Genomic DNA, 56,135 nt, shown 5'->3' with positions numbered 1-56,135 from the left:
TGGCAGGTGTGCTGATGGGGCGTTCTAAGCTCGCCCGGTCCCTGATCTATCCGTATATCGAGGTCCTGCGACCAATCCCGGCAGTTGCCTGGATCCCGCTGGCTATCTTGATGTGGCCGACGGAAGAAGCCTCGATCATCTACATCACCCTGTTGGGCGCGCTCTTTCCGATTGTGCTCAACACGCTGCATGGCGTCGAACAGACGCCGGAGGTGCTTGTGCGCGCAGCAAAGTCGCTCGGTGCATCAAGACTGCAGATCTTCTGGCATGTGATCCTGCCTGCGGCTCTGCCCAGCATTGCGGCGGGCCTTGCCATCGGCATGGGCGTAAGCTGGTTCTCGCTCCTCGCCGGTGAAATCATCTCCGGCCAGTACGGCATCGGCTATTTCACCTGGAACGCCTATTCGCTGATCAACTATCCCGACATCGTCGTCGGAATGCTTGTGATCGGCGGGCTCGGAACATTGTCCACCTATGCGGTGCGGCTGGTCATGCAGCCTCTGCTTGCCTGGCAGAAGAGAGCGAAATGATGGCTCTGTTGCCTGTCTTGCGGCTGAGGACGGCTGTCAGCACTGTCCGCTCCCGGTTCGGCCTTTGGCTGACGCTTACGGCTGTCTTCGCAGCCAGCTATTACGCGTTGCTGTTGGCGGCGCTGATCGTCCGCTTCGGTGCCTTGCCGAACTACGTGACCTTCTACAACTGGCCGGCAAGCGTCTGGAAGATCTACCGCTCGACACCCTCGTTTTCAGATGTGCCGCCGATCGTCGCCCAGGAGTACCTGCTGGAGATCGGCTACATGAACTACGACTTCGGTCACGGCATTTCCGAGTGGGCGCTGAATATCCTTCCTTACAAGGTTTTCCTGGTTCTGGTGCTGACTGCGCTTCTTTCGGCCAACATCCTGCTGCTTCGGTCAAGGCGGAGCTGTTCCAGCGGCAAGCGCCTGCAGGCGAGTGCCGCGTCCGGGCTGGGCGCCGGGTTCGTCGCCTTCACGTCAGCAACCATGAGCTGGGTCGTCTGCTGCGCCACGCCGAGCTGGATCGTCGGACTGTCGATGCTTGGCTTGAGCGTGCCGGCGTCCTTCTGGATCGAACCGCTTGGACCATACCTGTCGGCCGCCGGCTATCTGATGCTGGCGGTGACGATGCTCGTTCTCGCCGAACCGGTTCCAGGTCACCCGACAGACCAACAGACAGCGGGTCGTGAGCGAAAGATTTCCTCCACAAAAGGAGTGCATGCATGAACACTCAGGTTGTTTCCCTGAAGGAACATATTCCGCACCGGTCGCAAGCTTTGGCCCAAAAGGACTGTGGCCACATCGTTATCGAGGATGTCGAGATCGTCTTCGGCAAGGGCGCTTCGGCCAATCAGGCGGTCACCAGAACATCACTCGATATCAAGCCGGGTGAATTCGTCTGTATCCTCGGTCCGTCCGGATGCGGCAAGTCCACCCTCCTGAACTCCATTGCCGGCTATGTAGCACCGTCCAGCGGAAGGGTGCTGGTCGACAGCGAGCCGATCACGGAACCGGGGCCGGACCGGGGCATGGTGTTCCAGCAGTATTCGCTGTTTCCCTGGAAAACCATTCGCGACAACATCGCCTTCGGCCCCAAGGTTGCCGGGCGGAGCAACGTCGAGTGCAGTTCCATTGCCAACACTTTTCTGGAAATGGTCGGACTGTCGAAGTTTGCGGACAAATACCCCGCGGAACTTTCCGGTGGCATGCAGCAACGCGTGGGCATTGCCCGCGCCCTGGCGAACTACCCTTCCGTCCTCCTGATGGACGAACCTTTCGGCGCACTCGACGCACAGACCCGGCTGATGATGCAGGAGAACCTGTTGTCGATCTGGAGCGAATTCGGCATCACCGTTGTGTTCGTCACCCACGATGTGGACGAGGCGATCTTCCTGGCCGACCGGGTACTCATCATGAGCGCCAGCCCCGGCTCCGTCATTGACGACCTGCATGTCACGCTGCCGCGTCCGCGCGACCCGGCCATGGCCACGGGTTCGGAATTCATGGCGCTGAAGAAGATCTGCCTTGAGCAGATCCGCGCAGAAAGCCTCAGAGCCTTCGAACAGCAGAACAGGTGAAGTCATGTCTCGGTTGTTACTTGGCCTTGTGCTGATCTGTCTTTCGTTCACCGCCTCCGCGCAGGGGGTCAAGGGCGTTGTGCTCGACGAGCCGGTACAAGTCGCCGGTTTTTCCCTCGCAGCGCAGGACGGGACTCCTTTCACTCAGGAGCAATTGAAGGGGCGGTGGACGCTCCTGTTTTTGGGCTTCACCAATTGCCCGGACGTCTGTCCCTTCACGCTTGCCAACCTGGAGGCCGTGCGCACCGAACTGTCGCAGCTCGTTACGCCGGACAATCTGCCCGAGGTAGTGTTCCTGGCCGTCGACCCGGAGCGGGATCGAGACGTGCTGGCGGATTACGTCAAGCATTTCGGCATTTCCTTTACCGGCATCACCGGAGAACGGACGGAAGTCGACAAGCTGGTGGAGAGCATCGACGGGTTCTACCGGCTGGAGAAATCCGGGCCCGAAGACAATGCATACGACGTCACCCACAGCGCCGCAGTCACCGTGATCAATCCAAACGGCCAGGTCTCAGCCAAGATCAGCCCGCCGTTTCATCCGACGAATACCGCAACCTACCTGTTCCGCCATATGCGCGGACTGGAAACTCTGAACTGAGAGGAGGCCGATATGACCGCATGGAACAAACGCCGCATCCGAATTTCCTGTCTTGCAACCGTTTTCACTGTCTGGTGGCTGGGGCTTGCAGTGTCCTTTGCGGAAGACCGCCATGACCACATGCCTGCAGAGGTTGACGGGCTTGTCGTCTCGCACGCGATGTCACCAGCCGCAGCGCCGGGCATCAAGACGTCGGCAGTCTATTTCACCCTGAAAAACGACAGCAGCACCGACTGTGATCTCGTTGCTGTCGAAAGCCCGGCCTTCGCGATGGCCCATATTCACAAGACTGCCATGGCGGACGGACTGATGACGATGGAACCGGTCGCGCAGCTTACGATCCCGCATGGGGAGCACGTGACGTTCGCACCCGGCAGCCTGCACGTCATGCTGATGGGGGCCAAGGCAACCTTCAAGCCCGGTGATCGGTTCATGCTGACCCTTCGGTTCGGCTCGGGAACGGAGCTCGAGGTCCCGGTCGATGTCGTCACGCCAGGGGAAGTATCGGGAGACACTCACGATCACGGCCACATGAAGATGAATTGAAGTCGATGGTGCATGACGGTTCAAAGATTGTGAGACGGTCGACAGTCATTGCCAGGCTTGGTCTGGCCTTGACCATGGCGACAGGGACGCTCCCTGTTGAGGCGGACATGATCGATACGACCGGCATGCAGCCCTGGGAGACCTGCGGCTTGTGCCACTCGCTTGACGGCATCAGTGCGATGGCGAGGTTTCCGAAACTGGCCGGCCAAAGAAAGGCCTATATCGAAAAGCAGTTCAGGGACTTCCACGACGCACGGCGGGAGAATGACCGCGGCCAGATGCAGACGATCACGAGCGAGGTCGAGCTGGCGGACCTGCCGGCTATCGCGGCCTATTTCTCGGCGCTGCCACCGCCGCCGCCAGAACCGGCAGAAGACGCAAACGATACCGGCGACGCACAAGCGTTTTTCCAGGCCGGGCGCGGCACGGTTCCGGCGTGCCTGTCGTGCCACGGAACGATCGATCCCGCAATGCCGCTGGCCCCCTGGCTCGAAGCGCAGCATGAGGACTATCTGATCAAGCAGCTTTCGGATTTCAGGGAGGGCAACCGCACCAACGATCCGGAAGGTGTGATGCGTGCAATCGCGTCACAGCTTTCCGACAAGGACATATCAGACCTTGCGGCCTATATCGCCGCCCAGGAGAGACCGGAGAGGACACCGTGAACAAGATGCTGCGTGACCCGAACACTATGAAGGAACAGGCGGTCGAGGCTCCGGATCGGGTCTCTGCCGTTTATCTGAGCGAAGTCCTGTCGGATCTGGATGAAGGAGCCGATTTTCTCAGCCGTCTGAGCGATGCGGATCTTTCCGTGGTCAGGTCAGCAGGCTCCGTGGTCCGGTTGGCGAAAGGCGAAGGCGTGTTCTTTCAGGGTGATCGGCACAGCGGTATCTGGTTGATCGAAAAAGGCACCGTGCGGACCTTCTATGCCGGCCCGTCAGGCCGGGAGATCACCCTGGCCCTTTGGACCGAAGGTCATTTCGTGGGTGGCCCGGAAATCTTCGGCGGCGGCACACACATGTGGTCGGCTGATGCGCAGGAAGACGTGGAGCTTCTTTATCTGACCGGTGCACGCATCCGCCAGTTGATTGACACGATGCCGTCCTTCGCGATCTGCATCATCAACGGTCTCGTCGCCAAGGGAAAATGCTATTCCGCTCTTGTCCAGATGCTTGGAACGCGCTCGGTCACGGAGCGCCTTGCGCAATTGTTGATCATTCTTGCCGACACGCATGGCCGCCCGGAAGGCAATCGGCTGGTGATAGAGAAAAAGATCACCCACGAACATCTTGCCGCCATCGTCGGCTCAACGCGGCAATGGGTTACGATGACATTGGACAAGTTTCAGAAGAAGGGGCTGATATCTGTTGGCAGAAACAGGCTTACGGTCGAAAACTACGCTATTCTGCACAGCCTGGCGTCCTGATCATCCCGTGCCCACGCAAAGTTGGTGTTGAAGGTTGCGGGCGGTGTGCTTCGATCAGCCGTTCGCCGCCTAACACGCGAATTCTCACCATGTCGACCTTTCGCAGATTTGCCGATCAAATCTGGCACCTCACCGTTTGTTGCATTGAAAGATCAATCACGGCTTCCTTTGATGGACCCCTTGGCAAGGAAATCAAATGCTGAACCTCCTTTCCTGGCCAATGAAATGAATGTCCGCCATAGCGAACTTGACGAAGCGCATTGTGAGGCGCCTCAGTCTGATCGGCATGGCGATTTTGCGGGTGGGAGAGCGTCTTGTGCCGTTTTGCGACAGCTGTATTGCTTTTTACGGGCCTTTTCCTGTTCGCAATCACGAACCCAACATCAGCCCAGACGAATTCGCATCTCAATCTGGTGCTGGCTGTTGATGCTTCAGCAAGTGTCAATGACGCTGAATTCGAGTTGCAGCGAACGGGAATGTCAGTCGCTCTGAGGGACAGAGATGTGCAGGCGGCCATCACCCGGGCACCGGGCGGCATCAATATTGCCATCGTGCAGTGGGCAAGCATCAGGCACCAGGCCATAGCGCTGGAGTGGACACACCTGCGCGACAAACGCGACATTGATGCCTTGGCAGAAAAAGTCGTGGCAATGCCTCGCAAGCTCGCCGGCGGCAACACCATGATACACGCAGGTGTCGAATTTGCCGGGACGATGCTTGAACAAGCCCCCATTCCTGCGGTGCGTCAGGTGATTGACGTTTCCGGCAATGGTCATGCTGACGACGTGCCGATGCTCGAGCAAACGCGCGACAGGATGATCGCCAAAGGTATCGTCATAAATGGGCTGGCCATTGAGGAAGATCCGGTCAACATCACGCGCCATTTTCGTCGACATCTCATTGGCGGTCCCGGTGCCTTCGTCATTACAGCCCAGGACTTCCCAGATTTTGCGCGGGCAATGCGGCTCAAGTTTCTTCGAGAGATTGGTGCGCCCGTCGCCGGACTTGGCTGTACATTCGAGACATGTCCATATCTGACGAGGCTCTACAGCTCCAGCCCGTAAACCGACCTGCGAGAATATAGCGTTCAGAGCTTTGAGTCCTGGCGGCGCGTTTCCCGGAACGAACCATCACCACGAGCCGCCCCTTCGAAAGACGTCTATAATTTTCAACAGTTTCAATGCGCATGAATCATGCGCATTGAAACTGCGTAATAACGTGCCTACAATTACTTCCAGCAACTTGACTGGTTTGGAAACAGCATGGCACGCGTTCACGCTCGCAAGGCGACAAATTTGACGATTGATATGTCCCTTGTCGGTTCCGCAAAGGAACTGGGCGTCAATATTTCCCAGGCGGCGGAAGAAGGGATCCGGCGCGCGGTATCACAAGCCCGTGCGGAACGCTGGAAACTGGAAAACCGGGCGGCCTTGAACAGCTCGAACGACTTTGTCGAGGAACACGGGCTGCCGCTTGAGACAAGCCGCCTGTTTTAATGGCCAGAAATCTGCTCTACCGGCTGAAACCGGATCACGTTCTGGTGCTGGATGTTCAGGCAGACCTTCTGGAAAGCCTGAACACACGCGTCGTCGTGCCGCTTTTGCCAAAATCACGAGCCCCGACACCCGCAGCCTACCTGAACCCGATATTCGGCTGGAAGGGTGAGCAATACGTGATGGCAACCCAATTCCTCGCCGCCGTGTCCATTTCCCAGCTGGGTGACCCGCTCGGCAGCCTGGACGAGCATTTTGCCGAAATCACCCGTGCTCTGGACACCCTGTTCCAGGGGTTCTGATTGCCGTCGACGCGGCTTCGGCCGTCTCAGGTCTTTCGCTGCAGTTTGAACCGTGAAACGAAATCCGCAGCAAGGGAAACGTCTCCAGCGACATCAACGACCCCTTTGGCGATCAGATCCGCGAGCGGTACGGAACCATAGACGGCCGAGGCCATCTGGTTGCCATTGCCGGACAGGACAAAGGGTGCATCGGGACGGGAAATTGCCTTGGTGAGAACCTTGCCGGAGATCACCTGCATTTCGAATGCCTCGCCATTGAAATCGAACCCGGCAAGGGCGTCCTTTTGCGCCGCGGCCTCCGGAACGACGTTGACACCCATGGATATCATCAAGGCAGACGGGCTGATGAAACGCGTCGGGTCATGACCGGGCACCAGCAACGCCCAACGGCAGAGCGCCTCCAGCACGGGCAACAGGGCATGGCCCGCCTCCGTCAGGGAATACACCCCCAGCCGATCATCGTGATCAACAACATCCACTTCAACGAGTTGTGCCAGACGGCCGGTCAGAACACTGGCGGTTATGCCTGGCAATCCGGCGCGGATCATCTGAAAGCGTTTTGCTGAAAACATAAGCTCGCGCACAACGAGCAGAGCCCACCTGTCGCCTATTAGGTTCAGGGCGTGGGCGGCCAGGCACCCCTCGTCATAACGAAGGCGCGTTGCTGTTTTTGTCTCTTTGGTCATTTTTTCATACTGGCAGTTGTTTTTTCATACTAACGCTGTCACGATATTGCTGCAACCGGGATGTTCCCATCATCCCGACAAAAAGGAGGAAATGATCGCCATGTCCTATTTCACAGGTGCGGTAGCGGCTGTTCCGGCCGCAAACAAGCAGAAATATGCCGACCACATCGCCGCTGCCTGGCCGCTGTTCAAGTCCTATGGCGCCACCCGCATGGTCGAGACCTGGGGAGTTGACGTCCCGAAGGGCAAGGTCACGGACTTCTATGGCGCCGTCGACGCGAAGGAAGACGAGGCAATCGTGTTTTCCTGGATCGAATGGCCGGACAAGGCTGCGGCCGACGCTTCCTGGGAAAAGATGCAGAACGATCCCGCCATGAAGGAAATTCCGGAAATGCCGTTCGACGGCAGCCGGATGATCTTCGGCGGGTTTTCCCCCGTCTATGAGGCAGGCAGGCACAGCGATGCTGGCTATTATCAGGGGTTTCTTCTGGCAGTGCCCGAGACGAACAAGCAGGCCTATACCGAGATGGCGGACGAAGGCTGGAAAATGTTCGAGAAATTCGGGGCCCTGGGAATGATCGAAAACTGGGGTACGGATGTTCCGCGCGGCCAGAAGACCGACTTCTATCGCGCCTCAAAGGTGGAAGAAACGGAAGTTCCCGTCTTCAGTTGGGTCGCATGGCCGGACCGGGCCACATGTGATGCCGCCGCCAAAGAAATGGAAGCGGGCATGGCGGACATGGATTTGTCGGCAATGCCTTTCGACGGCATGCGAATGATGTGGGCCGGCTTCGATCCGCTGTTCGACTCGGAGAAAGCGGCATGACACTGACACTCTATACCTACGACTGGCTGCCGGAGTTTCCACGCGGGTTCGTGCGAGACCTGCGGGTCCGTTGGGGCCTGGAGGAAATCGGCTGCAGCTACGAGGTGGCAACGGTGCCCGCACATCCCAAGAGCGCGGACCACCGCAAAATGCAGCCATTTGCGCAAGTGCCGGTGATCAAGGACGACGAACAGACGCTTTTCGAAAGCGGGGCGATCCTTGTCTATCTTTGCGAAGGCACTCCATTGCTGCCGGAGGAACGAAAGACCGAGATCTGGCAATGGCTGTTTGCCGCGCTGAACACGGTTGAATTGTCGGTGATGCACTGGGTCAGCATGATCCTCGCCGAGCGGGTGCCGGAATTTTTCGGCCCTCCCCCGGCAGCCGACGTCACGGCCCATGCCAAGGCCAACGTTGATGCCAAACTGGCAGCGCTCCAGCAGGCTCTTGGCGACAGCGAGTGGCTCGCGGGTGACTTCAGCATCGCCGACATCACCATGGTGGAAGTGTTGCGCGTGGTCGCGGCAGAAGACGCTCTGGGCGGTTATCCGCGCCTTGCAGCCTATGTCGAGCGGGCAACCTCCCGGCCTGCGTTCCAGAAGGCCATGGCGGATCACATGCAGCATTGGCAGGCGGCAGACGTCGCCCAAGCACAACGCAGCACCGGCTGACACGACATCGAAACAATAGCCAATATTCCGTCGTTCCGGGTTTCCATAGCCTTATCGGATCGACACCAGAACTGCTGGACTGAAAACAATGTCGATTGCAAAGAACACGATTTGCCTCTGGTACGTAAAAGACGCCGAGGCCGCGGCACGATTTTACGCTGAAACCTTTCCAGACAGTGCCCTGAAAGCCGTCCACCACGCTCCCGGCGACTACCCGTCCGGGAAAGAGGGCGACGTTCTGACGGTGGAATTTACCGTGCTGGGCATTCCTTGTCTCGGCTTGAACGGAGGACCCACATTCAAGCACAGCGAAGCGTTCTCTTTCCAGGTCTCGACCGAAGATCAGGAAGAAACCGACCGTTACTGGAACGCCATTGTCGACAACGGCGGCGAGGAAAGCGCCTGCGGGTGGTGCAAGGACAAATGGGGCATTTCCTGGCAGATCACCCCGCGCACGCTGATGGAAGCCCTGGCTGCCGGCGGCAGCGAAGCAAAGCGCGCCTTTGGCGCAATGATGGAGATGAAGAAAATCGACGTAGCTGCCATCGAAGCGGCCCGCCGGGGCGGCTGACCCTCACGGGAACGGGTCTACTCTCCTGAAAACAGCTGCGTCAGCTCAAACCACCGGAAGGCGGTTCGGCAAGTGACAATTGTATCCCGGCTTCCTCGAGCATGGCTTCGGACACCTCGAAACTGTGGTCGAACTTGCCGTCATGTGATGGCCTGGGCGGGCATTCCACGCAGGAAAGCCCGCTTTGAATGATCGCGCGGGCACAGTCGGCGCACGGAAACCGGTTGACGTAAATGGTGCAGCCGGAAAGGGCAACGCCGGCACGGGCTGCATTGTAGATCGCGTTGCGTTCTGCGTGTTCCACCCAGAAGAACTTCTCGCCGCTCGGTCGGTCGAGACGGGTCTCGTCATTGCCTGAGATACCGCGCGGCAGGCCGTTGTAGCCTGTCGCGCGGATTTCCTGGCCAGGTCCGACAATGACCGCGCCCACCTTGAAGTCGCGATCTTCAGACCACTGCGCGATGTGATCGCACAGGCCGAGAAACCGGTCACGCCATTTGCCGGAATTGCTGTTCACCATGCTTCTCCTAGCCTGCAAACAGGTAGCTGGTCTTGACCGTGGTGAAGAACTCCACTGCATAACGGCCCTGCTCGCGCGGACCGAAAGACGACCCCTTGGTGCCTCCGAAGGGAACGTGAAAATCAACACCGGCGGTTGGCAGGTTCACCATCACCATACCAGCCCTGACACGCCGCCTGAAGTCGCGGGCATGTTTCAGGCTCGTGGTGCAGATACCCGCCGACAGGCCGAATTCGGTATCATTGGCGACGGCAATGGCTTCCTCGAAATCGGCCACCTTGATGACGGATCCGCATGGGCCGAAAATCTCTTCCCGGTTGATACGCATGGAATTGGTTGTCTCGAGAAACAGGGCAGGAGCCTGAAAAAAGCCGGGCAATTCAAGTTCGAGCCGCTCTCCGCCAATCACCTGCGCACCTTCTTTCCGGGCAAGGTCCACATAGGCTAGGTTGGAGGTGAGCTGTTTTTCGTCGACCACCGGACCAATCTGGGTAGCGGGATCAAGCGCATCCCCGACCTTCAAGGCAAGCATCGCTGCTTGCAGCTTTTCAACGAAAGCGTCGTGAATGCCCGCCTGCACGATCATCCGCGAGGACGCGGTACAGCGCTGACCCGTGGAAAAGAATGTCCCGTTAAGACACGCGGAAACGGCGACATCCAGATCGGCATCATCCAGCACCACCATCGGGTTCTTGCCGCCCATCTCAAGCTGGCACTTGCGTTTCAGTCGTCCGCAGACCTCTGCGATATGGCTGCCCGTGGCGACGGACCCGGTGAAGGAAATCGCATCTATATCCGGGTGGGTGACAATGGCCTCGCCAACGACAGAGCCGCGGCCCATGACAAGATTGAAGACACCGGGCGGGCAGCCGCATTCATCCAGAAGCGTTGTGATGACATGTGCACAGCCGGGCGTCAGATCCGCCGGTTTCAGGACGACGCAATTACCATATGCCAGCGCCGGAGCCGCCTTCCAGGCGGGAATGGCGATGGGAAAATTCCAGGGGGTGATCAGGCCGATGACACCGACCGGCTCGCGCGTGACCTCAACGTCGATATCCGGCCGCACGGAGGCCTGCAGGTCGCCGCTCACGCGCAGGGCTTCCCCGGCAAAAAACTTGAACACCTGGGCGGCCCGCATTGTTTCCCCAATGCCTTCTGCCAGTGTCTTGCCTTCCTCGCGCGACAGCAGGCGGCCGAATTCCTCCGCCCGTTCCGCCAGCTTGCGCCCGACCGCTTCCAGAAGATCGTGACGGGCCTGCGGCGTCGCCGCCGCCCAGCCTGGCGCCGCCTTGCGCGCTGCGGTGACAGCGGCGTCGACATCGTCAACGCTGCCCTGTGCAAACAGGCCGACGACATCATCGGTATTCGAAGGATTGCGGTTTTCGGAATAGTTTTCGGAAGGCAGCCATTTGCCGCCGATCAGATTGTCATGTTTCGTCATTGGGAGTTCCGATTTCAAAGGGTTTCGGCGATGCGGTCGAGAGACCCGCATGCGGCAGCATCCAGATGTTGAAAGGGAGGCAGGACACGTTTCCAGACACTTTCATCTGCGCGACGGCCAACAAGATATTTGACCGCCGGAACCAACGGATGGGCAGCGATGTTCGCCCGGATACCGGCAATCCGGCTAGCCAGTCCCGCGTCTGTGTGGTCCTGCAGGAGCTGGGCGCAAAGGGGCGCGCTGATGTTCACGGTGGCGGAAATACAGCCTGCGAACCCGGAGCCAGGACCTTCCGCCAGCACCGTTTCCGAACTCGGGAACACCTTCAAATCTGGCAGCCGGCGGACAAGCTCCCGACAATAGTCGAGATCGCCGGAGGAATCCTTGATGCCCGTGAACCGTTTCGGATGGGCATTTGCCAGACGTTCAACAACATCTGCGGGTATCTTCAGCCCGGTCATCTGCGGGAAATTGTAGAAATAGATCTCGATCGGCGTGTCGCCGAGTGCCCGGTCCAGAGCTTCGTACCAGGCAACCAACCCGTCCTCGCTGACAGGCTTATAGTAGAAAGGTGGCAGGACCAGCGCGACGCCGTAACCCATGTCGGCGGCGGCGCGCGTGAGGTCCAGCGTGTCGTCAAGTGACGTCAGCCCCGTGCCAACCATCAGCCGACTTGTGTCAAAGGCTTCCGCTGCCCAGGCCATCACCTGCTTGCGATGGGCCAGGCCCAGAGAATTCGCCTCGCCGGTCGTGCCCAGGATATTCAGGGCATCGCACCCGTTGGCCAACGCCCAGGTACAATGTTCCAGAAAGGCATCTTTCACCGGCGCGCCATGCGCATCGAGCGGTGTCGGCACCGCCGCAACTATCCCCTTCATGTCGTCTGTTCCTCAAAATCTTGTTTGAAAAAATTTCGCACCGCAGGGTGGTCCCGGAAAGGCGCATCGCCCCGGGTCCAGCCGCCCGGCGAGACCAGTCCTCCGTCCGGGGCCTGGAAAACATCCTTGTTGATCTCGATGAACGCCCGGTCCGCGCCGGTTACCTCGTCGTCGTAGCGGATCGCGTCGACCGGGCAGATGCTCTCGCACATGCCGCATTCGATGCATTCTTCGGGGTGGATGTAGAACATCCGCTCGCCTTCATAGATGCAGTCGACCGGACAGGACGTGGTGCAGATCCCGTCCTTCACATCAATGCATTCGCTCTTGATGATCAGCGCCATCTTGATCTCTCAACTCATTTGCCTTGCCAGACCGGCGCGCGCTTTTCACGGAACGCTCGAACCCCTTCGAGGGAATCCTCGGATGTGAGCGCAGCGATCAGTTCGGGAGACCGCACGGCCTGAGCCTGGTCGGGCGGCATTTCTGCGGTCTCGCGCACGGTGGCCTTGATCGCCTTAACGCACAGCGGTGCACTTGCCAGAATGTCGGCAATCCAGCGGTCCACCTCTGCGTCGAGTTCTTCCTGCGGGACGACCGAGTTGATAAGCCCGTAGCGCTCCATTTCCGCCGCGCTCGCCATCCGTCCGGTCATCATCAGGCCGACGGCAATGTTGCGGGGGACGAGACGCTGAAGCAGCGTCATCCCGCCTGCCAGCGGAAGGTTGCCGACCTTTGCTTCGGGCAGGCCGAACCTGGCCGCCTCGCTTGCAATCACGATGTCGCAGCCAAGGACCATTTCCATGCCGCCACCGAGCGCCAGACCGTTGACGCGGGCGATCACCGGCACCCTCAAGGAGCGCCTCAGGGCAATTCCGCCGAACCCCAGCGGATTGGCCGACGCCCAGTATTCCAGCCCGCTCAGCCCGTTATTATCCTTCAGGTCCGCACCGGCGGAAAAGGCGCGTTCCCCCGAACCCGTCAACACCACGCAGCGCACGGTGGGATCGGCTTCGATCTTGCGCCAGATGGTTTCCAGTTCGTCCGAGGTTGCCCTGTCGACCGCGTTCATGCGCTCCGGGCGGTCAATGACGACCCGGGCAACATGATCTTCAATGGTGAAGAGGACACTCATTCCGCCGCTCCAGCCACCTGTTGCAAGCCGAACTCCGCAATGACGTCGTCGGTGTGTTCGCCCAGACGCGGCGGGGCATGACGCAGTTTAAGTGGTGCTTCACTCAAGTGAACCGGAGACCCAACCACCCTCAAGGGCCCCAGGACCGGGTGCTCGAAATCCAGCAGCATGCCGTTGATGGCGGTTTGCGGGTCGTCAAGCGCCTCTCCCAACGCACGGACGGGTGCGCAAAGCAGGTCCTGCTCCTCCAGCCTGGCGATCCAGTGCGCTGTGGTGTCCGTTGCGAAGACTGCCCGAAACCGGTCCTGCAGGTAGGGTTTGTTGGCGCGCTGGCTGGCGAGATCCGGATAGGTGGGCGAGAGATCCTCAATGCCGAGCGCGGTGCAGATGTCACGCAGCGGGTTCGCCTTGAAGGCCCCAACCACGACCAGAGCACCGTCGGTGGTGTCGAAGACACCGGTCAGCGGCATGGCGGCCCAGTTCAGCACCTCGCGATGTTTGGTCCACTGGGCTGCTTCCTGCATCTGCATGGCAATCATGGAATCGTACAGCGAAACGGAGACCTTCTGGCCACGTCCGGTCTTTGTTCGCGCCAGCAAGGCCGCCAGGATGCCCTGTACCAGGTGCATGCCTGCCGTGTAGTCACACAAGGTGGTGGGATAGATGGACCGCTCGATGGACGGGTCGGCGGTCTTTTCCATGACACCGCTCATCGCCTGGGCCAGAACGTCCTGCCCGCCCTTGTGGGCATAGGGTCCCTTTTCGCCGAACCCTGTCCCGGACGCGCAAATGATGCGGGGATTGATGGCCTTCAGCGCATCATACCCGAAGCCCAACCGGTCCATGACACCAGCGCGGAAATTGTCGACGACCACGTCCGACTGACGCACCAGATCGTAGACCATCTGCTTGCCCTCATCGGACTTGGTGTCGATTTCAACGGACCGCTTGTTGCGGTTCAGCGACGAGAAGACGGCGTTGTTCATGCCCTCTTCGGACCGCATGTCGAAGAAGTGCCGCGACAGGTCGCCCGCACCAGGCCGCTCGATCTTGATGACGTCCGCACCGAAGTCGGCCAGCATCTGGGTTGCACAGGGACCCAGCATGACCTGGGTAAAGTCCAGAATGCGGACGCCGGAAAGTGGGAAAGATTGGGTATTCACGTTTTTTATCCTTTTTATTCTGCGGCGACGGTGTCTTCGATGAGAGCGTTTGCTGATGGGATATCACCGGGGTCGGCGCCCTGGGCGCGCATGCGTTTCTGGATCGTTGCAACGTCGGCATCGCGCAGCGCACAGTTCTGCTCGAGCGCGACCGACACGGCGACGCCGGCCGCTTCGCCCTGCGCCATGCACGGCGGAATTTCGCGCGAAAGCTTCTGGGCTTCGCTCTCCACCGAGTAGTGGCGGCCGGCAACGATCATGTTGTCGATGCCCTTGGGCAGGAGAGCCCTGTAAGGCGTGTAATAGTCCCTGCCCCGGCAGACGCTGTCGGAGAAATGGCGGCGGGAGCGCACGTCATCCCGCGTAACCACATATTCGCCCTGCAACAGGCGGGTCTGGCGAATGCCGAGCTGTTCAGCGGCGCCCAGCATCTTGGCGTTCTCGAAACCGGGCAGATTGGCGCGCACGAAGGCGAGCAGCTTCATCATGCGCTCGCGGCCTTCAATTTCCGCCCCCAGCATGTCTTCCGGCGACAACCCGTCATAACCCGGCATGTGCGGGCAGTTGCACCAGACGATGCCGGGCAGCGGCGTCTTCAGCCACCACATGCCCCAGGCGCCACCGATCACCCGGCGCACCTGACGGTCCAGGGCCTTGTATTCTTCCGGATTTTCGAACTCGAAGGCTTCCGCCTTGTCGGTATCTACGTCGCACAGGCGGAACACCGTCGTGACAATGTACTGTCCGGTCTGGAAAGACGCGCCTGCCGAGGAGGCGACATCAAGATCACCGCTGGCATCGATCACCATCTTGGCCTTGATGGCCTGGCGGCCGAGCTTGGTCTGGCAGATCACTCCGGTGACACGACCATCTTCCACAAGCGCTTCGGAAAACCAGGAATGCAGACGCAGATTGACACCTGCCTCACGCACCAGGTCGAGACTTACCCGTTTCCAACAGTCGGGATCGAATGCCACTGCGTGAATGATCGGCTGCGGCATGCCGGTCTTGTGAAAGTCTATGCAGCCCCAACGGGACCATTTCTTCCACATGTCCCAATTCGTCAGGCAGTCTGCCGGCGGTGGAAACACCGCGCCGTCCTGGGCCGACATCCGGTCGACGAATTCGTTGACGATGCCCGTCGTGACGATTTCATTGCCTTCGTTGACCATGTCGTCAAGCACCAGAACCATTCCGCCGGAAGCCATGCCGCCAAGGTGGTGATAGCGCTCAAGCAAGGTGACCGAGCAGCCGTTTCTGGCAGCCGAAACGGCTGCGCTCAGTCCGGCGGGCCCTCCGCCGATGACGACCACGTCGCAGTCTGCGACGACCGGAACCTGCTCATTGCGGTTCATGGATATCTGCGTTGTGTTGGTGCTCATTTCGGCGCACTCCTCCCGTTGGGCCGCCAAGCGACGGCCCGGTTTCAGTTCGAATTTTTCGTGTGTTTCAGACCCGGCTCACCACCGCACGATCATGCGTTCGGCAAGGGAAACGGCGGCAAACATCAGCACCGACAGGCCCGACGACAGGAAGACCGTCGCGTAGAGCAAGGCGGAGCGGAAATTGAAGGTCGCATCGATGATCAACGCGCCGAGCCCGACATCCGCCCCGACCCATTCCCCGACAATAGCGCCGATGACACAGGTGGTTGCCGCGATTTTCAACGCCGAAAACAGGAACGGCAACGAAGACGGCAGACGGATTTTCCAGAACACTTCCGACTTGGTGGCGGACAGGATCCGTGCCAGCTCCAAAGCTTGCGGACTGACGGACTGAAGCCCGCGCACCATGTTGACCAGCGTCGGGAAGAAACAGATCAAGGCGGCTATGACGACCTTGGCGGTCAGGCCTGCCCCGAAGATCAGAACCAGGATCGGCGCGATTGCCAGGATCGGAATGGTGTTGATGAACACGGCAATCGGAAAGAACGCCCGCTCGACCATACGGCTGTGCACGAAAGCGATCGCGATCAACACAGCCGCCACATTGCCCACGACAAAGCCGAGCACGCTCTCGAACAGCGTCGGCCAGAAGTTCCGCATCAGCTGCGGGAATTCGGATACCAGCGTCGTTGCGACTTCGCTCGGGGCCGGGGCGATGTAACTCGGGACACCGAAGGCGCGGACACCTATCTCCCAGGTGGCGATCACACCGACCGCCGTGAGCAACGGCGTTGCAACGGCAGTCAGCCTTGCCCTGCGCGCGATCGCCTTTTCGGCTGCATCATCGTCCACCGGCATGCCAATTGTTTCGTCGACGGCAGTCATCAGCACGCCTCCAGAAGTTTGCGCAGATGCGCGGAATATCGGGTGAACTCGGCCGTATCCCGCAACTCGGTGGTGCGTGGATAAGGCAGGTCGATATCTACGATCTCATGCAGCCGGCCCGGATGCGCCTTCAGCATCAGTACCTTCTGACCGAGGAACACCGCTTCCGGGATCGAGTGGGTTACGAACAGGATCGTCACACCGGTCTCTTCCCACACCTTCAGAAGCTGAAGGTTCAGGTGATCACGCGTCATCTCGTCGAGTGCACCGAAGGGTTCGTCCATCAGCAGCAGCTTCGGCTTGCAGACCAGCGCGCGGGCGATCGCCACGCGCTGGCGCATGCCACCGGAAAGCTCGTGCGGCAATGCGTGTTCGCGCCCCTTGAGGCCGACCAGCTCAAGCAGCTCCATCGGCGACTTGTCGCTGACCGGGATCTGGATCCCACGGCTCCGCCCCATTTCCAGCGGCAGCTCGACATTCTCCAGCGCCGTGCGCCAGGGCAGCAACGTTGCGTCCTGAAACACGAAGGCGAATTCCCGGGCGAGGCGGGCAGCCTCGGTCGTCTTGCCAAAGATCGAGACGTCGCCCGATGCAGGCGGAATGAGATCTGACACCAGCCGGAGCAAGGTCGACTTGCCGCAGCCCGACGGCCCAAGGATGGAATAGAAAGCTCCGGCCTCGATTTCCAGACTGATATCCTGGATCGCGGTGAACTGACCGAACTTGACCCAGGCATTGCGCAGGCTGGCAGCAGGCACCATCGTGCCTGCGTCCAGATTTTCCAATACCGCATCCATGGCCTCAACCGACCTTCGGGCGGGTGTCTGCGGTGCTTTCCAGAACCGACAGCGTCATGACGTCGTCGACTGCAGGTGCGCCATTCGCGAATTGCTCCAGGCTTTCGTATGTCTTGATCTGTGCCTGCCAGTTTTCGCGGGTCATGGTGCCCCAGCCATTCTCGGCGGTTTTCTCGTTGAAAGAGTATCCGACAACGAGTGGCACTGCCTTCAGTTCGCTTTCCCTGTCGAGGTTCGGAAGGCGTTCGACCAGATAGTTGACCGCTTCTTCCTGGTTCTCACGAACCCAGCCCCAGCCACGCGAGACGGCCCGGATCATGGCCTGCACCTTGTCGCCATGCTCGTTCAGCACCGTATCGGTGGTGTAGAAGGGGTTGGCATAGAGCTGGATGCCGGCATCCCAGAGAGACATGTCGACTCGCTGATCACCAAGGATCGAAAGCGCGTTGACGTTGGTCTTCCAGCCGGTAATCGCGTCCACCTGTCCGGTCAGCAACGGCGCCATGTCGCTGCCGATGACCTTCAATTCCACCTGATCTTCCGAAATGCCGTTCTTCGCAAGAAGGGCACGGAACAGGATCCGGCCAGTCGCCTGCGTACCAATCGTCTTGCCGATCATGTCCTGCGGTGTCTTGATCGGGTTCTTTTTCAATGAAAAATACGTGTAGGGATGCTGCTGGTATCCAGCGGCAATACATTTTATGGGAATGCCCGCCGAACGCGCCAGCATGAGCGAGGGGCTGGAGGACACCTGGCCGAGATTGGACCGCCCTGAGGCGACGGACGCAACACCATCGACATTCGGCCCCCCCGGCACGATTTCGAATTCCAGTCCTTCCTCGGCGAAATAACCCAGCTTGTCGGCCGCGATTTCTCCCAGGTTGCCGTTACCGGCCAGCCAGCCGAGCTGCATCGAGACCTTGAAGGTGTCCTGAGCAAAGCCTGGCACGATATTCACAAGTGTTCCGGCACCCGCCAGACCAGCACCTGCGGCCATGGTCTTGAGCATCGAGCGGCGGTTCAATCCATTCGAGAATAGGTATGACATACTGTTGGTCCCCCTCATTTGAGATTGGGCGGTTTGTGGCCGACTGTTCCCCTTGCCGACTTCACAGTGAACTCTAACGGGAAGAGTCACGGTGCAAAAAGTGCAAAAACATGCTAACGGTGATGCATTAAATGCACCACACTTTGTGATGCGCTGTTTGCCACACTGTCCGGGGGGACATCGTGCATTCAAATTTTCTGCGTTATTTCGACGAAGTTGCCCGTCAGGGCTCCATCCGCAAGGCATCCGCGGTTCTGAACGTGTCTTCGACCACGGTGAACCGTAAGATCATCAGCACGGAGAACGAGATGGGCGTTCGCCTGTTCGAGCGCACGCCCGAAGGTGTGACGCTGACCGATGCGGGGGCCATCGTTTTGGAACACTGCCGCAAGACGCTACAGGACTATGAGCGCACCCGCACGTTGCTGGACGATATCCGCGATCTGCGCTCTGGGCATCTCAACATCTCGGCCATCGATTCCGTAACCTACGGCCTGTTGCCCCGCATCCTGCTCGATTTCAACCGGATCTACCCGCAAGTCACCTATTCGATCACCACGGCACAGCCGGACGAGATCATGACCGCCGTCGCAGGCGGCATCGCCGATATCGGCATCACGTTCACCTTCGACCTGCACCCGAATGTGCGGGTGATCTCCGACAAGACCGCGCCGATCGGCATCATCATGCGCTCGGATCATCCTTTCGCGGAACGCACGAACCTTGCCATCGAGGAACTGGCCGGGCAGAAGATGGTACGCACCGTGGATGCACGCGGCCGCAATTCCATCATCGATCAGGCGATATCGGGAATGTCCTCCGCCCTGTCGACCAACTGCTTCACCGACACCTTGCATGTGGCCAAACAGATGATCCTGGCCGGCCGGGGACTTGGTCTTTACACCAAGATCGGCTTCATCGATGAAATCGACCAGGGCATCCTCCGGTTTGTCCCGCTCATGCACGACATCCTGTCCAATCTGCGCATTGGTGTCGTCATGTCCGCGTCCTCCGGCATCTCTCCGCCCGAACGGCTGCTCGGCAACGAAATCAAACGCGCCCTCACCCAGCTTCGTCTGGATTCGTGAGATTGAAAGACGATCCGCCCTCGCCTGAAGGCCGGTCGTCTTCTGTCTGAACTCCCGTCGGCTGCTTCGCTCCGATCCGGTTTAAAACGGGTTTGGTGAAACAACAATTGTAATTATCGAAAAAACCGATACAAATAGCTGTTCCAGATTTACAGCCGGGAACGTTCCATGCGCGCAAATTTTCTGATTGTGGACCCAGTCAAGGACAAGATCGCCATGAAGGCGATCGCTTCCCAGCCGCGTCTCCACCTTCTGCAAGAGCTGGTGCGTACGCCCGGGATGAACATCAACGCACTTTCAGAAGCCTCCGGCATGCCGCAATCCTCCGTCTCCACCCACATCCAGGTTCTGGAAGAAGCCGGACTGGTGCGAACGGAAGTGCAGCGGGCAAAGAAGGGAAGCCAGAAGACGACCTTTGCCATCTACGACGAGATCATTCTGGCGTTTCGCTCGTCGGAAGAAAGGATCCAGCCGAACCAGATCGAGGTGTCGATGCCGCTGGGTCTTTACACCAACAGCCTCGTGACCGCCCCCTGCGGCATCTGCTCGACAGACGGGATCATCGGCCTCCTGGACGTGCCGGAAACCTTCATGGACCCGGAGCGGATGAAGACTGCTTTGCTGTGGTTTACCAGTGGCTTCGTCGAATATCAGTTCCCCAACAATGCCAAGCTAACAGGCAAGGAGATCGACGGCCTGGACGTGGTCATGGAGGTCAGTTCCGAGGTGCCGGGCACCATGAGCAACTGGCCGTCCGATATCGTCCTGTCGATCAACGGCAAGGAGATCGGCGTGTGGACTTCACCCGGTGATTTCGGCGACAAGCGCGGTGCCTACACACCTGACTGGTGGAAGCTTTCCGGGTCGCAATACGGCATGCTGAAGACCTGGAGCGTCGGCCGGAACGGCACTTTCGTGGACGGCCACAAGATCTCCGACATCAAGACCGAAGACCTCCAGCTAGACGAGCATCGCTCGGTCCGATTGAAGATCGAGGTGAAGGCGGAAGGGCGTCACCCGGGTGGAATCAACGTCTTCGGCCGCGGTTTCGGCAACTATGATCAGGACATTATTTTGCGGCTGCACACCCGGAATTGACCGGAACAACGCGTGAAATTTTCAAGCACTCTCACTTCAGGTTGCACCGCAACAACATTGTCCGGTTGACAATTTTCGCGAAGCTCGCATTCTTATCAGAAATAAAGATTCATATCGATTTTTTCGATATTAATTTCTGGGAGAATGCGAATGAAGGCACGTGTCACCGTGCATCGGGATTTCCGGATCAGTTCCATCGATGAGCGGCTTTACTCCGCATTCATTGAACACATGGGACGGGCTATCTATTCCGGCATCTATGAACCCGGCCACCCCCAGGCCGACACCCATGGCTTCCGCAAGGACGTGCTGAAATTCGTTCAGGATCTCCGGATCCCGGCCATTCGCTACCCGGGCGGCAATTTTGTCTCTGCCTATAACTGGGAAGACGGCATCGGCCCGAAGGACAAGCGCCCCGTGCGCCTCGATCTTGCCTGGCGCAGCAAGGAGACCAACCAGGTCGGCATCGATGATTTCGCCATCTGGGCGGAGCAGGCCGGCATCGAAATGATGCTTGCCGTCAACCTTGGCTCACGCGACCTGGAAGACGCGCGAAACTTCCTGGAATATGTGAACTTTCCGGGTGGCACCGAATGGTCCGACCTGCGCCGGTCCAACGGCCGCGAAGATCCTTACGGGGTCAAGATGTGGTGCCTTGGCAACGAAATGGACGGCCCCTGGCAGATCGGTCACAAGGTCGCCACGGAATACGGCCGGTTGGCCAACGAGACGGCCAAGGCCTTCAAGGGCTTCGACCCGACGATCGAGGCAGTTGTGTGCGGCAGTTCCAACGACCGCATGCCCACCTATCCCGAATGGGAACGGGAAGTCCTGGAAGAGTGCTACGAAAACGTCGATTACATCTCGCTTCACAAGTATTTCGGCAACAAGAGCAAGGACACGCTCAACTACTTCGGCAAGATTGAGGAAACCGGCCGCTACATCCAGACCATCGGCGGTGTCATCGATTATGTGAAGTCGAAGAAACGCGCCAAGAACGATGTCCACATCTGCTTCGACGAGTGGAACGTCTGGTACCACATCCGCGAAGACGACAGCCGCCGCATCAAGGAATGGGACTGGCCGGAAGCACCGCCGCTGCTTGAGGAAAACTACAATTTCGAGGATGCGCTCTTCGTCGCCGGTCTGCTCAACGAGTTCATCCGCCGGTCGGACCGTGTCCGCATTGCCTGCATCGCCCAGCTCGTCAACGTGATCGCCCCGATCCGGGCTGAAAAAGGGGGGCCTGCCTGGCGTCAGACCATCTATTACCCCTATCAGTTCGCTTCGCTCTATGGCCGCGGTGATGCGCTGAACGTTGCCGTGGATGCGCCGACATACGACTGCTCCGTTGCCGATGATGTCTGCTATCTCGATGTCGCCGGTGTGTACGACAAGACTGCCGGAACGCTGACGCTCTTCGTCCTGAACCGGCACCTGACCGAAACGGCGGATCTTGATGTATCGCTGACCGGCTTCAGCTCACCGTCACTGGCCGAGCACCTGTCCATGGAAGGCTACGGCCTCAACGACACCAATGGCCCGGACAAGCCCGACAATGTGGTTCCCGGCAAGGGCGCTGGTGTCGGCGTGGAGGACGGTCAGCTCAAGGGCAAGCTTGCGCCGCTGTCCTATCATGTCCTTCGGCTGAACGTGGGCTGAGGGGATCCATGCAATGGGGGTTCAGCTTCGCAACATACGCAAGGTCTTTGGCCCGGTCGGGGTGATCCATGATGTCAGCATGGACATTCCGACGGGCGAGTTCGCGGTCTTTGTCGGCCCGTCCGGGTGCGGAAAGTCGACGTTGCTGCGGATGATCGCAGGCCTTGAAGACACCAGCGGCGGCACTATCTCGATTGAAGGCACCGACGTGACCTGGCAGGAACCGGCCAAGCGCGGCGTTGCCATGGTTTTCCAGTCCTACGCGCTTTATCCGCATCTGTCCGTCTTTGAGAACATGGCCTTTTCCATGCGTCTGAAACGGGCCCCCAAACCGGACGTACGCGACAAGGTGATGGAAGCCGCCCGGATACTTCAACTCGAAGAACAGCTGGAGAAGAAGCCGTCTCAACTGTCCGGCGGTCAGCGTCAGCGGGTGGCGATTGGAAGGGCGATCGTGCGCCAACCCAAGGTGTTCCTGTTCGATGAGCCCCTGTCCAACCTGGATGCGGAACTGCGTGTGCAGATGCGGTTGGAGCTTGCGCGACTTCACAAGCAGATTGGCGCGACGATGATCTACGTCACCCACGACCAGGTGGAGGCCATGACACTGGCTGACCGGATCTTCGTCCTGAAACAGGGTGTCGTGCAACAGGCCGGCAAGCCGCTGGATCTCTACGACGATCCCGACAACAGGTTCGTCGCAGGGTTCATCGGATCGCCAGCCATGAACTTTGTGCCGGCAACGGTGCTCGGCCGGGAAGGTGATTGCCTTCGCGTTGCCATCGAGGGAACAGAGGCAACCCTGCTGGCCAGGGTTGCCGACAATCTTCCAGTCGATTGCCGGATCACCGTCGGGCTGCGCCCGGAACATCTGACCAGCGCGGACACGGGCATTCCGGTGACCGTCGAAATGGCGGAGGACCTGGGGGGTGTTTCCTACCTGCACACGCATATGCCGGACGGCCGAGAGATCGTCGTCGAATGGCGCGGCAGTCGCCATGCCGGTGGCGGTGAAGCAATCAGGCTTACCTGCGCACCGGAACAGGTTCTGGTCTTCAACGAGCAGGACCAGCGTATTCGGTAGACCTTCTGTCTGCCTTGTACCTTTGAACCGGTCTTGATGGGAAATGCCGGTTTGTCATACGGGAGGAAGAGTCGATGAAATACCTTAAGACACTTGTGGCAGCAGGGGTGATGAGCCTTGCCAGCCTGCCGGCATTTGCCCAGCAGGAGATCACCTGGTGGGATTTTCTCAGCGGTGGTGACGGCGTTCGCATGAAGGCGCTGATCGAACGCTTCAACGAAGAGCATCCGGACATCCAGATCAATGGAACCACTCTGGAATGGGGTGTCCCCTACTATACCAAGGTGCGCACCTCGGTCGCCGTCGGTCAGGGTCCGGACGTGATGACCTATCACCTGTCCCGCATGCCGCTCGGGCTTGAGGAAAACGTGCTGGACGTGATCAGCGATGACGATCTTGCCGCCGCCGGTCTCAGCAAGGACGATTTCTTCCCGGCTGCCATCGCTGCCGCGAGCGATGCTGAAGGCAACCTTCATGCAGTCCCCTTCGATATCCATTCAATCGTGCTCTACATCAACAAGAGTTTTTTCAAAGGGTCCCGCTTTCTCGATGACGAGGGCAACCTGACCGGCATCGAAAGTCTTGCCGATTTCGAGGAAGCGCTCGCGCTCGCCAAGGAGAACGGCTCTGAAACACCCATTTCCTATGCCACCGCCGACGATGGCAGCACCTACCGGGTCTTCTTTACCCTGCTCAAGCAACAGGGCGGTGAGCTGATTACCGACGGTGAAGTTCTGGCGGGCGACAATCTGGAGAAGGCCGCCAATGCTATCGAGATCATGAGCAACTGGCACAAGCAGGGCTGGCAGCCGGAACAGGCGGAATATCCGGCCTCCGTCGCCTTGTTCACCTCGGGCAAGTCCGCCTTCCACATGAACGGCGTGTGGGAGGTCCCCACCCTGGTCGACATGTCCAGCAAGGGAACGCTCGGGTTCGACTGGGGCGCGGTTCAAATACCCACGTTGCTCGGAACCACTGCCACATGGGCGGATTCCCACGCATTCGCCATTCCCACCGGCAAGGAAATGAGCCCCGAAAAACGTGCGGCGGTGATGACCGTAGTCGGATGGATGGAAAAGAACTCGATCGCCTGGGCCAGCGCCGGGCACATTCCGGCCTACAAGCCCGTCGCCACCAGCGACGAATTCGGACAAATGGAACCGAACGCCACCTATTCGTCGCTCGCCGAAACCGCCGTCTACGATCCCAGATCGCCGATCGCCGGGGTGGCCTCGCCCGTCTATGACGCGACCATCAACATCATCTCGCCCGCCATGCATGGCTATCTGGAGCCGGCACAGGCCGCCCAGCAGGTGAAAGACGAACTTCAGTCGAAGATCCAGTAGGCGGAAGCGAACTGCCTGCGATGCCTGCCGCATGCGGACCGTATGCGGCAGGCCTCTCTTACGGTGAGCAGAGGAAGAATACACAAGTGGCCATGATTACCAACCGGCGCAGGGAAGTGGCGGTCGCCATGACACTCATTGCGCCCTTTGTCCTGACCTTCGTGCTGGTCTTTCTCTATCCGACCATCCGGATGATCGAGCTGAGCTTCACCGATGCGCCATTGATCGGTGCGGGCGAGTGGGTCGGTCTGGCCAATTTCAAGCGATTGCTGACTGACAATCTGTTCTATACTTCCTTGAAGAACAACGGTTACTTCGTTCTCCTGACCGTTGTTCCAACCACCGCGCTGGCCCTTGCCATCGCGATGATGATCACGCGCCTCAAAGGGCCGCTTCAGGCACTCATTCTGGCGCTTTTCTTTCTGCCCTACATCCTGCCGGTGTCGGTGGTGACGCAAATCTGGACCTGGATGCTGGATTTTCAGTTCGGCGTACTGCAGCCGGTGTTCGCGTTCTTTACCGGCAAACCGGTTCCGGTGTTCAAGAACCCCTACTGGGTGATGCCGACAGTCGCCACGGTGACCATCTGGTGGACCAACGGTTTCAATGTTCTCTTGTTCATCGCGGGCCTTCGCAACATCTCCAGCGACTATTATGAAGCCGCGGCACTGGACGGCGCGACCCGCTGGCAACTGTTCACGAAGGTCACCTGGCCCCTGCTCTGGCCGGTCACGGCCCTGGTGCTGACCCTTCAGCTCATCCTGCAGCTCAAGATTTTCGACCAGATCTATCTGCTGTCGTCCGGCGGGCCATTCAACTCGTCCTACGTGCTGCTGCTGATGGTCTACCGGGAGGCCTTCCAGCTGAACCACGGCGGCTATGCCTCGGCGATTGCTCTCGTTCTGTTCCTGCTGATCGTGGTCGTGTCGGTCCTGCAGTTTCAGCTGTTGCGCGCGGGAGGAAACAAGGAATGAAGACCCGCAAACTGGAAAACTGGGTACTGGGCATCGGCAGCCTGCTGGCTGCCGCCATCTGGGTCTTCCCGCTTTACTGGGCATTCATTACGTCTATCCGCACCGAGGAAAGGGTCGTCAGCGAAGGTGCGGGGGTCATTCCCGATGAGTTCAACCTGTCTTCCTATGTCGCCGCGCTTTTCGATACCAAGCTGCTCACCTGGTACTGGAATTCCATCGGCACGTCCGTAATCATCACTCTGGTCGTCATCGTGTCGGGCATGATGTGCGCCTATGCGATTTCCCAGATGCGGTTTCCCGGGCGGCGGCTTCTCTACGGGGTCGTGCTCGCCAGCTTCATGGTGCCGTCGCAGGCGCTCGTGGTCACGCAGTTCATCCTGATGAACGACATGGGCCTGATCAACACCTGGGCCGGCATCATCCTGCCCCAGCTCATCGTTCCGGTGGTGATCATCGTCTACAAACAGTTCTTCGACGCCGTGCCGAAGGAAATGCGCGAAGCGGTTGTTCTGGATGGTGGCGGTGACTACACGCTGCTGTTCAGGATCTACCTACCACTCAACTGGGGCATCACCACAGCTCTGGCGATCATCACCTTCATCAGCGCCTGGAACCAGTTTTTCTGGCCCTTTCTGGTCATCACCACGGAAAACCAGATGACAATCCCGGTGGGGATCACCCAGGTGAACGATGCCTTCGGTGTTTATTACGCCCGCCTGATGTCCGTTGCACTTCTTGGCGCCATGCCCGTTGCCGTTGCCTATCTGATCTTCCAGAAGAAGGTGACGGAAGCTGTCATGATCTCGTCGGGCGTGAAGGGCTGACGCCTGCCCAAGCTTATCCAAAATGCGGCCGGACAACTGGCCGCATTTGGCCTGCTGCAGCAGTCCGTGCCCGGTTTCCCAGGGATTTCCAGCCTCGCAAACATTGTTGCAGGCAATCGTTCGTCTGCCTGCACTTGGATGCAGGCGCTGCAATTCATATGTCTACGCCAACAAGAACAGCATGACGAAGACAGTTGAGCACTCACACCGTGTGTGTTTGGCAGACGGACGAGGAGTTCAAAATGACAGTTGGAGCCGGTCTCCCAATAATCCTGGCGGGACCGATCCTGCGCCGTATCACGGCGAAAAGCGTTAGCATCTGGCTTGCCGCGACACGGCCTTGCGATGTGCGTCTGGAGTTTTTCCCCGAAGCCCAGGCCGACCGGAACCAGACCTGCGAAACCGGCAATCCTGACTGGCCGATCGTAAAGGCAGGGGAAAGCCTCTATTATCACCTCATCGACCTTGAGCTGGACGAAGCCCTTCCCATCGACGTGCTGATTTCCTACAGGCTGAGCGTGAAGCCGGACGGCGCATCTGAGGAACCCTGGCAGGATCACACGGTCTGGGCGCCCGATATTTGCTATCCGGGGCGCGATCTGCCCTGTTTCAAGGTGCCCGACCGCATCACCTCCCTGTTTCACGGGTCCTGCCGCAAGCCGCATGCGCAAACCCCTGACGGCCTTGCCGGAGCCGACGTGGTCCTGAGGCAGGCCCTCAGCCCTGAGGGCGAAACCGCTGACGGCAGTCCCGTCTTGCCGTCACTGCTTGTGATGAGTGGAGACCAGGTTTATGCCGACGATGTTGCGGGACCGATGTTGCAGGCCATCGGCACGCTCGTTGAAAGGCTCGGGCTCCCCGATGAGCCGCTGGACGGCGTCGAAGCCGGCCTGCCGACATCCGGCAGCGAGCTGCGGAAGGCCGGGAACCTGCTCTATCACCGCGATACGCTTCTTCCCCGGGTCTACAAGAACAAGACCGTGTTCGACGTCCTGTTCGGGGGCACCGAAAAGCCTGTTTTCACGACACAGCATGCCCGCAACCACCTCGTGACACTCGGCGAAATGCTGGCGATGTATCTGCTCGTCTGGTCTCCTGCCCCCTGGCAAGGCTTGCCGGAACTGAAAGCACCGGACGGCATGGAGGCCAAGGATGCGGCCATGTATGCCGAAGAGACGGTAACGCTGAAGGATTTCCGGACGGACCTGCCTGCCTGCAGGCGGGTCATGGCGCATCTTCCGACGGCGATGATATTCGATGATCACGACATCACGGACGACTGGAACCTGTCGCTCGCCTGGGAGCAGGCAGCTTACAGCCATCCCATGTCGCGCCGGGTGATCGGCAATGCCCTGATCGCCTATGCTCTCAACCAGGCCTGGGGAAACCGGGCCAGCACCATCGGGCCGGATATCATTCCGCCCGTTGAGGCTGCGCTTGCAGCTCCCGGTTCCGAGGCGCATGAAACGGCAATCACCACGCTGCTTGACTATGAGGAATGGGACTATCAGTGGCAGACGTCCCCGCCGCTGATCGTTCTGGACACGCGCACCCGGCGCTGGCGGTCCGAACGCAACGCCCATCATCCCTCTGGTCTTCTCGACTGGGAGGCGGCAACAGACTTCCAGACCCACCTGAAAGGCAAGGATGCGGTCCTGCTCGTGTCCGCAGCACCGATCTTCGGCGTCAAGCTTATCGAATCGGTGCAGAAGTTGTTCACGCTTGCGGGCAAGCCGCTGACGGTCGATGCGGAATACTGGATGGCGCATTCGGGAACCGCCAGCGCGATCCTGAACGTATTCGGTCACCGCGGCACACCTCAGCACTTCGTCATCCTGTCAGGCGATGTCCACTATTCATTCGTCTACGATGTCGAGCTTCGCCAGACGGCTCCGAGCCTTGCCGGTACGACCGATGACGGCCCAAAGATCTGGCAGATCTGCAGCAGCGGCATCAAGAACAAGTGGCCGGACAAGCTGATCAAGATCCTTGATCGCGGCAACAGATGGGCCTTTTCACCCCGCTCACCCTTGAACTGGTTCACCAAGCGCCGCGGCATGCGCGTCATTCCGCGCAAACCCGTCGGCACGCCGCACGGCCGCCGGATCCTGAACGCGTCGGGGATCGGTCTCGTGGAACTGGATGAAACGGGCGCTCCGATTCACATCTACCAGGTCCTGCCGGACGGCTCGCTTGTGTCGTTCGAACGCCGCGAAGCCGAAGCCCGCGACGACTGATTCAGCCGGCACATGGCTTTACTTCAAGGCCTTTCGCGTCAGCGCGTTACCGCCATCAGGGCACTTCCGCCGATCATGAAACCGCCACCGGCATAGCCCATGCGCCGCCGAGCCATGCGGGTCTGGAACAACTTGCGTGCACGAGCGGCAACACATGCATAGCCAGCCAGAAAAACGACCACGACAAAGCTGGAGGTCGCTGTCAGCACCGCGAGCTGGACCGTCAAATCACCGGCGGGATCGATGAACTGGGCAAGGAAGGCCATGTAGAAAACGATAGCCTTGGGATTGAAGATGGCCGTAAACGTCCCTGCCCAGAAGCTGCCCCAGGGCGACCGGGTCTCAGCAGCTGTTACAGGCTGTTCTCCGTCTCGGCGTGCCTCCCTGATCTGGCTGTATCCCAGCCAAGCGAGATAGATGACCCCTGCCCATTTCACTGTCTGGAACAGTACCGTCGACGCGGCAAGAATGGCGCCGACCCCGGCAAAGGAAAGACCCGTCAGAACGATACTCCCGACAACGTCGCCAAGAATGCACATCATCGCCGCGGTCTTGCCGCGCATGAGGGTCTGCCCGACAACCAGCATAACACTCGGCCCAGGAATGATGGTCAAAACAGCACAGGCGAGTGTGTAGGCAAGCCAGGTTTCCAGAGACATTCAACCCTCCTTTGAGGTCAGGCACAGGCGAGTGGCAGCAAGGGGCATCGAAGCGAGAAAGGCGGCACATCCGATCAGAAGTATACCGGTCAGATTTGTCCTGTCTGGCATATCGCCGAAGATCAGAACACCCCAGATCACTGCAAACACCAGATAATCATTATCGAAGAGCCCGATCAAAGGGGCAGGTGCCAACTGATAGGCAAATGCCACTGCCACGGTGATAACGGCAAGCAGAAAGGCCGCGACGAGAGAGCGGACCAGAAGCACCTGATCAAGAGAAATCTCGGTTTACCGGGGTGAAAAACAGTCAAGGCACAGTGCCGTCGACGCGTTGATCGCATGGCTCAGGTCACAGTTGACGTGACGCATTGAAAACATAACCGAAAGGCAGAGACACTCCGGCTCGTGACCATATCCAGGTCACCTGCAATCATGCACCAGTGCGTCGAGCAGCAGCGGCCGATTGCAGCCGCAGAGTGCCGGTCGATGCATGACATGGTGAAAGCGGACACGGCAAAGCCAATGCCAGCTGCATGATCCCGAAGCTGGCCTAAAGTGATGCGAGCTGTTGAAAGCTCCTTAGATGTTGTCCGTGCAATAGGTAATGAACATGTCGACGTTTTCGGGCGAACCGAAGATCAACGGAATGTTCTGGTGCAGGCTCTCGGGAAGAAGGTCCAAGATAGGGGATTGCCCGTCTGTCGCCTTGCCGCCGCCCTGCTCAATCAGAAACGCGATCGGCACGGCTTCATAAATCAGACGCAGGCGACCGTTTTCATAACCGGGTCGGCTGTCGCCGGGATAGAAGAACAACCCGCCCTGAAGCAGGATCCGGTGGAATTCCCCCACAGCGGACGCCAGCCAGCGCATGTTGTAGTTTTCGCCCAGGCGTCCCTCTTTGCCTTTCAAAACGTCATCGGAAAACCGCCGGACCGCATCCGGCCAGTGCCGCGCGTTGGAGGCGTTGAAGGCCAATGTTCGCGATTTTGCCGGTACCTTATGGTTCTCGCGCAGCATCCGGAATTCGCCCGTGCCGCGGTCGAAAACAGCCAGGTGAAGACCGTTGCCCAAACTGAATCCCAGGTCAGTGGAATGACCGAAGGAGACATATCCTGCCGCGACGACGGTCCTGCCCTTGCACAGGAAACCCTGGTCTGACGCCGGCAGGATCGAGAACAGCGTCCCGAGCGGTGCGCCCGTGCCGATGCTGCCGGACCCGTCGATGGGGTCGATGGCAACGTCGAGCGTGCCTTCCGGATTTAGAAGAATGATTTCTTCGGCTTCTTCGGAAAGAAGCTGGCGGACGCCTGCTGCCCGAAGTACCTCGACCATGTGAAGATGGGCACCGACATCGAGGGCCTTCTGCTTGTCGCCGCTTTCATTTGTGCCAACGACCTCGCCCGGGTCACCCGGCAAACGACCCGCGGCGAGCCTGTCTGCCAGCACGCCGGTCGCATCCGCAATCGCTTGAAGGACTGCTGCGGTATCTCTCGACCCTTGCTGTCTTGCCAGATACGCCTTCAGCGTCTCGGCCTTTACGTCCGTATCGTTCGGCAGTCTCAGCATGGTCCCATCGTCCCTCAGGTCAATTCAGCGAGTGTGATCGGACTGCATGATACTTTTTTGCCGCGATGTCTATGCCTTCGACATTGTGGGTCAGCCTGCCTGTGTGCTGCGACGTTGCAAATTTTCGAGGTGCCCCCTTTACCCGGGCGTGGAGGCTCTGAAAGCCGCCTTGGCCGAACCGGTTCGCCCCAGGGACCGGGTTGTGAAAAAGGTCAGGCCGAGCAGCCCTGTCATAAGTGCCAGCCAGAGGAGTGCGCTTTCTGGGTGGCTGCTGACCCGGCTGAGCTGATAGGCGATCGTTGCTCCCGAATAGGCGACCAGCGTTGTCCAGGTGGCCGCGAAGACAGCCCATCCGGCTCCGATTTCACGGGCGATCGCGGAAAGGGTCGCAACGCAGGGAATGTAGAGCAACACCGCCAGCATGTAGGCAAAGGCGGCACTCTGGCTACCGAAAAACCGTGACATTTCCGCAAAGACGGTGGGCTGTACATTCTGTTCGCTTGCAGCGGCTTCGAAGCTGGAAATGTCACCGACATCAAGACCAAGCGGATCAAGCACGGCGTCTGCAAGGCTTAACAGGGATTCCCCCAGGGCAAACACCGTGGATTGTGCGGTTTCCAGCGGGTTGGGAATGTCTTCTCCGGCCGGCTCGCCCGAGGCGTAAAGCGCCTGCAGCGTGCCGACCACGGTTTCCTTGGCGAACATCCCGGTGAAAAGGCCGACCGCCGCCGGCCAGTTGTCGGCGCTGACACCCATCGGCTCCAGTACGGGCGTGACCTGCCGGGCGGTAATAGCCAGAACGGAAGAGCCATTGTCTTCATTGCCGAAACTGCCGTCGAGACCGACGGAGTTCAGAAACGAAAGGAGCGCAACCACGATGACGATGGTCTTGCCCGCCTCGGAGACGAACTGCCGGATACGCGCCCAGCACAGGCGCAAAACTCTGGAAGCAGGCGGCATCTGGTAGATGGGAAGTTCGATTGCAAGCGGACGGGGCCGCTTCAGGGTCAACCGGGGAGCCAGCATCCAGCCAGTGAACAAGGCGGCCGCGATACCGATCAGGTAAAGAGCGAACACGACATTCTGGCCGCCAACCGGAAAGAACGCGGCGGCGAACAGGGCATAGACCGGAAGACGCGCACCACAGGACATGAACGGCGCCATCATCGAGGTCAGAATCCGCTCGGCGCGCGTATCCAGCGTTCTCGTTGCCAGTACCGCCGGAATGGTGCATCCGAACCCGAGGACCAGCGGCAGAAACGCGCGGCCCGACAGGCCCAGGCGACGCATCACGCGATCAGCGACCACCGCTGCGCGGGTCATGTATCCGCTTTCTTCCAGAAAGATCTGGCACAAGAACAGGAACCCGACCACAGGCACGAAGGTTCCAACCGTCTGTATGCCGGTTCCGATCGCACTAACGGCAATATCAAGAACCGAGCCGGACAGCCCAAACTGGTGGAAGACAAGCGCCGGCGTTTCAACAAAGGCAGCCTGACCCAGACCGTCGAAAAGATCGATGAAAACACCGGACACATTGATCGTCAGGAAGAACAGGAGATACATCACGCCAAGGAAAAGCACCGGGCCGAACCATGGCGAGAGGGCGATCCGGTCGAACCGGTCGGACAGAAATCTGCGACCCGCGGGAGGGGGCATGTCGATGCGTCGCGCCAGCAGAGTTGCCTCCGCCAGCGGTGCATCCGACAAATACTGATCGAGCGGCACACCTTCCACGGGTCCGGTCTCTTCGATCAACCGGTCCCGGATTTCAAGAAGATCCTTCTCCGCCCGCTTTTCGGTCAACCAGTCCCGTTCCAACAGCCGACGCGATGCGGCAATGGTATTGGAATTTTCATATTCCGGCCTGCCGTCGAGCACCTGCTGCAATGCCTGCAGCGCATCGAAGACCTTGCCGGGCAAAGCAGTGTGAAGCGAAACGGATATCCCATCCCGGTTTTGCAGACAGGCAGCAAGCTGCTCGTGGAGCTGATCGAGCCCGGACAGGGTTCTGCCGGAAACGGCAACGACGGGAACGTTGATCTGATCGGTGAGGATCCGCGCGGCCGCATCCACGGCGGCGGAAGCCCAACAATCGGCCTTCGTCAGCACGGCAACGACCGGCACACCGTTGCCGCGCGCTTGCAGCAACATGGACAGTCCACGGTGCGGTGCGGACAGGTCAACCGCGACGATCAGGGCATCATGAGGCACGTTGACGAGTGCGTTTCTGGCAACCCGTTCATCGATCCGCTCCGCTTCGGGAGCGGACAGACTTGAAATACCCGGCAGATCGACGAATTCAACCGCCAGCCCCTTGATGGCGGCCGTTCCGCTCTTGCGATCCACTGTTACACCGGGCCAGTTGCCGATCGTCTGCCTGGCGCCGGTCAGCATATTGAACAGCGTGGACTTGCCCGAGTTTGCGGGGCCGAGCAGAAACACTCGATACTGGGCAGGCGCGCAGGGCAGAAGATCCCGCCGGACGCAACCGGGAGCCGCGCAACTGGAGCACCCCATCAGACGTCCCTCCCCCGGTTTTCTTGTTGGCGGTCACCGTTGCAGCCGCACCCGCAGCCACAGGGTGAGAGGTGCACCGACATCGCCAGATCCGCACCGATGGCTGCACGGATATCGCCACAGGCCACAATGCGCGGCCGCGCCCCGCAGCCACGCAGAAGATTGATGACCGTGTCGGGCGCAAGCCCGGCCGCGAGAAGCTCCATGCGCGAGTGGCGTGTCTCGCCCAGACAGACAACGTGATAGGTCTTGCCCGGCTCCGCATGTGCGAGTGTCAGAAGTGCCGCGCCTTCGGCCGGCGGCGGCGAGACGTGTCCACTATCGGTTCGCAGGTCTGGTTCAGACATCGGCAGGGCCCTTCTTGTTTCAAAAAAGGCGTAGCACCGGCAGAGGTCTGGCCATTTGACCTTGGTCAAGTCTGACGGGCACCTGGTCGCGGCGAAAGACCACGGGCAGAGGGCTAATAAACAGGAGACTTTACCCGGCTTCACCGGTCCACCGCCGTAGTGCGGAGCCCGGGTCGATGCCGGCCGTTGCAAGCGCGCGGGCAGCGATTTGCCGGGTCATGTCCTCGAGGGTGGAAAGGCCCAGATAAAAGGGAGGCACCGGCGGTGCAACAATTGCCCCCATGCGGGTGACCTTGAGCATCGCCTCCAGATGTCCCTCATGTAGCGGGGATTCGCGCGCCAGCAGAACAAGCGGCCGGCGTTCTTTCAGCGTGACATCCGCAGCGCGCGCCAGCAGTCCCTCGCCCGTGCCGTAAGCTATGGCGGCCAGGCTGCGCATGGAGCAGGGTGCGACGATCATGGCATCCATCTGAAAGGACCCGCTGGATATCGGAGCGGAAATATCCGAAACGACAAATTCATCCGTCGCAAGGTCGCGGATTTCCCTGCGGGCTGCGTCTCCCAATTCAAGCTCGATCGTCCGTTCCGCCGCAGGGCTCACCGTGGTGAAGGTCTCGAGCCCAAGCATCCTGGACAGCCGCAGGAGTTCAAGCGCAACGATCGCACCGGATGCTCCAGATACGCCGATCACGAGGCGTTTGCACCGGGTCACGGGCGAACCTCCAGAACAGGTAGCTGACACAATTGTGCGAAGAGCCTGTCGGCCCGCTTTTCCATCTCGGATGGCATGGTCAGTTTCTCCGCAAATGCGCGCGTGGTCTCGGCACCGGTCTTGATCGTCGCATCGATGCCGAGCTTGCCGCCAAGCCCCTCGCGCGGGCTGGCAAAATCCAGCTGATCGACCGGTGTTCCGGTCAGAACGAGCAGATCGCGCTCCGGGTCGGAGCGTGTCGCAACGGCCCACATGACGTCGTCCCAGTTGCGGATGTCGATATCCTGGTCGACGGCGATCACGTATTTGGTCATCGAGAACTGCGGCAAGAGTGACCAGAAACCCATCATCGCGCGACGTGCCTGACCTGGGTAAGTCTTGTCTATCTGAAGGATCGCCACCCTGTAGGAACACGTTGCCGGGGGCAGATGGACATCCAGGATTTCCGGAATGGCCTGGCGAAGCAGCGGACGGAACAGATCCGTCATGGCCTCGCCGATAACGGAAGGTTCGTCGGGTGCCCGGCCGGTGAAGGTCGACAGATAGACGCAGTCCCGTCGCATCTTCATGGCAGTCAGCCGGAAGACGGGATAACTGGCGGCCTCGTTGTAGTAACCCGTGTGGTCGCCGAAAGGGCCTTCCAGCGCCGTTTCGCCCGGCCGGACTTCCCCTTCTAGGACAATTTCCGCGCTTGCCGGGACATGCAGGCCGATCGTATCGCAGGGAACCAGCCTTGACGGTGCGCCGTTGAAGATACCGGCAAGCGCCAGCTCGCCCACGTTGCCGGGGGCCGGGATTACGGACGCAAGCAGCGTCGCCGGATCGCAGCCGATCACGACCGCGACCGGCATTGCCTCGCCCGCTTGCTGCCATTGCCGGTAATGCTGCGCGCCGCCGCGAAACGGCAGCCAGCGCAAAATTGCCCTGTCCCTGTCCAGCACCTGTATCCGGTAGATGCCGAGATTGTAGCTTCTAGGATCGTCCTTTCCGGGGGACCGGGTGACGACCATGCCCCAGGTGATCAGCGGCCCGGCATCCTCCGGCCAGCAGGTCTGGACCGGAAGCTGAGACAGGTCCGGGTCGACCCGGTGAAGATCCTTGAGGGCACCTGTCACCTTCGGCCGCGCGTTGAGCCCTGCCTTTGCGATTGGAACAAGGGTTCCGGCCTCCCGCCAGGAGGCAGGTGGCTGTGGACTGCGCAGACTGGCCAGAAAGTGTCCGAGGTCCGACAGATTCTCCGGGTACAGACCCAATCCGTTTGCCACACGCTTCGAGGTGCCGAAGAGATTGATCAAAAGGGGTGCGGCAAAACCGCCTCCGCCTGCCCGGACGGGATTGGTGACCAGGACCGCAGGACCAGCATTTCCGATCACCTTCCGATGCAATGCGGTTGCCTCCAGATGCATGTCCACGGGGGTGTTCAAGGTCTTCAGATCGTCTTCACGACCCAGAAAATCCATGAATTTCCGCAAGTTAGGAAAAGGAGGCAGGTCGCGACCGGTCTTTTGCATCTTGTTTCCAGAAAGACATGCGCGTGCAGGAACACGCCGCTCAGGGGGTCCGGCGATATCGGCAGATCGACCGATGCCCGCCTTGATAATTGTCAAGTTGGGGAAGGGCCGTACCGGTCTAGGCTCCGCTCACAGAAAGTGAGATCCGGATGCAAACACACCCCTCTTCGGAAAGCCTGCCACCACTCGTTTCCTCCCTTGTTGCGCCCTTGCCGAAACCGCCGATGGAAGCGCTGCTCTCGACCCTCACACGACGCCTCGTCGCGCGCCGCCCGGACCTGATCCGCAGGCTCGGCGACGTCGTCCGCGTGCCGATAGCGATCGTGCCGGATGATTTGCCCCATGCTTTCCTCCTGTCCCTGGACCCGGACAACTCCAGGGTCCGGATCTGTGACAAGAGCCGGATCGGCGATGCCAGGGCAATCGTGCGCGCGCCTTTCCTTGTGCTGCTGGGTCTTCTGGATGGCACCTATGATGGTGATGCCCTGTTCTTCAGCCGCGATCTTCGTATCGAAGGCAGGACGGAACACGTTTTGGCCCTGCGCAACACACTGGAAGAGGCCGACCTCACTCCGGGCGAATTCTTCGGCCTGAGCGGTCAATCGGCCGATTGGGTAAACACCTTCAGCGACAAGCTGCTTGGCCAGGTTCGCGCCTTCGCGCAAAAATCCGCCCAGGCCGAGTGTTCCCAGCGGAAGCTTTCATGATGCCATCCGGAGCAAAGCCAATGGAGCTGGTCTGTCCGGCGGGAACACCTGCCGCTTTGCGCGCAGCCGCGCAAGCCGGGGCCGATGCGATCTATTGCGGCCTTGCGAACGAGACCAACGCGCGCAACTTTCCCGGGTTGAACTTCTCCCCGGAAGAACTGGCTGATGGTGTCGCCTTTGCTCACAGCAAGGGTTCCAAAGTGCTTGTCGCGATCAACACGTTTGCCCGGGCCGGAGATGTCGGCCTTTGGCGTCACGCCGTCGATACGGCCGCACAAAGCGGAGCCGATGCCGTGATTGCCGCCGACCTTGCCGTTCTCGATCATGCCGCGACCAACCAACCGGATCTCAGGCTTCATCTGTCCGTACAGGCTGCCGCCAATACGCCCGAAGCAATTCGTTTCTACGCGGACACCTTCGGAGTAAAGCGCGTCGTTCTGCCCCGCGTGCTGTCCGTGCCGGAAATCGCGGCCCTGAACAAGGAAATCGAGGTTGAAACCGAGGTCTTCGTTTTCGGCGGGCTATGCGTGATGACGGAAGGCAGATGCTCGCTCTCCTCCTACGCTACGGGCAAGTCGCCCAACCTTACCGGTGTCTGTTCACCCCCGGAGCAAGTCGACTACACGGAAGACGCAAACGGCAGACTTCTGGCCCGTCTCGGCGGGTTCACCATCGACAGCTTCGACGCCGGCCAGGCAGCGGGATATCCGACGCTGTGCAAAGGCCAGTTCACTGCGGAAGGCCATACCGGTTACCTGTTCGAGGATCCGGTCTCTCTCAATGCCTTCGAGCTTCTCGGAGAACTCTCCAAGGCGGGGGTAACAGCATTGAAGATCGAAGGCCGCCAGCGCGGCAAGGCCTATATCGCGGGCGTTGTCGGAGCGTTCCGGCAGGCGGTCGACAGTCTTTCAAACGGCGGCGATCCCAGCCCGGCCATCGGCGCCTTGAAAGCCTTTTCGGAAGGCGGCCGTCAGACCGCAGGCTCCTACAAGAAAACATGGCGATAAGTGATGCCGGACCATTCAAAAATTGAGCTTGCACTCGGCCCCTGCTTCTTCAACTGGCCGGCAGACCGGCTTCTCGACTTCTACCGCCGTATTGCCGAGGAAGCGGACATAGACCGCGTGTATCTGGGTGAAGTCGTCTGCGGCAAGCGCATGCCGTTCACCGATGCAATCTGGCCGGATGTCATAGAGACGCTGACCGAAGCCGGAAAGAAAGTGGTACTGTCAGGACTTGCGCAACCCGTCAACAAGCGGGAACGCGAGATCCTGCGCCAGCAGGCCGGCTATGACATGCCGATTGAGATCAACGATCTGTCGATGGTTCCTGGCCGTGAAGGCCGGGAGTTCGCGGCAGGCCCGTTTCTGAATGTCTACAACGAAGCCAGCCTCAGACTGCTTGCCGACAGAGGTGCGACCACCTGGTGCCCGCCGATCGAACTGCCTCTCGCTTCGATCCAGAAAATCGCCGCGCTCGTGCCGGATGTGGCCATTGAGCTGTTCTCGTTCGGCAGGCTTCCCCTCGCCCTTTCCTCTCGTTGCTATCATGCTAGGGCACATGGGTTGCGCAAGGATGCCTGTCAGTTCGTCTGTGACCGGGATCCGGACGGAATGAACATTGCCACGCTGGATGACCGCAGGTTCCTGGCGGCAAACGGAATCCAGACGCTGTCGGATGCTGTTCATGTCGCCGGTGTTTCCAGCGGACAGTTGCAGGCGATGGGTATACGCCGCTTGCGCCTGTCGCCTCACGCCATGGACATGGTGAAGGTTGCGGCAACGTTCCGGCGTTTCCTGGATGGCGGGTTGACGGCTGACGAACTGAGCCGGGATCTCACCGGCCAGGGCCTGCCCGGCCCGGTCTGCAACGCCTATCTCGCAGGAGATGCAGGATGGAAGACGGCGACACTCCCGGCTTGAGATCGGACACCGAAGCGCGCAGCGAACCGTTTCCGGATGTCATCGAGCAGATCCACCGCGAGCTGCAGCGCATGGACATGCCCTGCACCTGCAAGGAGCAACTGGACCGGACCATCGTCGCCATCGAAACCTGGCGAATGCTCAAGCTTCAAAAAGACCTGACCGGTAACATCGTGACAGAATATGCGCATATGGTCTCCGGCCTGTCCTTTCTGGGCGACCTGGCCCACCTTGGCCGCAAACCTCTGACGCCGCAGGAGATGATCGATCACGCCGAAAGCCTCAAGTTTCTGGCGGACATGGCGGATCGTTGCGCGCGGCGGCTGACGGAACTTGCACGGATAACTGGAAAATCCTGAAGGTTAGCCCCTTCAAGGCAACAATGTTGCGAGAGGATCGACACCTGCGAACAAGGGGTGCAAGACCGCTAGGGCGAGGTAGAGGACAACACCTGTGGTCGCCCTGATCAGGAACGAACGCCAATTGACCCGTGCCGTTCTGGGGGAGCACTTCAGATCGGCAACCAGAGCCGGCCACGCCGGGCCCATGTCACGTTGTTTTCGCAGGTCGATCAGCTTCATGCCCGCCAGAGAGAAGACCGCAAACGTGCCGAACAGGATGACGTGGGCCAGATCTCCGTTGGGGACAACATGCGCTGCCGACCACAGAAACGCAGCCACCAGGATCGGGTGACGCATCAGGCCGACGATGCCCGGATGCTCGGGATCGAACCTGTTGTTGTTCCGCCCGCCAAAGGAGAAGGGGTTCGGCACGCCGATCCCGAAGGCAAGAACCAGGCAGACGGGCAGCATGACCAGCACCGGCACAAGGGTCTGCCAGGGCTCCCACGCCCAAAGCGCTACATAGGGCGCATCGCGGGCCGCCACAATCAGCCACCACAGGATGGCCAGCGAAAGAAGAGAATAGCAGAGCGAAAACCCGCGCGGTGAAAGCAGGGCAACCAGAACGGGACGCACCGGTGGCCTGACAAGGACCATGTGGGAAACGAAGAAGACCAGGAAGGCAGAGATAAAATTGAGCCAGTCGGCGCTGTGCATGGAAGGATGCTCTCTTCAGGTATGGAGCTGCGGAACCCGACAGCTCCTTCTGTATACATGACTTTTATAGTCATAATTCCAATCCGACTTGACGATGGTCAAGACACTGGCGGGCCCGCATTGGGATCATGAGCCAAAGGCCGTTCGGCCTGTTTCATCTTCAGCTGCATCTGCCGCCTTGCCGGCAGAAACACTCTGAAAGGCAAGCTCATGATGGCAACTCAACGTTTTCGGGCCTTTGGCGGGCCCAACCGGATCCCGACCGTATTGACCGCCGGTTTCAGGTTCTTTTTCCTGTCCGCCGGCATCTTTTCAGTATTCGCCATGCTCGCCTGGACGGTCTGGCTTGGCGTGCATGCGGCCGGAGGTACATTTGTCTCCACGCCCATGTCCATGGCGCCGCACCTCTGGCACGCCCATGAGATGGTTTTCGGCTACACAGCGGCCGTAATCGCGGGTTTCTTCGTCACAGCGGTGCCCAACTGGACCGGAACCAGGGAAGCCGGTTCGCTGTTTGTGATTGCCAGCGGCTCGGTCTGGCTCGCGGGCCGCCTTGCCATATGGTTTTCCGCCAGTATTGATCCGGTTATCGTTGCCGTGGTTGACCTTGCTTTCGTCCCCGTCCTCTCCACCGCCGTGCTGGGGCGCCTTGCCCGCAAATCCCAGGCCCGAAACATGGTGTTCCTTGGGCTACTGACCGCACTTCTCACAGGCAATCTGCTAATGCATCTTGAGTGGATCGGCTGGACGGACGACAGCGCTCAGGCTGGCGTTCGAATGGGGATTTTCACCAGCACGGCCATGATCGCGATCATCGGTGGGCGGGTCGTGCCGGCTTTCACGCGCAACACCCTCCTGCGGGCAGGGCATGAAGGCGATCTGCCCCTGTCGCGTGTCTGGCTGGACCGGGCAGGCATCCTGTTCGTGCTGCTGTCCGCCCTCGCCTGCCTGCCATTTGTGCCCGAAACACTGCTTGGCGGCCTGTGCGTTGCTGCCGGACTGGTAACCCTGCTGCGTCTTGCCGGCTGGCAAGGCTGGGCGGCGCGAAGGGAACCGATCCTCTGGATCCTGCATGCGGCCTATCTGCTGCTGGGGGCTGGCTATCTGATTTACGGTGTGACTTTACTGACCGGCGAATACTCCGAAACGGCCGCCCTGCATCTGCTTGCAGCCGGAGCAATCGGCAGCATGACACTTGCGATGATGACGCGCGCCTCGCTCGGTCACGCGGGTTTGCCACTGAAAGTGTCGAGGCCGATTGTGCTTGCCTATGTGCTTCTGATCGCCGCCGCGCTGGTGCGAAGTTTCGGGCTCACCGCCCTCGGCTACTTCGAAACCATGCTTTTGTCGGGCAGTCTGTGGATCCTGGCCTTCGGTTTGTATGTCGGGGTCTATTTCCCGATCCTGACAACACCTCGAATACGTAAATAAACATATTTATCAAGGCGTTCACCAAAGGTGGGCGCCTTTTTTCTGATGTTCCCAGAATCATTTCCACACACTTGACTATCGTCAATGTCCCTCGGACCACAAAGGCCGACAACGAACCCCAAGAGAAAACACACGACTTCTTGGAGCGCGTCTCGTGGGTCATCCCCGTCACATTTTTCTGGTCGCCTTTCTGAGCATCGCTGTCGCCCTGGGTCTGGCGGGTATCGCACCGGTCAAGGCAGATGAAGCGCTGGTCCAGCATTACCTCGACAAGGTAGCGCCGGGCGAACTCGTGCCGGGGGCCGAGGCGTTCGGTCCGCTGAAGAACGATGTTCCGGTCGTGCCTGCCCTGAAAGGCGAAGACACACTCGGCTGGGTTTACCTGACGTCGGACTTTGTCTCCACAACGGGCTATTCCGGCAAGCCGATCCACACGTTGGTCGGGGTCGACAAGGATGCCGTGATCACGGGTGTCCGGCTGGTCAAACACTCCGAACCCATAGTGCTGATCGGAATTCCCGACAAGAAAATCCGTGCAGTGACGGAAGGCTATGCAGGCCTTGATCTGAAGGCGGAAGCCGCCAGCGGCGGTTCGGCGCATGATCTCGACATCATTTCCGGCGCGACCGTGACCATCATGGTCATCGACGATTCCATCATTCGCTCAGGCCTGAAGGTTGCCCGGACGCTTGGCCTGGGTGGACTTGCTTCCGAGGTCGCGCAGGATGGGCCCAAGAAAGAAGTCGATACAGACAAAAGAGATATCAGCGACTGGACGACGTTGACTGGCGACGGCTCGGTACGACGCCTGTCCCTCGACGTTGCTCAGATCAACGAATCCTTTGTGGCACAAGGTGACAAACGCGCGATCAGCAGGCCCGAAAAGGGCCCTGAAACCGATACGTTTATCGATCTCTATCTTGCGCTGGCAGATGTACCCTCGATCGGTCTGTCGCTGTTGGGCGAAGCGGAATATGCCAACCTGATGGCACGGCTGAAGGATGGCGACCATGCCATTCTGGTGACCGGCCGCGGGCGCTATTCCTTCAAGGGTTCTGGCTACGTGCGGGGCGGGATCTTCGATCGCATCCAGCTCATCCAGGACGACGTCTCGGTGCGTTTCCATGACCGCCAGCACAATCGTGTCGGCACCATCGCCGCTGACGGTGCCCCGGCCTTTTCGGAAATGGACCTCTTCATCATTCCAGCCGACTCCGGCTTCGATCCTGCGAAGGAATTCCGGTTGCAGCTGCTCGTGCAGCGGCCCGTCGGCCCGATCGAGAAAGTCTTCCTGACGTTCGATCTCGGCTACCGCCTGCCCGACAGTTATCTGAAGACCGTTGCACCAGCCGCAGCACCTGCAGCTTCAGAGCAAACCGAAAATACCGTCTCTGCAAAGGACAGGGGCGTCCAGGAGCTTTGGAAACGGATCTGGAACGACCGCAAGACGGACGTCCTGATCCTGGCTGCCGCCATCGCCGTGCTGACCCTGGTGTTCTTCTTCCAGATGCAGGTAACGCGCCACGAGCGTTTCACCTTCTGGTTCCGCATCGGCTTCCTCACCTTCACGCTGGTCTGGCTCGGCTGGATAGAAAATGCACAGCTGTCGGTAGTCAACGTGCTGGCCTTCTTTTCGGCACTGACAAGCGACTTCAGCTGGGATGCCTTCCTGATGGATCCGCTGGTGTTCCTGCTGTGGTTCTCCGTGGCCGCTGCCCTGCTGTTCTGGGGACGCGGTGCCTATTGCGGCTGGCTGTGCCCCTTCGGCGCCCTGCAGGAGCTGACAAATCGTATCGCCAAGCTGTGCCGTATCCCGCAGATCGAAGTGCCCTGGGGTCTGCATGAGCGCCTGTGGCCGGTGAAATACATCATCTTCCTGGGTCTGTTCGGACTGTCGCTCTACTCACTCGATATTGCCGAACATTATGCCGAGGTCGAACCGTTCAAGACGGCCATCATCCTGAAGTTCCAACGCGCCTGGCCCTTCGTCCTGTTCGTGGTCGCCCTGCTGGCAGCCGGCCTGTTCATCGAGCGGTTCTACTGCCGGTATCTGTGCCCGCTCGGCGCAGCACTCGCGATCCCGGCACGTCTGCGGATGTTCGACTGGCTGAAGCGGTATCGTGAATGCGGCAACCCCTGCAACCGTTGCGCCAAGGAATGCATGGTCCAGGCCATCCATCCGGAAGGCAACATCAATCCAAACGAGTGCCTGAACTGCCTGCACTGCCAGGTTCTGTATCAGCACGACCAGAAATGTCCTGTTTGCATCAAGAAGCTCGCGAAAAGACGGCGGTTCGAGGTGCAGACCGGTCTCGTCAAGCCGGACACGAAAGCCAAGGCGGAAACGCCAGTGCCGGCCAAGTAACCTTCAAAAGGCAACCCAAGGAGATCAGCCATGAAGGACAATAACGAACAGCGCGGTGTATCCCGCCGGGATCTGTTGGGCGGATCTGCCAAGACCGCCATCGTCGCCGGAATGGGCGCGGTTGCCCTGAGCAGTGCAGACCTTGCATATGCGCAGGGAGACGGCCAGAAGTTCGAACTCGCACCGGGTGAACTCGACGAATACTACGGCTTCTGGTCTTCAGGCCAGAGCGGCGAATTGCGCATTCTCGGGTTCCCGTCCATGCGCGAGCTGATGCGCGTTCCGGTCTTCAACCGCTGCTCGGCAACCGGCTGGGGTCAGACCAACGAATCCCTCAAGATCCTGACGGAAGGCCTGTTGCCGGAAACCAAGGCGTATCTCGCGGCTCAGGGCAAGGTCACCTATGACAACGGCGATCTGCACCATCCGCACATGTCCTTCACCGACGGCACCTATGACGGGCGCTACATCTTCGCCAACGACAAGGCGAATACGCGCGTGGCCCGCATCGATTGCACCACGATGAAGTGCGACAAGATCATCGAAATCCCGAATGCGCACGACATCCACGGCATGCGGCCGCAAAAGTATCCGCGCACGGGTTACATCTTCGCGAACGGCGAGCATGAAGCTCCGCTGGTCAACGACGGCAAGATCCTGGACGATCCGTCTCAGTATTCCTGCCTGTTCACCGCCATCGACGGCGACGAGATGAAGGTCGCCTGGCAGGTGATCGTGTCGGGCAACCTCGACAACTGTGACGCCGACTATCAGGGCAAATACGCCTTCTCGACAAGCTACAACTCGGAAATGGGCATGAACCTTGCCGAGATGACCGAGAGCGAACTGGACCATTGCGTCGTCTTCAACATCAAGGCGATCGAGGAAGCCGTCGCTGCGGGCAACTACCGGGAACTCAACGGTGTGCCCATCGTCGACGGCCGCAAGGAAGCCAAGTCCCAGTTCACCCGGTACATCCCGGTTCCCAACAGCCCGCACGGCTGCAACGCGGCACCGGACAAGAAGCACATCGTCATCAACGGCAAGCTGTCGCCCACCTGCACGGTGATCGACGTGACCAAGATCGACGCGCTCTTCTCCGAAAACGCCGATCCGCGCTCTGCCGTTGTCGCCGAGCCGCAGCTTGGTCTTGGCCCGCTCCATACGGCCTTCGACGGCAAGGGTAACGCGTTCACGACCCTGTTCCTCGACAGCCAGATCGTGAAATGGAATGTCGACAAGGCTATCCAGGCCTATGCAGGTGAAGATGTCGATCCGATCATCTCCAAGGTCGATGTGCACTATCAGCCGGGTCACAACTCCACTTCCATGGGTGAAACCGCGGAAGCGGACGGCAAATGGCTGATCTCGATGAACAAGTTCTCCAAGGACCGGTTCCTGAACGTCGGTCCGCTGAAACCGGAGAACGAACAGCTCATCGATATTTCCACCGACGACATGAAGGTCGTTCACGACGGTCCCACCTTCGCCGAACCTCATGACAGCATCATCGTGCATGCATCGAAGGTGAACCCTGCGACTGTCTGGGATCGCAACCATCCATGGTTTGACGATGCCAAGAAACAGGCAGCCGCCGACGGAGTCGAGCTGGAATATGCCGAGGACGTCATTCGGGACGGCAACAAGGTGCGTGTTTACATGCACTCGGTCGCGCCTACTTTCAGCCTTGAAAAATTCACGGTGAAACAGGGCGACGAAGTGACCATCTACGTTACCAACATCGATGATATCGATGACCTGACCCACGGCTTCTGCCTGTCCAACTATGGCATCGCCATGGAAGTTGGTCCGCAGGCAACAGCATCGGTCACCTTTGTTGCCGAACGCCCAGGCGTCCACTGGTACTATTGCCAGTGGTTCTGCCATGCGCTGCACATGGAAATGCGCGGCCGGATGTTCGTGGAACCGAGGAACGCCTAAGCCATGCACCGCGCTCTTTTCAGATTACTGGCACTGTCCACCGCTGCTGTTGCAAGCCTGGCTGTCTGCGGGCCGCTTCAGGCAGAGGAATGGCAGGTGCCGGCCGAAAAGGGCGCCTTGCAGCAGGTTCTTCAAAAAGCGCAGGCCGGGGATGTTCTCCGGCTTGCAGCCGGCAACCATGCAGGCCCCGTGGTTCTCGACAAGCCCTTGACACTCAGCGGCGCGGGCGAAGCAGGCATCGTCGGCAACGGCACCGGCAGCGTCATAACCGTCGGTGCCCCTGATACCGTCGTGGAAGGTCTGGAACTGACCGGATCCGGCCTCTCTCAGGAAACACTGGATGCGGGCGTCAAGCTTACCAAGACCGCGCATCGCGCCATCGTGCGCGACAACCGGATCCTCGACAACCTGACCGGTGTAGATGTCCATGGCGCGCGCGACGCGGTCGTGTCGAACAATCTCATTGAAGGCCGCCGTGACCTGCGCATGAACGAACGCGGCAACGGGATCTACGTCTGGAACGCGCCCGGACTTCTGGCCGAATACAACACGATCCGGTTCGGCCGGGACGGTATTTTCGTCAATACCAGCCCCAAGGACACTTTTCGCAACAACCTCTTCGAGGACCTGCGTTTTGCCGTCCACTACATGCACGGCAACAACGGCACCATCGAGAACAACTTTTCCAAGGGCAATGACATCGGCTATGCGCTGATGTTTTCCGACCGGCTGAAGGTGCTCAACAACGTCTCGATCGGCGACCGCAATCACGGCCTCATGCTGAACTACGCCAATCACGCCGAGATCTCCGGCAACCAGGTCAAAGGCGGCGGCGAAAAATGTCTGTTCATGTACAATGCCAACAAGAACACAGTGACAGACAACAGCTTCGAAGGCTGCCCCATCGGCGTTCACTTCACGGCGGGTTCCGCGAACAACGCCTTCGAGGGCAATGCTTTCATCGGCAACAAGACCCAGGTGAAATATGTCGGCAGCCGTCAGCTCGACTGGAGCACGGACGGACGCGGCAATTACTGGAGCGATCACCCGGCCTTCGACATGAACGGCGACGGCATTGCCGACACCGCCTACCGGCCCAATGACATGGTCGACCAGGTCCTGTGGACCCAACCCTCCGCCAAGCTTCTGGTCGGCAGTCCGGCCGTTCAGCTGCTGCGTTGGACCCAATCTCAATTTCCGGCGCTGCTGCCAGGCGGCATCGTCGACAACGCCCCACTGATGCATCCACCTGTGCGGGCGACACCGAATTCGGGAGTTCAAGGATGACCGAAACGTCCCTCAATGCACCGACCCTCCGCGTGGATGGCGTCTGCAAGACCTTTTCCGGACACAAGGCCGTTGACGACGTGTCCTTTTCGCTGAACGCAGGTGAACGGGTAGCCATGCTCGGTCATAACGGCGCCGGCAAAACGACGCTGTTCAAGATCGTGCTCGGATTTCTGAAGCGCGACCGTGGAGACGTCACGGTTATGGGAGCAGCCCCCGGCAGCCATGATGCCCGTATCGGAACGGCTTATCTTCCGGAATCCGTGGCCTTTCCCGCCTCTCTCACCGGCAAGGAAGTTCTGACCTTCTATGCAAGACTGAAAGGTGAAAGCCCCGCGAGGGCCTTGCCGTTGCTGGAACGGGTAGGTCTGGCGGAGGCTGCAAAACGGAGGGTTGGCACCTATTCCAAGGGCATGCGTCAACGCCTTGGTCTCGCCCAGGCACTCATCGGCCGGCCAAGACTGATCCTGCTGGACGAACCGACGACGGGCCTCGATCCGATCTCCCGGCAGACAGTATACGAACTGATTGGTGAAATCGCGGGACAGGGAACCACCGTTCTGCTGTCGTCTCATGCCCTCACCGAACTGGAAGCACGGACCGACCGGATCCTGATCCTGTCGAAAGGCCGGCTCGTTGCCGACGACATCCTGAGCCGCCTGCGTGCCCAGGCCGGGTTGCCGATCAGGCTGAAGGTCTGGACCAGACCCGAGGATCTCGCCCATGTGTCCGAAAGCCTCGGTGGCGGACAGATGAACGGACGTTCGGTCGAATTCAACTGCAATGCGGATGACAAGGTCAGAACCCTTTCGGCAATCAGCGCCCTCGGCACCCTGATTGAGGATGTTGATGTCCATGCACCCAGCCTTGATGACGTCTACCGGTATTTTTCCAGCGCCGCTGGCAAGGAGGCCTGAGCCATGTTCTCCAGAATCCTCACAGTTGCCGGACAGGAGATCCGTATCGGCATCCGCAATCGGTGGATCCTGCTTGCCGCGATGATCCTGGCCGTGTTCTCGCTGGCGCTCGCCCTGCTCGGCTCGGCACCCGCGGGAACCCTCGGCGTCGACCGGCTGACCATCACCGTTGCCTCGCTGGCCAGCCTGTCGGTCTATCTTGTGCCGCTCATTGCACTACTGCTTGCCTTCGACGCGATCTGCGGCGAGATCGAACGCGGTACCTTGCTGATGACACTGTCCTGCCCCATCTCCCGCGTCGAATTTCTGATCGGCAAGGCCGTCGGCCATACACTGGTTCTCGCATTTGCCCTGGTCATCGGCTACGGACTGACGGCAGGATTGCTTGTGGCAGCGGGCTACGGCTCTCTCTCGGGGCTTGCGGATTTTGTCCGGCTAATCGCGACCTCGGTCCTGCTCGGGGTCTGCTTTCTGGCGACAGGTTATGTGCTGAGCTCGCTGACGCGCCAGTCACGCACCGCGGCGGCAGCTTCGGTGGCTGTCTGGCTGATGATGGTCGTCCTGTATGACCTTGCGCTCCTGGGCGCGCTCGTTGCCAATCCCAGCGGTGTCTTCGCGTCCGACGTTTTCCCCTATGCCATCCTGCTCAACCCGGCCGACGCCTTCCGCCTGTTCAACCTGGCGGCTCTCGGTGCAAGCGATCTGGTGGGCGGCATGGCCGGGGTGGCAGACGCCCTGCCCTTCGATCCCCTGCTCGCCCTTGGCTCGCTGACCGTGTTTGCCGGTCTGGCCATGGCCGGTTCCGCTCTTCTGATAAAAAGGATTGCGCCATGAAACGCGCGCTCATCTCCATCTTCTTGCTCGGGTTCCTGGCTGCCTGTCAGGAAGAGGTCCAGATTGCCAAACCGGATGCAATGCATCTGACACCGGAAGCGGCCGGTCACTATTGCCAGATGACCGTTCTGGAGCATGATGGCCCCAAGGCCCAGATCCACCTGACAGGAAATCCCAATCCACTCTGGTTTACGCAAGTTCGCGACGCGGTTGCCTTCCTGCGCTCCCCCGAAGAACCGAAGGATATCGCCGCCGTTTATGTCAACGACATGGAACGGGCAGAAAGCTGGACCCAGCCGGGCACCGACAACTGGATCGACGCGGATGCAGCCTGGTTCGTCATCGGCAGCAGCGTGGCAGGCGGCATGGGTGCACCCGAGGCAATTCCATTCGGCACGCAAGGCGGAGCCGATGCCTTCGCACAGGGCAACAAGGGCAACGTCGTGCGCTTCGACGATATCCCGACAGACTATGTGTTGGGCGCCGTCGATGTGTCCGCGGCCACCTCGCTCACGATGGATGCAATGCAAGGGGCTGCGCAATGAAACAAGCCACCACCAATCAGTCTCCAGTAAACCGCCGCCGGTTCCTGCGGATCTGCGCGGCCGGTGCCGCAGGCCTTGCGCTTCCGACAGGCATCGCGATGGCCGACGGCCGTGCCAAATTGTACCGTTGGCGCGGCATCGCGCTGGGTGCCGGCGCCGAGATCGATATCCTGCATGAGAGTGCCGCCGAAGCAGAACGCCTGTTTGCCAATGTGGATGCGGAAATTCGCAGGCTGGAGGCAATCTTCAGCCTCTACCACCCGGAAAGCGAGCTGGTCCGGCTGAATACGGATGGACGGCTACCGGCACCTTCCCTTGAAATGGTCGACCTCCTCAGCCTGTGCGACAGGCTTCATGCTGCAACAGACGGGGCCTTCGACCCGACCATTCAGCCGTTGTGGGCCTATTATGCCAGGCTGGCGACCGGTGACACGGGTGGAGATCTTGCGACCGCCCGAGACCGCACGGGCTTCAGGAATGTCGTCTACGGCCCGGGCGAGATCCGGTTTGCCCGCAAGGGCATGGCCATGTCCTTCAACGGCATCGCCCAAGGCTACATCACGGACAGGGTCACTGCCCTGCTCGCCTCGAAGGGATGCACGAACATGGTGGTCGATCTCGGTGAGATCGTTACCAGAGGCGCCCCGGATGAGGGAGCTGGTCCTGATGCCGGCACTGACCACGGCTGGCCCGTAACCTTGCGGCCGGTGCCGGAACGCCCAGATGCGGACACCAGGATCCGGCTGTCCGATGCCGCAGTCGCCAGCTCCGCACGGCTCGGCACCACCTTCGATCAGACGGGCCACCGCTCGCACATCATCGATCCCCGAACCGGCCTGCCGGTTGAAGGCGGACTGGATGGCGCAAGCGTCATTGCGCCTGCGGCGGCACTCGCCGATGGCCTGTCGACGGCTGCCCTTGTTGCTGGAGAGAAAAACCTCGGCAAAGCCCTTGCCGAGTTTCCGGCAACCAGAGCCTTCGTTGTGCAGCGCGATGGTTCGACCGGGTGGTTGGACGCCTGAGAAGAGCTTCTATCTGCGGTGCAGGGGGCGCAGGGCGGTCCAGGTAACGATCGCCCAGAAACCCGTTCTGAAGATCAGTGCCGCGAGAGTGCGCGTCTCATAGGGACCGCCTTGCGACACATAGACCAGGAAAGCGCACAGAACGACCGCCGTCCCGAGCAAGGTCGCGATGGCCGTCCAGCAGGCCCACCCTCTGCCAAACCAGAGCCCGATGCCGGTGGCGACATAAACAAAGCCCGCCAGAAAATTGAACCACAGCACAAACCTGACGACGTTGCCCGCCCATTGGGACAGCCGATCGCCGCCAAAGAGGACGGTTCCACCACTCAGCACCGTCATGAGGCCGAAAACAACGGCAGCCGCACCCGCGATACGCAGGCCCATTCCTTGACGCAGTTCCCTTTGCATCCGCATGCTCCGTTTCCCGATCGAGATAGTATCAATTTGCCGGCGGCGGTTTTCCATCTGCTTCGTCCATCAGTCGCCGCACCCATTTTGCCGCAAACCAGGTAGCTGGTAAGCCGAGTGGCAAACTGAGCCAGATCGACATGACAGGCGACAGGGCCGGCAAACCGACAGCCTGCCCCATCAGGCTCAGCATGAAGAGATTGATGGCAACCGCAGCAGCCGTGAACGGATAGAGCAAGATCACAAGTTTGCGCACCGGCCAGCCGGTTTCGATCTGGGTCACGCCGCCAGTTCCTCCCGGTTGGCACTCTCAAGCGCACAGGCGATGAGTTTCGGCATGAATGGCGCCTCGATCAGAGGAGCAAGGCGCAGGCCTTCGAAACCGGCCCCGTCGAGGGCTTCCGGAATGTCCTGGGTCACGTGGAGCCCGTTGCCGGCAAAAAGAGGTAACAGAATGGTTCTCATGCCGCAGCTGGCGGCGGTATTTTCCAGGAACGGCACTTCTTCCAGGAACCCCATCCGGATCGGTCTCTCCGGCAGCCATTCGGCGAGACCTGCAGCGAACCGGATGGTGCTTTGTGCGGTTGACCGGCAAGTTGCCGAACCATGGGCTGCCAGCAGCAGTTCGTAGCCGGATGCGTTCCAGTGGATTCTTTCAGCCGTCATTTCCAGAAAGCGCGCCGTCAAGCGGGGCAACTCGGGATGGATGCCGAGCGCAGGCAATTGCCGGGCGCCGGTTCCCTTCAGCCTTCCCGTCAAAGCGGTCTGCGTAAACCAGCCCTCGGCCATGAAGACCGGAAAAACAAGCGGCTCAGGCCCGGCAAGGTCCAGGGCACGATCAAGAGCATCAGGCGCGGCCAACGTGGCCGAACGAATGGACCAGCCGGGCAGGAATTCGCGGACCTGCTGCGCAAGTGCGCGTAAATACGCTTCACCTGCCTGCGGGTGTGACGGCTGGCCGTGCGAGACGAGGATCGCCTCAATGGCTCGTTCCTTCCGAAAAAGTGATCTTGTTCCAGACATTGTACTTCCCTGAAGGTTTGCGCATGGGCAGACGCCGGACCTCTTCCAGAGTGGTGGCGTCATAGACAATCACCGCGCCGTCATCCTCCCAGACGGAGACAAGGGCGTAGCGGCCATCCTTCGTGAATTCGACATGGGCGACCGTTGCACCTTCGACCGGCTTCAGCGTCTTGACGATTTCCAGGCTTTCCTTGTCGATCACATGGATCTCGTCCTTGTTCGGGCCGAAGAAGACATCGGCCCAGAAATAGGGTGTGTTCTCGTGGCTGCGCAGGAAAAAACCGGGGCCGTCCGTCTTGATCGTTGCGATCTGTTTCCAGGTTTCGGTGTCAATGACCGACAGCTTGCCTTCTTTCAGATGCGGGGTTGCCATGACCCTGTGGCCGTCCCGTTCCCAACTGATGCCGGACCCGAGATGCGGCATGCCTTCCAGCGGCAGTTCGGCAATTTCGCGGCCGACATTCAGGTTGACGACCACGCCGCGCGCACCGTCGCGCGAAGCCCCGACGAGATGCCGGTAATCATCATCGAAAAAGAAGTCGTCAAGCGGTTCTGCGGTCAGGATTCTCCGGCGGGCAAAGAGCCCTTCGGACGAAGGCAAAGCTTCGACCATGCCTTTTTCCCGACTGTGCACGAACCCTTCGTAGACCGGGTCTGCATCGGGATCGGTGGCAACTTCCCAGATTTCCGGAGCATCCTTCAAGGCAAGGATGAAGCTCTTTCGGTTGGGGGCCTGATAGACCGCCGAAACGCGACTTGCGGTGCCGTCCTTGGCAGTCACGTCCATCACGGTTGCGACCGAAAGGTCTTCGGTCGACAGGATCGTCAGCGTCATCGGCAGGTAGTTGGCAACTGCCAGCCACTTGCCGTCATGGCTCATCGCAATGTTGCGGCTGTTGAGCCCTGCCCGGACCCGGCCAACCTCCTGAAGCGCGTAGAGATCGTATTTCTGGACCCAGCCATCACGCGACATGATGAAGACATAGCGCCCGTCCGGCGAGAATTTCGGCCCGCCATGGACTGCAAACGGCGTTGCGAACCTGTCGAGCGTCTCGAAGGTGTCGCCATCGAGAACGCTGACATGATGATCGCCCGTTTCGACGACCAGGGTGATGTTCATCGGGTCGGACTGCCAGACAGGCGTTTCGACGGGCTGGTAGTCCTCGTTGATCACCAGGCTGGCGGCGATGTCCGTTTCGGTCCAGTCCGGAACCTCGCTCAGTGGTTCTTTCAAAAAGGCGGCCAGGGCCTCGATCTGCTCATCGTTCAGTATATCGGCAAACGCCGGCATCTGTGTCGCCTTGCGTCCGTCGCGAATGACTGTATCGAGATCCGGTCCGCGCATGCGGCCCAAGGTTTCCGGGATCAGAGCTGGTCCGACACCGCCGAGACGGCCGGCACCGTGACAGTCCTGACAATTGTCTGCATAGTCCTGCGCGGGGCCTGCGACCGACAGCGAAGTCAGCAGCAGGAGCGCGCTAAGCGAAGCGGTGAGCCGGATCATGGCGTTTTCCTCGGAACGGGGTCACGGCCAGGCGGTCACCGCCGGCACCGGCAAGCCCGATTTCGTCGTCGTTGAGATAACAGGCAGGGTCTTCGGCCCAGGGATCACCGGTCAGTTGCAGCGCGCGGATACGGGTATTGCCCCCGCACACATCCTTGAAGGCACAAGCGCCACACCGCCCCTTTAGCGGGCGGGGCCTCGTCCGAAGCCGCGCCAGCATCGGATCCGCTCCCGTCCACAGGTCGGAGAAGGGAACGGTCTTCACACTGCCGATGGTGTAGTCGGACCAATAGGTATCCGGATGCACGTTGCCAAGCGTGTCGATGTTGGCAACGCCGAGACCGGAAGAGTTGCCACCCCAGGCGGCGAGATGATCGCGCACGTGGGCAGTGGTGTCAGGCCCAAAGTTCCGGTCCACCCACTCCAGGAAATAAACCGCGTCGGCATCATTGTTGCCGGTAACGATATCGAGTGGTCTGCCACCGCTGACACCTTGCCATGCCCGGTCCATCAACACATCCATTGCCCACCTGGAGCGCATGTGTTCGGCGTCTTCACCGCGGTGCTTGTCACCCCGGCCGGCATATACGAGATGGGACAGGTAAAACTTGTCGACGCCCTCATCGTCGCAAAGGCGCAGAAGATCAGGCAGGCTCTCGTGGTTGCCCTCCGTCAGGGTGAAGCGAAGCCCGACCTTGATGCCGCGTGCCTTGCATTCGCGAACGCCCCGCAGAGCAGATTGAAAAGCGCCTTCAACACCGCGAAACCAGTCGTTGGTGGAGCCGATCCCGTCAATGGATATGCCCACATAATCAAAGCCGATTTCTGCCACCTTGTCGGCAGTTTCGCCGTGCAGCCTGGTGCCATTGGTCGACAGGGCCAGCATGCGCACAAGGCTTCTGGCCCGCCCGGCAATCTCAAACAGGTCTTTCCGGTCCAGCGGTTCACCCCCGGACAGGATCAGGGCGGGAATGCCGAAGCGTCCAAGATCCTCCAGGGTCGCCATGGCCTGGTCGTGGGTCAACTCGCCTGGAAAATCGACGTCCGCCGACACCGTATAGCAATGCCGGCATTTCAGGTTACAGCGCCGGGTGAGGTTCCAGATCACCACCGGCTTGACCGCGCCGTTTCCACGGCGGGTCCGCACAGGCGTCGGGTCAATGATCTGGTGCATGTATTCCGAGAGGCGGAACATCGTTCAGCCCTCCTTGCCGCGCAGGCGCATGCCCGTCTTTTTCAGGATGCGCGTTGAAAACAGGATGTCACTGGCGCGGCAGGCCTTGCCCAGCAGGCTGGAGATCTCCGACCGTTTGGCGATCACTTCGTCGCGGGTTTCTCCATGAACCATGGCAAAGAGATTGTAGGGCCAGTCCGGCAGCACCCGGGGTCGGCGGTAGCAATGCGTGACGAACGGCAGGACGCCTATCTTTTCGCCGAGACTGTCGACCACCGCATCATCGACGTCCCAGACGGTCATGCCGTTGGCGGTCATGCCCAGACGATAGTGATTTGGAGCAGCGCCAATTCGCCGGATGATACCCTGCGCCTTCAGGTGCTTCAGGCGCTCGATCAGGTCCGCTTCGCTCAGTCCCAGGCTTTCGGCAACGACAGCATAGGGTCTGGTGACCAGCGGCAATCCGGCCTGCGTGGCTTCGACGATCGTTCGGTCCTGGGGAGTCAAGGTCATGCGTTCACCCGAAATCCTATGAAAAACTCGCGTTCCTTCGGAAACAGAAGCACCGGCAAACCTGTGTCGCGCTCGATTGCTTCGGCTGTTGCCGAAATTGCGGCCTGACTTTCCGTTGCCAGGACGAACCACATGTTCAGCTTGTGATCCCGTTCATAGTTATGGGCGACCTCGGGGTAGGCATTGACTTTGGTTAAGACCTCTTCAAATCTCTCCGGCGGCACAGCAATGGCGCAGAGGCAAAAAGCGCCGCCCAAGGCTTCCGCATCGAAAAACGGACCGAACCTCGTCAGCAAGCCGTCGTCGCGCAAGGTCCGGATATGTCCGGCAACCTCCTCTTCACTCAGGTCCAGCTCCTGCGCCAGTTCCTGAAAGGGTTGCGGGACCAGTGGCAGATCGTCCTGCAGACGGTTGATCAGGGTCCGTTCGAGAGGAGACAGGTCCCGGGTCATGCCGCAACTCCCTGGCGAGAGATCATTGCACCTGTCTGCTTGAAGCAGCGGGTGGAGAAGAGAACGTCATGTCTCACGTCCGCGACCTCCGGCAGGCGTGATGCCTGGATGAGGACTTCCAATGCCTGCGACCGGCTCCGGCCGTGGATCATGCAGTAAAGGCGATAGGGCCAGACGCCCGCTACGGGCCGACGTTCATAACACAGGGTCACCCCCGGATGCGCCGCAAGAGCCGGGCCCGCCGAGGTGATCCGGTCCGGCTCGATATCCCAGACGACCATGGCGTTCGCGCGCCACCCCAGGGCACGGTGACGCACAATCACGCCAAATCGGGAAATTATGCCCGCCTCGAGCAGATCCGCGATCCTATCCAGTATGGACTCTTCCGTCCGGCCGAGGTCCTCCGCAATACGCAGGTAAGGCCGCCGACAAAGGGGCAATCCCGTGGTCAGAGCCTGCAGGAGGTCATCGTCACCCTCCTGCAGTCGCTCCAACCGGACCGGCCGGGGCACTGGTGGCCGGCCCAGGCCGCCGTTCAAGCTGAAGCCTAGGTCTATGTTGAACGGACGGATGATCGGGAGATCCAGAACGGCAAGCTTCGTCTGTTCCCGAATGGTGTCCAGAACCCTGTCGACGTGGTCACGGTCAGGTCCGGTGGCAACAAACCAGAGATTCCGGTAATTCTCCCGCAGGTAGGAATGATTGATGCCCGGCTGAGCACCGACAATTCCGGCAACGTCTTCAATGCGGTCGTGCGGCACCGACATGGCCGCAAGCGTGCTCGCCGAAACCGTGTTCGGCGCGCAGGTGGCCCCGACACGGGTGATCCGGCCGGTCGCGGCCATATCTTTCAACCGCCCGATAACGTCATCCTCGGGGCAGTTCGTAGCTGCGGCGATGATTTCGAAAGGTCTCGGCACCAACGGAAAG

Annotated in this window: 60 protein-coding genes (2 of these 60 only partly in view); 33 read left to right on the top strand and 27 right to left on the bottom strand. The window is 60.0% G+C overall.

Translation table 11 applies throughout. The features are described 5' to 3' along the window. The 10 genes from ACYQ54_RS26120 to ACYQ54_RS26075 all read left to right on the top strand — a co-directional run. A protein-coding gene (locus tag ACYQ54_RS26120; RefSeq protein ID WP_460087661.1) for an ABC transporter permease crosses the window boundary here: on the top strand, positions 1-530 show its 3' portion. It extends 430 nt beyond the left edge of the window; the window shows 530 of its 960 coding nt (coding positions 431-960); its start codon lies off the left edge, out of view; its stop codon occupies positions 528-530. After that, the gene (locus ACYQ54_RS26115) at positions 527-1,243 is read left to right on the top strand and encodes a hypothetical protein (protein ID WP_460087660.1); all 717 of its coding nucleotides are present in this window, start codon (positions 527-529) and stop codon (positions 1,241-1,243) included. Before ACYQ54_RS26120 ends, ACYQ54_RS26115 begins: the two co-directional genes overlap by 4 nt. Further along, on the top strand, positions 1,240-2,094 hold the full coding sequence (locus tag ACYQ54_RS26110; RefSeq protein ID WP_460087659.1) for an ABC transporter ATP-binding protein: 855 nt from the start codon (positions 1,240-1,242) through the stop codon (positions 2,092-2,094). The genes ACYQ54_RS26115 and ACYQ54_RS26110 overlap by 4 nt, the downstream gene beginning before the upstream one ends. A gap of 4 nt (positions 2,095-2,098) precedes the next feature. Continuing rightward, complete coding sequence (locus ACYQ54_RS26105; RefSeq protein ID WP_460087658.1) at positions 2,099-2,695, top strand: SCO family protein; 597 nt, start codon at positions 2,099-2,101, stop codon at positions 2,693-2,695. 12 nt (positions 2,696-2,707) lie between these two features. Further along, positions 2,708-3,241, top strand: coding sequence for a copper chaperone PCu(A)C (locus tag ACYQ54_RS26100; RefSeq protein ID WP_460087657.1), 534 nt, complete (start codon positions 2,708-2,710; stop codon positions 3,239-3,241). 107 nt (positions 3,242-3,348) lie between these two features. Continuing rightward, entirely contained in the window at positions 3,349-3,906 is a 558-nt protein-coding gene (locus ACYQ54_RS26095; protein ID WP_460087654.1) for a c-type cytochrome, read from the top strand. A 5-nt stretch (positions 3,907-3,911) separates the two neighbouring features. Next, positions 3,912-4,667, top strand: coding sequence for a Crp/Fnr family transcriptional regulator (locus ACYQ54_RS26090; protein WP_460087712.1), 756 nt, complete (start codon positions 3,912-3,914; stop codon positions 4,665-4,667). A 314-nt stretch (positions 4,668-4,981) separates the two neighbouring features. After that, positions 4,982-5,731 carry a DUF1194 domain-containing protein gene (locus ACYQ54_RS26085; RefSeq protein WP_460087652.1) on the top strand — a complete coding sequence of 250 codons (750 nt, stop codon included), beginning with the start codon at positions 4,982-4,984 and terminating at the stop codon, positions 5,729-5,731. A gap of 198 nt (positions 5,732-5,929) precedes the next feature. After that, complete coding sequence (locus tag ACYQ54_RS26080) at positions 5,930-6,163, top strand: type II toxin-antitoxin system CcdA family antitoxin (protein WP_460087650.1); 234 nt, start codon at positions 5,930-5,932, stop codon at positions 6,161-6,163. Beyond that, positions 6,163-6,462 (top strand): CcdB family protein, encoded by a 300-nt coding sequence (locus tag ACYQ54_RS26075; RefSeq protein ID WP_460087648.1) that lies wholly within the window; start codon positions 6,163-6,165, stop codon positions 6,460-6,462. Before ACYQ54_RS26080 ends, ACYQ54_RS26075 begins: the two co-directional genes overlap by 1 nt. Positions 6,463-6,488: 26 nt before the next feature. Here ACYQ54_RS26075 and ACYQ54_RS26070 read toward each other — a convergent pair whose 3' ends face one another. Continuing rightward, positions 6,489-7,148, bottom strand: coding sequence for a winged helix-turn-helix transcriptional regulator (locus ACYQ54_RS26070; protein ID WP_460087646.1), 660 nt, complete (start codon positions 7,146-7,148; stop codon positions 6,489-6,491). Between the two features lie 100 nt (positions 7,149-7,248). Between ACYQ54_RS26070 and ACYQ54_RS26065 the strand changes: the two genes are divergently transcribed. The 3 genes from ACYQ54_RS26065 (at position 7,249) to ACYQ54_RS26055 (ending at position 9,216) form a co-directional block, all read left to right on the top strand. After that, the gene (locus tag ACYQ54_RS26065) at positions 7,249-7,974 is read left to right on the top strand and encodes a DUF1428 domain-containing protein (protein ID WP_460087644.1); all 726 of its coding nucleotides are present in this window, start codon (positions 7,249-7,251) and stop codon (positions 7,972-7,974) included. After that, positions 7,971-8,645 carry a glutathione S-transferase family protein gene (locus ACYQ54_RS26060; RefSeq protein WP_460087642.1) on the top strand — a complete coding sequence of 225 codons (675 nt, stop codon included), beginning with the start codon at positions 7,971-7,973 and terminating at the stop codon, positions 8,643-8,645. The genes ACYQ54_RS26065 and ACYQ54_RS26060 overlap by 4 nt, the downstream gene beginning before the upstream one ends. Before the next feature lie 94 nt (positions 8,646-8,739). Then, the gene (locus tag ACYQ54_RS26055; protein WP_460087711.1) at positions 8,740-9,216 is read left to right on the top strand and encodes a VOC family protein; all 477 of its coding nucleotides are present in this window, start codon (positions 8,740-8,742) and stop codon (positions 9,214-9,216) included. Between the two features lie 40 nt (positions 9,217-9,256). Here the strand turns inward: ACYQ54_RS26055 and ACYQ54_RS26050 are convergent, their stop codons facing one another. The 10 genes from ACYQ54_RS26050 to ACYQ54_RS26005 all read right to left on the bottom strand — a co-directional run bounded on the left by ACYQ54_RS26050 (position 9,257) and on the right by ACYQ54_RS26005 (position 18,471). Then, a complete protein-coding gene (locus tag ACYQ54_RS26050) occupies positions 9,257-9,736 on the bottom strand; it encodes a deoxycytidylate deaminase (RefSeq protein ID WP_460087641.1) in 480 nt (159 codons plus the stop codon). A 7-nt stretch (positions 9,737-9,743) separates the two neighbouring features. Next, positions 9,744-11,180 carry an aldehyde dehydrogenase family protein gene (locus tag ACYQ54_RS26045; protein WP_460087640.1) on the bottom strand — a complete coding sequence of 479 codons (1,437 nt, stop codon included), beginning with the start codon at positions 11,178-11,180 and terminating at the stop codon, positions 9,744-9,746. A gap of 14 nt (positions 11,181-11,194) precedes the next feature. Beyond that, entirely contained in the window at positions 11,195-12,058 is an 864-nt protein-coding gene (locus ACYQ54_RS26040) for a dihydrodipicolinate synthase family protein (RefSeq protein WP_460087638.1), read from the bottom strand. Further along, the gene (locus ACYQ54_RS26035; RefSeq protein WP_460087636.1) at positions 12,055-12,402 is read right to left on the bottom strand and encodes a 4Fe-4S dicluster domain-containing protein; all 348 of its coding nucleotides are present in this window, start codon (positions 12,400-12,402) and stop codon (positions 12,055-12,057) included. The genes ACYQ54_RS26040 and ACYQ54_RS26035 overlap by 4 nt, the downstream gene beginning before the upstream one ends. A gap of 14 nt (positions 12,403-12,416) precedes the next feature. Further along, positions 12,417-13,193, bottom strand: coding sequence for an enoyl-CoA hydratase-related protein (locus ACYQ54_RS26030; RefSeq protein WP_460087635.1), 777 nt, complete (start codon positions 13,191-13,193; stop codon positions 12,417-12,419). Further along, entirely contained in the window at positions 13,190-14,356 is a 1,167-nt protein-coding gene (locus ACYQ54_RS26025) for a CaiB/BaiF CoA transferase family protein (protein WP_460087634.1), read from the bottom strand. Before ACYQ54_RS26025 ends, ACYQ54_RS26030 begins: the two co-directional genes overlap by 4 nt. 14 nt (positions 14,357-14,370) lie before the next feature. Continuing rightward, positions 14,371-15,738 carry an FAD-dependent oxidoreductase gene (locus ACYQ54_RS26020; protein ID WP_460087633.1) on the bottom strand — a complete coding sequence of 456 codons (1,368 nt, stop codon included), beginning with the start codon at positions 15,736-15,738 and terminating at the stop codon, positions 14,371-14,373. Between the two features lie 78 nt (positions 15,739-15,816). Further along, on the bottom strand, positions 15,817-16,626 hold the full coding sequence (locus tag ACYQ54_RS26015; RefSeq protein ID WP_460087630.1) for an ABC transporter permease: 810 nt from the start codon (positions 16,624-16,626) through the stop codon (positions 15,817-15,819). Continuing rightward, on the bottom strand, positions 16,626-17,423 hold the full coding sequence (locus ACYQ54_RS26010) for an ABC transporter ATP-binding protein (protein ID WP_460087629.1): 798 nt from the start codon (positions 17,421-17,423) through the stop codon (positions 16,626-16,628). The genes ACYQ54_RS26015 and ACYQ54_RS26010 overlap by 1 nt, the downstream gene beginning before the upstream one ends. Before the next feature lie 4 nt (positions 17,424-17,427). Then, entirely contained in the window at positions 17,428-18,471 is a 1,044-nt protein-coding gene (locus ACYQ54_RS26005) for an ABC transporter substrate-binding protein (protein WP_460087627.1), read from the bottom strand. 182 nt (positions 18,472-18,653) lie between these two features. On the opposite strand from ACYQ54_RS26005, the gene ACYQ54_RS26000 reads away from it, so the two are divergent. The 8 genes from ACYQ54_RS26000 (at position 18,654) to ACYQ54_RS25965 (ending at position 28,784) form a co-directional block, all read left to right on the top strand. Continuing rightward, positions 18,654-19,559 (top strand): LysR family transcriptional regulator, encoded by a 906-nt coding sequence (locus tag ACYQ54_RS26000; protein ID WP_460087626.1) that lies wholly within the window; start codon positions 18,654-18,656, stop codon positions 19,557-19,559. A gap of 168 nt (positions 19,560-19,727) precedes the next feature. Further along, entirely contained in the window at positions 19,728-20,657 is a 930-nt protein-coding gene (locus ACYQ54_RS25995; protein WP_460087625.1) for an ArsR/SmtB family transcription factor, read from the top strand. Between the two features lie 150 nt (positions 20,658-20,807). Next, a complete protein-coding gene (gene arfA / locus ACYQ54_RS25990) occupies positions 20,808-22,319 on the top strand; it encodes an arabinosylfuranosidase ArfA (RefSeq protein ID WP_460087623.1) in 1,512 nt (503 codons plus the stop codon). Positions 22,320-22,332: 13 nt separating this feature from the next. Beyond that, positions 22,333-23,403 carry an ABC transporter ATP-binding protein gene (locus ACYQ54_RS25985; RefSeq protein WP_460087622.1) on the top strand — a complete coding sequence of 357 codons (1,071 nt, stop codon included), beginning with the start codon at positions 22,333-22,335 and terminating at the stop codon, positions 23,401-23,403. Between the two features lie 74 nt (positions 23,404-23,477). After that, positions 23,478-24,749, top strand: a complete 1,272-nt coding sequence (locus ACYQ54_RS25980) for an extracellular solute-binding protein (protein ID WP_460087621.1) — start codon at positions 23,478-23,480, stop codon at positions 24,747-24,749. Positions 24,750-24,841: 92 nt separating this feature from the next. Then, positions 24,842-25,723, top strand: a complete 882-nt coding sequence (locus ACYQ54_RS25975; protein ID WP_460087710.1) for a carbohydrate ABC transporter permease — start codon at positions 24,842-24,844, stop codon at positions 25,721-25,723. After that, positions 25,720-26,547 carry a carbohydrate ABC transporter permease gene (locus tag ACYQ54_RS25970; RefSeq protein WP_460087619.1) on the top strand — a complete coding sequence of 276 codons (828 nt, stop codon included), beginning with the start codon at positions 25,720-25,722 and terminating at the stop codon, positions 26,545-26,547. The genes ACYQ54_RS25975 and ACYQ54_RS25970 overlap by 4 nt, the downstream gene beginning before the upstream one ends. Positions 26,548-26,789: 242 nt before the next feature. Further along, entirely contained in the window at positions 26,790-28,784 is a 1,995-nt protein-coding gene (locus ACYQ54_RS25965) for a metallophosphoesterase family protein (RefSeq protein ID WP_460087618.1), read from the top strand. Positions 28,785-28,822: 38 nt separating this feature from the next. On the opposite strand, the gene ACYQ54_RS25960 is transcribed toward ACYQ54_RS25965, so the two are convergent. From ACYQ54_RS25960 to ACYQ54_RS25930, 7 genes are all read right to left on the bottom strand, one after another. Further along, positions 28,823-29,443 (bottom strand): LysE family translocator, encoded by a 621-nt coding sequence (locus tag ACYQ54_RS25960; protein WP_460087617.1) that lies wholly within the window; start codon positions 29,441-29,443, stop codon positions 28,823-28,825. Beyond that, positions 29,444-29,713, bottom strand: a complete 270-nt coding sequence (locus ACYQ54_RS25955) for a hypothetical protein (RefSeq protein WP_460087615.1) — start codon at positions 29,711-29,713, stop codon at positions 29,444-29,446. Positions 29,714-30,025: 312 nt separating this feature from the next. Further along, on the bottom strand, positions 30,026-31,012 hold the full coding sequence (locus tag ACYQ54_RS25950) for a class 1 fructose-bisphosphatase (RefSeq protein ID WP_460087614.1): 987 nt from the start codon (positions 31,010-31,012) through the stop codon (positions 30,026-30,028). A gap of 138 nt (positions 31,013-31,150) precedes the next feature. Beyond that, a complete protein-coding gene (gene feoB, locus ACYQ54_RS25945; protein ID WP_460087613.1) occupies positions 31,151-33,532 on the bottom strand; it encodes a ferrous iron transport protein B in 2,382 nt (793 codons plus the stop codon). Then, positions 33,532-33,879 carry a FeoA family protein gene (locus tag ACYQ54_RS25940; RefSeq protein ID WP_460087611.1) on the bottom strand — a complete coding sequence of 116 codons (348 nt, stop codon included), beginning with the start codon at positions 33,877-33,879 and terminating at the stop codon, positions 33,532-33,534. The genes feoB and ACYQ54_RS25940 overlap by 1 nt, the downstream gene beginning before the upstream one ends. Before the next feature lie 130 nt (positions 33,880-34,009). Further along, on the bottom strand, positions 34,010-34,591 hold the full coding sequence (locus ACYQ54_RS25935) for a UbiX family flavin prenyltransferase (RefSeq protein ID WP_460087610.1): 582 nt from the start codon (positions 34,589-34,591) through the stop codon (positions 34,010-34,012). Continuing rightward, a complete protein-coding gene (locus ACYQ54_RS25930) occupies positions 34,588-36,051 on the bottom strand; it encodes a UbiD family decarboxylase (RefSeq protein WP_460087609.1) in 1,464 nt (487 codons plus the stop codon). The genes ACYQ54_RS25935 and ACYQ54_RS25930 overlap by 4 nt, the downstream gene beginning before the upstream one ends. A gap of 200 nt (positions 36,052-36,251) precedes the next feature. Here ACYQ54_RS25930 and ubiT point away from each other — a divergent pair, with 200 nt between their 5' ends. Genes ubiT through ACYQ54_RS25910 form a run of 4 tightly spaced genes read left to right on the top strand, consistent with a single transcriptional unit; the run spans position 36,252 to position 39,090 of the window. Continuing rightward, on the top strand, positions 36,252-36,809 hold the full coding sequence (gene ubiT, locus ACYQ54_RS25925; protein ID WP_460087607.1) for a ubiquinone anaerobic biosynthesis accessory factor UbiT: 558 nt from the start codon (positions 36,252-36,254) through the stop codon (positions 36,807-36,809). A gap of 20 nt (positions 36,810-36,829) precedes the next feature. After that, entirely contained in the window at positions 36,830-37,816 is a 987-nt protein-coding gene (ubiU, locus tag ACYQ54_RS25920; RefSeq protein WP_460087708.1) for a ubiquinone anaerobic biosynthesis protein UbiU, read from the top strand. 3 nt (positions 37,817-37,819) lie between these two features. Next, a complete protein-coding gene (gene ubiV / locus ACYQ54_RS25915) occupies positions 37,820-38,731 on the top strand; it encodes a ubiquinone anaerobic biosynthesis protein UbiV (RefSeq protein ID WP_460087606.1) in 912 nt (303 codons plus the stop codon). Beyond that, a complete protein-coding gene (locus tag ACYQ54_RS25910) occupies positions 38,704-39,090 on the top strand; it encodes a hypothetical protein (protein ID WP_460087605.1) in 387 nt (128 codons plus the stop codon). The genes ubiV and ACYQ54_RS25910 overlap by 28 nt, the downstream gene beginning before the upstream one ends. A gap of 12 nt (positions 39,091-39,102) precedes the next feature. On the opposite strand, the gene ACYQ54_RS25905 is transcribed toward ACYQ54_RS25910, so the two are convergent. Continuing rightward, complete coding sequence (locus tag ACYQ54_RS25905) at positions 39,103-39,789, bottom strand: NnrU family protein (RefSeq protein WP_460087603.1); 687 nt, start codon at positions 39,787-39,789, stop codon at positions 39,103-39,105. A 213-nt stretch (positions 39,790-40,002) separates the two neighbouring features. On the opposite strand from ACYQ54_RS25905, the gene ACYQ54_RS25900 reads away from it, so the two are divergent. The 8 genes from ACYQ54_RS25900 (at position 40,003) to ACYQ54_RS25865 (ending at position 50,131) form a co-directional block, all read left to right on the top strand. Further along, entirely contained in the window at positions 40,003-41,220 is a 1,218-nt protein-coding gene (locus ACYQ54_RS25900; protein WP_460087602.1) for an NnrS family protein, read from the top strand. Between the two features lie 154 nt (positions 41,221-41,374). After that, positions 41,375-43,585 carry a 4Fe-4S binding protein gene (locus ACYQ54_RS25895; RefSeq protein ID WP_460087601.1) on the top strand — a complete coding sequence of 737 codons (2,211 nt, stop codon included), beginning with the start codon at positions 41,375-41,377 and terminating at the stop codon, positions 43,583-43,585. A gap of 30 nt (positions 43,586-43,615) precedes the next feature. Next, a complete protein-coding gene (nosZ, locus tag ACYQ54_RS25890) occupies positions 43,616-45,526 on the top strand; it encodes a TAT-dependent nitrous-oxide reductase (protein WP_148582441.1) in 1,911 nt (636 codons plus the stop codon). A 3-nt stretch (positions 45,527-45,529) separates the two neighbouring features. Next, positions 45,530-46,813, top strand: coding sequence for a nitrous oxide reductase family maturation protein NosD (locus ACYQ54_RS25885; RefSeq protein ID WP_460087599.1), 1,284 nt, complete (start codon positions 45,530-45,532; stop codon positions 46,811-46,813). After that, positions 46,810-47,730: an ABC transporter ATP-binding protein gene (locus ACYQ54_RS25880; protein ID WP_460087596.1), complete on the top strand. Its 921-nt coding sequence runs from the start codon at positions 46,810-46,812 to the stop codon at positions 47,728-47,730. Before ACYQ54_RS25885 ends, ACYQ54_RS25880 begins: the two co-directional genes overlap by 4 nt. A gap of 3 nt (positions 47,731-47,733) precedes the next feature. After that, positions 47,734-48,564, top strand: coding sequence for an ABC transporter permease (locus ACYQ54_RS25875; RefSeq protein ID WP_460087594.1), 831 nt, complete (start codon positions 47,734-47,736; stop codon positions 48,562-48,564). Next, positions 48,561-49,109 carry a nitrous oxide reductase accessory protein NosL gene (locus tag ACYQ54_RS25870; RefSeq protein ID WP_460087591.1) on the top strand — a complete coding sequence of 183 codons (549 nt, stop codon included), beginning with the start codon at positions 48,561-48,563 and terminating at the stop codon, positions 49,107-49,109. Before ACYQ54_RS25875 ends, ACYQ54_RS25870 begins: the two co-directional genes overlap by 4 nt. After that, positions 49,106-50,131: an FAD:protein FMN transferase gene (locus ACYQ54_RS25865; RefSeq protein WP_460087590.1), complete on the top strand. Its 1,026-nt coding sequence runs from the start codon at positions 49,106-49,108 to the stop codon at positions 50,129-50,131. The genes ACYQ54_RS25870 and ACYQ54_RS25865 overlap by 4 nt, the downstream gene beginning before the upstream one ends. Positions 50,132-50,140: 9 nt before the next feature. Here the strand turns inward: ACYQ54_RS25865 and ACYQ54_RS25860 are convergent, their stop codons facing one another. The 8 genes in view from ACYQ54_RS25860 to ahbB (ACYQ54_RS25825) are tightly spaced (at most 25 nt apart) and all read right to left on the bottom strand, a layout consistent with a single transcriptional unit that may run on beyond the window. After that, positions 50,141-50,545, bottom strand: a complete 405-nt coding sequence (locus ACYQ54_RS25860) for a hypothetical protein (RefSeq protein ID WP_460087589.1) — start codon at positions 50,543-50,545, stop codon at positions 50,141-50,143. Between the two features lie 25 nt (positions 50,546-50,570). Next, positions 50,571-50,822, bottom strand: coding sequence for a hypothetical protein (locus tag ACYQ54_RS25855; RefSeq protein WP_460087587.1), 252 nt, complete (start codon positions 50,820-50,822; stop codon positions 50,571-50,573). Further along, positions 50,819-51,562: a CbiX/SirB N-terminal domain-containing protein gene (locus ACYQ54_RS25850; RefSeq protein WP_460087586.1), complete on the bottom strand. Its 744-nt coding sequence runs from the start codon at positions 51,560-51,562 to the stop codon at positions 50,819-50,821. The genes ACYQ54_RS25855 and ACYQ54_RS25850 overlap by 4 nt, the downstream gene beginning before the upstream one ends. After that, on the bottom strand, positions 51,519-53,066 hold the full coding sequence (locus tag ACYQ54_RS25845; RefSeq protein WP_460087585.1) for a cytochrome D1 domain-containing protein: 1,548 nt from the start codon (positions 53,064-53,066) through the stop codon (positions 51,519-51,521). Before ACYQ54_RS25845 ends, ACYQ54_RS25850 begins: the two co-directional genes overlap by 44 nt. After that, complete coding sequence (gene nirJ / locus ACYQ54_RS25840; protein ID WP_460087583.1) at positions 53,041-54,261, bottom strand: heme d1 biosynthesis radical SAM protein NirJ; 1,221 nt, start codon at positions 54,259-54,261, stop codon at positions 53,041-53,043. Before nirJ ends, ACYQ54_RS25845 begins: the two co-directional genes overlap by 26 nt. Before the next feature lie 3 nt (positions 54,262-54,264). Continuing rightward, a complete protein-coding gene (ahbB, locus tag ACYQ54_RS25835; RefSeq protein WP_460087582.1) occupies positions 54,265-54,753 on the bottom strand; it encodes a siroheme decarboxylase subunit beta in 489 nt (162 codons plus the stop codon). Then, positions 54,750-55,205 carry an Lrp/AsnC family transcriptional regulator gene (locus tag ACYQ54_RS25830; protein ID WP_460087581.1) on the bottom strand — a complete coding sequence of 152 codons (456 nt, stop codon included), beginning with the start codon at positions 55,203-55,205 and terminating at the stop codon, positions 54,750-54,752. The genes ahbB (ACYQ54_RS25835) and ACYQ54_RS25830 overlap by 4 nt, the downstream gene beginning before the upstream one ends. Next, positions 55,202-56,135, bottom strand: partial view of a siroheme decarboxylase subunit beta gene (ahbB, locus tag ACYQ54_RS25825; protein ID WP_460087579.1) — the 3' portion only. The gene runs 56 nt beyond the window's last position; 934 of the gene's 990 nt are visible here — the last part of the coding sequence; the start codon falls outside the window, past its right edge; it ends in the stop codon at positions 55,202-55,204. Before ahbB (ACYQ54_RS25825) ends, ACYQ54_RS25830 begins: the two co-directional genes overlap by 4 nt.

It is taken from the genome of Roseibium sp. LAB1 (assembly GCF_054658235.1).
The sequence above is the reverse complement of the archived record's forward strand: the minus strand, read 5'-3'. Positions and strand labels throughout refer to the sequence as shown.

Coding starts and splice junctions, on each gene's coding strand:
- nosZ (WP_148582441.1), top strand. CDS start 43,616: ATGAAGGACAATAACGAACAGCGCGGTGTATCCCGCCGGGATCTGTTG.
- ACYQ54_RS26100 (WP_460087657.1), top strand. CDS start 2,708: ATGACCGCATGGAACAAACGCCGCATCCGAATTTCCTGTCTTGCAACC.
- ACYQ54_RS26045 (WP_460087640.1), bottom strand. CDS start 11,180: ATGACGAAACATGACAATCTGATCGGCGGCAAATGGCTGCCTTCCGAA.
- ahbB (WP_460087582.1), bottom strand. CDS start 54,753: ATGACCTTGACTCCCCAGGACCGAACGATCGTCGAAGCCACGCAGGCC.
- ACYQ54_RS25875 (WP_460087594.1), top strand. CDS start 47,734: ATGTTCTCCAGAATCCTCACAGTTGCCGGACAGGAGATCCGTATCGGC.
- ACYQ54_RS25995 (WP_460087625.1), top strand. CDS start 19,728: ATGCGCGCAAATTTTCTGATTGTGGACCCAGTCAAGGACAAGATCGCC.
- ACYQ54_RS25860 (WP_460087589.1), bottom strand. CDS start 50,545: ATGCGGATGCAAAGGGAACTGCGTCAAGGAATGGGCCTGCGTATCGCG.
- ubiU (WP_460087708.1), top strand. CDS start 36,830: ATGGAGCTGGTCTGTCCGGCGGGAACACCTGCCGCTTTGCGCGCAGCC.
- ACYQ54_RS25940 (WP_460087611.1), bottom strand. CDS start 33,879: ATGTCTGAACCAGACCTGCGAACCGATAGTGGACACGTCTCGCCGCCG.
- ubiV (WP_460087606.1), top strand. CDS start 37,820: ATGCCGGACCATTCAAAAATTGAGCTTGCACTCGGCCCCTGCTTCTTC.
- ACYQ54_RS25865 (WP_460087590.1), top strand. CDS start 49,106: ATGAAACAAGCCACCACCAATCAGTCTCCAGTAAACCGCCGCCGGTTC.
- ACYQ54_RS26005 (WP_460087627.1), bottom strand. CDS start 18,471: ATGTCATACCTATTCTCGAATGGATTGAACCGCCGCTCGATGCTCAAG.
- ACYQ54_RS26095 (WP_460087654.1), top strand. CDS start 3,349: ATGATCGATACGACCGGCATGCAGCCCTGGGAGACCTGCGGCTTGTGC.
- ACYQ54_RS25960 (WP_460087617.1), bottom strand. CDS start 29,443: ATGTCTCTGGAAACCTGGCTTGCCTACACACTCGCCTGTGCTGTTTTG.
- ACYQ54_RS25985 (WP_460087622.1), top strand. CDS start 22,333: ATGGGGGTTCAGCTTCGCAACATACGCAAGGTCTTTGGCCCGGTCGGG.
- ACYQ54_RS26040 (WP_460087638.1), bottom strand. CDS start 12,058: ATGAAGGGGATAGTTGCGGCGGTGCCGACACCGCTCGATGCGCATGGC.
- ACYQ54_RS26065 (WP_460087644.1), top strand. CDS start 7,249: ATGTCCTATTTCACAGGTGCGGTAGCGGCTGTTCCGGCCGCAAACAAG.
- ACYQ54_RS25930 (WP_460087609.1), bottom strand. CDS start 36,051: ATGGATTTTCTGGGTCGTGAAGACGATCTGAAGACCTTGAACACCCCC.
- ACYQ54_RS26070 (WP_460087646.1), bottom strand. CDS start 7,148: ATGACCAAAGAGACAAAAACAGCAACGCGCCTTCGTTATGACGAGGGG.
- ACYQ54_RS25900 (WP_460087602.1), top strand. CDS start 40,003: ATGGCAACTCAACGTTTTCGGGCCTTTGGCGGGCCCAACCGGATCCCG.
- ACYQ54_RS25970 (WP_460087619.1), top strand. CDS start 25,720: ATGAAGACCCGCAAACTGGAAAACTGGGTACTGGGCATCGGCAGCCTG.
- ubiT (WP_460087607.1), top strand. CDS start 36,252: ATGCAAACACACCCCTCTTCGGAAAGCCTGCCACCACTCGTTTCCTCC.
- arfA (WP_460087623.1), top strand. CDS start 20,808: ATGAAGGCACGTGTCACCGTGCATCGGGATTTCCGGATCAGTTCCATC.
- ACYQ54_RS26075 (WP_460087648.1), top strand. CDS start 6,163: ATGGCCAGAAATCTGCTCTACCGGCTGAAACCGGATCACGTTCTGGTG.
- ACYQ54_RS25980 (WP_460087621.1), top strand. CDS start 23,478: ATGAAATACCTTAAGACACTTGTGGCAGCAGGGGTGATGAGCCTTGCC.
- ACYQ54_RS26090 (WP_460087712.1), top strand. CDS start 3,912: ATGCTGCGTGACCCGAACACTATGAAGGAACAGGCGGTCGAGGCTCCG.
- ACYQ54_RS26110 (WP_460087659.1), top strand. CDS start 1,240: ATGAACACTCAGGTTGTTTCCCTGAAGGAACATATTCCGCACCGGTCG.
- ACYQ54_RS25880 (WP_460087596.1), top strand. CDS start 46,810: ATGACCGAAACGTCCCTCAATGCACCGACCCTCCGCGTGGATGGCGTC.
- ACYQ54_RS25905 (WP_460087603.1), bottom strand. CDS start 39,789: ATGCACAGCGCCGACTGGCTCAATTTTATCTCTGCCTTCCTGGTCTTC.
- ACYQ54_RS26115 (WP_460087660.1), top strand. CDS start 527: ATGATGGCTCTGTTGCCTGTCTTGCGGCTGAGGACGGCTGTCAGCACT.
- ACYQ54_RS25830 (WP_460087581.1), bottom strand. CDS start 55,205: ATGACCCGGGACCTGTCTCCTCTCGAACGGACCCTGATCAACCGTCTG.
- ACYQ54_RS26030 (WP_460087635.1), bottom strand. CDS start 13,193: ATGAGTGTCCTCTTCACCATTGAAGATCATGTTGCCCGGGTCGTCATT.
- ACYQ54_RS26020 (WP_460087633.1), bottom strand. CDS start 15,738: ATGAGCACCAACACAACGCAGATATCCATGAACCGCAATGAGCAGGTT.
- ACYQ54_RS25965 (WP_460087618.1), top strand. CDS start 26,790: ATGACAGTTGGAGCCGGTCTCCCAATAATCCTGGCGGGACCGATCCTG.
- ACYQ54_RS25975 (WP_460087710.1), top strand. CDS start 24,842: ATGATTACCAACCGGCGCAGGGAAGTGGCGGTCGCCATGACACTCATT.
- ACYQ54_RS26015 (WP_460087630.1), bottom strand. CDS start 16,626: ATGACTGCCGTCGACGAAACAATTGGCATGCCGGTGGACGATGATGCA.
- ACYQ54_RS25885 (WP_460087599.1), top strand. CDS start 45,530: ATGCACCGCGCTCTTTTCAGATTACTGGCACTGTCCACCGCTGCTGTT.
- ACYQ54_RS25910 (WP_460087605.1), top strand. CDS start 38,704: ATGGAAGACGGCGACACTCCCGGCTTGAGATCGGACACCGAAGCGCGC.
- ACYQ54_RS26035 (WP_460087636.1), bottom strand. CDS start 12,402: ATGGCGCTGATCATCAAGAGCGAATGCATTGATGTGAAGGACGGGATC.
- ACYQ54_RS25950 (WP_460087614.1), bottom strand. CDS start 31,012: ATGCTGAGACTGCCGAACGATACGGACGTAAAGGCCGAGACGCTGAAG.
- ACYQ54_RS26060 (WP_460087642.1), top strand. CDS start 7,971: ATGACACTGACACTCTATACCTACGACTGGCTGCCGGAGTTTCCACGC.
- ACYQ54_RS26010 (WP_460087629.1), bottom strand. CDS start 17,423: ATGGATGCGGTATTGGAAAATCTGGACGCAGGCACGATGGTGCCTGCT.
- ACYQ54_RS26080 (WP_460087650.1), top strand. CDS start 5,930: ATGGCACGCGTTCACGCTCGCAAGGCGACAAATTTGACGATTGATATG.
- feoB (WP_460087613.1), bottom strand. CDS start 33,532: ATGGGGTGCTCCAGTTGCGCGGCTCCCGGTTGCGTCCGGCGGGATCTT.
- ACYQ54_RS25870 (WP_460087591.1), top strand. CDS start 48,561: ATGAAACGCGCGCTCATCTCCATCTTCTTGCTCGGGTTCCTGGCTGCC.
- ACYQ54_RS25845 (WP_460087585.1), bottom strand. CDS start 53,066: ATGATCCGGCTCACCGCTTCGCTTAGCGCGCTCCTGCTGCTGACTTCG.
- ACYQ54_RS26050 (WP_460087641.1), bottom strand. CDS start 9,736: ATGGTGAACAGCAATTCCGGCAAATGGCGTGACCGGTTTCTCGGCCTG.
- nirJ (WP_460087583.1), bottom strand. CDS start 54,261: ATGTTCCGCCTCTCGGAATACATGCACCAGATCATTGACCCGACGCCT.
- ACYQ54_RS26105 (WP_460087658.1), top strand. CDS start 2,099: ATGTCTCGGTTGTTACTTGGCCTTGTGCTGATCTGTCTTTCGTTCACC.
- ACYQ54_RS25850 (WP_460087586.1), bottom strand. CDS start 51,562: ATGTCTGGAACAAGATCACTTTTTCGGAAGGAACGAGCCATTGAGGCG.